The following is a 57,671-nucleotide window of genomic DNA, read 5'->3' as shown; positions in this document are numbered from 1 at the left end:
GGCGCGATCTCGACCAGGGCCTGCCGGGCCGGGCGGTCGTACTCGCGCAACTCGGTGTGGAACCGCCGGCTGCCGTCCGGCATCTTCTCCTCCCAGGTGAGGGTGGCGTCCAGCAGCGTGCGGTTGTCGATCAGGGCGTAGTTGGGCAGCAGCCCGAACTCGACCAGGGTGCCGTGTGCGGCGGCACCGGCGATCCGGTGCAGCAGCTTGCGTACCTCGCGGGCCTCCGACTTGAGCATCTTCAGCTCGCGGGCGTGGTCCGGATCGCTTTTCACCAGCGTCCCCGCGACGGCGTCGATGCCGGCGAGCCGCCGTTGCAGGTCGCCCCGGCGGTCCTCCCAGGCCGCGTCGGCCCGCTTCACCCGGTCGGTGAGCCCGGCGTCGGCGAAGTGCCGGAGCTGCTCGGCGGCGACGTCCGAGACCTTGTCGCCGAACAGCCCGAGGAATCCCTCGACCAGCCGGGCACCGTCCCGCTGGCCGGCGTCGGCCAGCGTGCCGAGCCAGCCGGTGGTGCCGAACAGCAGGTGGGCACGCCGGGGCAGCGGCAGTACGCCCGGCAGCCGGCCCCGGGCGGCGAGGTCGATCAGGTGCGCGAGATATTGCCGGCGGAGGATCTCGACGGCGGAGAGGAAACATCCGGGCGGCACGATCTGGCCAGCGATCATGTCGCGCGGCTCGGTGAGGTAGTAGCGGTCCCGTTCGGAGCGGCCAACCAGGGTGAGTACGAGGGCGTTGCCGCTCTTCCGGCCGGCCCGGCCGGCCCGCTGGACGTAGTTCGCCGGCCCGGTCGGCAGCGACGCCAGCACCACCGCGGAGAGGGCGCCGATGTCGATGCCCATCTCCAGGGTCGGGGTGCAGGAGAGCACGTTCGGGTCGGTGTACCGGTCGCCGGTGCGGAATCGTTCCTCGACGGTTTCCCGCTGGGCCCGGGTGAGCATGCCGGTGTGTTCGCCGGTGACCACCCGGAACGCCGGGCTCTCCAGATAGAGCCGCCGGTAGTAGTCGTCCGGCGCGGTGTCGTCGAGGGCGGGCCGCAGCCGCCCACCGCAGCGGTACTGCCGGCACGGCTGCCCGGTCCAGCCGGCGACCCGGTCCGGGTGCTCGGTCTGCTGCCAGTGGCAGGTGTCGCAGCCGATCCCGGCCGTGATCGCGGCGGCGTCGCCGAGCAGGGTCACCCGGACGTGGCCGGGCAGCAGCCCGTACGCCCGGTTGCCGTCCTCGGTGTTGCCGGCCGCGACGATTCCGGCGGTGGCCAGCGCCGGCATCAGCCGGTCCAGATATCTGGCGGCCCCGGACGCGTCGAGGCCGAGGCACCGGCTGGTCCAGTCCTGGTACCAGTTGCCCTTGGCGGTGACCGCGTCGAATTCGGAGCGCGACTTGGGGCTGGCGAGCAGGAAGGCCGGCCCGGAGAGCCCGCGCGGAAAGGCCGGCATCCCCTCCGGCCGACCGCCCCAGATCTGCCAGCGGGCGCCGCCGCGCCGCAGGTAGGGCACCAGCCACTCGTGGTAGATCGCGCCCCGGGTACGCAGCCGTTCCAACAGGCCACGCAGGAAGGCGAGGTAGCGGGCGTCGTCGGGCAGCGGGCCGCCGTCGGCGCCGGGCCCGGTCAGGTGTACGTCCCGGCACAGCGCCGCCGCCGCGGCCGGGTCGTCGAGCCCGACCTCGACCGCGACGGTACGGGTCAGCTCCAGGGTCCGGCCCTGCCGGGCCCGCAGCCCGGTCTCCAGGATGGCGGCGAAGGCGAGCCGTTCGCCGACGAGCGTCCACGCCTTGCGGTCCCGCAGGTTGTCCCCGGCCAGCAGGCTGTCCACGCCGGGCTGGTCGTGCAGGTCGGGCGGGACGACGGTGGAGAGGATCTCCGGCTCGACGGCGGCTCCGATCATGTCGACGATCAGTTCGTCCAGTCCGACCGGCCTACCGGGTTCGAGCTGGCGGGCCAGCAGGGCGCGCAGCGAGAACGCGTACGAGCGGTTGGCGACGAAGCCGGCCCGGTGCGCGGCATCCTGTACGGAGTCGTTGAACAGCAGCGTCTTCCGTTCGGCGCCGGCCAGTTCGCCGCCGGTGAAGAGTTGGGTGATCGCGACCGAGGCGAGGGTGGCCAGGCCGGCACCGAGGTAGCGGATGCCGTGGTCGAGTTCGCAGGAGGGGCAGCGGTCCTTCTCGGCCGCGTCGAGCGCGAGCAGGTCGCCGAGGACGACCGTCGACTCGTCGCCGAGCCGCCCGGCCCGGTCCCGGGCGGGGTCGAACGGGCGGACCCGGCGGCCGTACTCCAGGACCAGCAGACCCCGGTCGCGGTGCTGGATCTCGTCGGCGGTGGCCGCGATGAACGCCCGGATTCGCCGCTTGTCCCGGCCGACGGAGCCACGGTAGATCTTGTCCGGGTCGGTCTCCAGCTCCTGCGGGTCCTTCTCCGGGGAGAGCGCCGCCCAGCCGGAGCGCCCGCAGTGCCGGCAGTAGACGGCGGGCAGCCGCTCGTACCGGCTGTCCGCCACCACCTGGTCGATCTCCGGCGCGAACGGGTCGGCGTCGCGCTCCGGCTCGCCGTACCAGCCGAAGGTGGTTTCCGGGCCGACCCCGCGCAGCAGTCGGGAAACCGCGCGTACCCAGAGGTGGGTTTCGATGTTGAGCAGCGGACGGCCCGGCGCGTCCGGATTCTCGGCGCGGGCCAGCAGGCCGACGAACCTGGCGATTGCCTGCGCGGTGACCTCGGGCCGGGTCTTCATCGCGCTGCCCCAGCCCGTCGCGTTCTTCCGCGGCAGCACCTCGATGACCTCTTCGAAGGTGCGCGGGTCGGGGCCGAGCGAGTCGAGTACCGCCTTGGTCAGCGGGTGCTGGCGCAGTAGCGCACCGAGGCGGGCCGGGTCGGCGGGCACCTCGCCGAGGACCAGCTCGGCGACCTGGTCGGTGAGCCGTTCGGTGTCGCGCCCGTCGAGCGCGGCGAGGGTCTCCGGATCGGGCAGCGGCAGGCTGAAATCCTGTTCGGCGATGAACTCGGCCGGCTCGTAGCGGTCCTCCCCGATCAGCGAGTCCGGCTCGAACGGCACCCCGAAGACCTGCTCGGCGACCTCGCGGATCGCGGTCCGGCCGTCCCTGCCCCGGCCTTCGCCGAGCGTCGCGGAGGTGGCCACCGGGCAGATCGGTCCGAGTGGCCGGTCCTCGGTGGACAGGCCGAGCGCGGCGGCGAGCCGGCGTAACAGAATCGCCACGTCGGTGCCCTGGGCGCCGTCGTAGGTGTGGAACTCGTCCAGTACGACGTACGCCGGCTGGGCGCCCTCCCAGAGCGGCAGGTCGTCGGCGCGTTGCAGCAGCAGGTCGAGCATCTTGTAGTTGGTGATCAGGATGTCCGGCGGGGTACGCCGCATCTCGGACCGCTTGGTGAGCACCCTCGGGTATCCGACGGCGGCCACGTCGCCGATGTAGAGACCGGCGGTGACCTGGTGCAGTGCGGCATTCTCGACGAGCAGCTCGTTGAGTCGCTTGGTCTGGTCGGTGGCGAGTGCGTTCATCGGGTAGAGCAGGATCGCCTTGATGCCCGGCCCGCGTTCCCGTCTGGCCCGCCGGCAGTGGTCGAGCAGCGGGATCAGGAACGCCTCGGTCTTGCCGGAGCCGGTGCCGGTGGTGATCAGGGTCGGCTCGGCGCCTTTGCCTAGTGTGGACAGCCGGTGGAACGCCTTCGCCTGGTGCAGGTAGGGCGTGAAGCCGGTCGGCGCCCAGTCCAGTGCGGAACGCCAGTCGTCCGACGCCGGCCGAAACGGGGTCCGGATCCTCAGGTACGGACCCCGGAAGATGCCCTGCTCGGGGTGGGTGAGGAAGGCTTCCAACCCGCGCCGCACCGGCTCGTCGGTCAGCCCGAAGGTGGTGGTGAGGTACTGGGTGAGCGTCCTGCGAAGGGTGTCGGCGGCGATCGTGGGCTTCATGAGCAACTCACCGCAGGCATGCTACTCGTCTATGTCTAGCGTGATCTGTCGTGTTTGTGTCTAAGGTAGACGGACGAACGGTGACAGTTCAGCTACCGACCGGCCCAACCCGGGTCGCCCCGCCGAGCAGACTCTCGGTGCGGTGGCCGGGTTCCTTGTCACCCCGACGCCACCGTCAGTAGCATTCCAGCCCCCCACCGTACTCACCCCTGGAGTGGCATCCGGCATGTCCCTGACCGACGCCTCGTCCCGTACCCGCCGCGAGATCCTGATCAACGGCCGCCGGGTACGGATATCCGACCTGCTGGAGGCCGGACTACTCAAGCCGGGCCAGGAGCTCTTCTTCCAGCAGCGGCTGGGCGAGATACCCCACCAGGCGACGGTGATCGCGCCGGGTCGGCTGAGACTGCCCGACGGACGGGAGTTCGGCACGCCATCTGCCGCCGGCAGCGCCGCCAGTGGGCTGGTCGCCGTACCTGGCTGGGAAGCCTGGCGGGTCGGCAAGGGCGGTCCGACGTTGCACGAGCTACGCCAGCGGTTACTGGAGTCGGTCGCGAACGAGCCCGTTCCGCCAGACGCCGTCACCAGGGAGGAATCCAACCAGGGCGCGGCACGGGAGCGCTTCGCCCGACTCGACCTCGCACGCCGGAAGGCCAAGGCCGGTGACCCGGAAACGCTGACCGTGCGCCAGTTACTCCGCTGGTGGGGACACGAGGACCGGGACCGGGACGTCATCCGGCAGATCGACGGCGATCTGGCGAACCACAGCCTGACCACCGCCCCGGACTTCCGGGCCGTCAGCCTCGACCGGACGGTCCGACTGATCACCCCGCCGGAGCCCGTCGACGAGGTCCCGGCCGGCGCGCCGATCGCCGACGACTCAGGGTCGCTTCAAGCGGACCTGGTCGAGGAGAGCGATGCCGAGATCGGGCTGACCCTTGGCAACCTGCTCTCCGCCGAGGACACCCTGGTATCCGTCTCGCCGTCCGCCTCGGTGGAAGAGGCCATCACCGCCATGCTGCTCAACGACTTCTCGCAGCTCGCGGTGCTGACGAATCCACGAACCCTGCACGGCGCGGTGAGCTGGAAATCGATCGCCCGAGCCCAGCACGCCAACCCGAACGCCTCGTTCAGCAGCATGATCGTGCCTGCCCAGGTCTTCGACTACGACGTACGGCTGCTGCGCGCGCTCGACACGCTCCAGCGGGAGGAGTTCATCTTCGTCCGCGACTTCGACCGCAAGATCTCCGGCATCATCACCGCGGCTGACGTGGTGAACAAGTACGACGAGACGGCGACGCCGTTCCTGCTGATCGGTGAGGTCGACCAGGAGTTGCGCCGACTGATCCAGGGCACCTTCGACGCCGAAACGGTGCGGCGGGCGTGCACCGCCGCCGGTCAGACCTTCAGGTCGTTCGAAGCCATGACGATGGGCAACTACCAGGCCGTGCTGGACAACCCGGCATGCTGGGAGCGACTCGGCTGGCCGCTGCACCGCAGGGTGTTCATCAGCCGTCTCGACCATCTCCGAAAGGTGCGCAACGGCGTGATGCACTTCAACCCGGACCCGGTGAAGGCCGCCGACGTGCACAGGCTTCGGCATTTCCTGGACCTGATCCGCACCTTCAACAAGTGATGCGGCGCTACCCCGGTGGGGTGCTCAACCGACCGGAGCGCGCTGAGCCGCGAGCTGAGCAAGTACGTCGATCGCGACCCGGGCCGAGTAGTTCGAGAGCCAGGTGCTCACCGTGAACGTGGCGCGATCTGCCCCCGGCTGATCCGGTGGACGTAGCGTGGTGGGCAGGTCCTTGACCCGGACCACCAGCGTCCAAGGTCCGCCCGAGACGTCCGTACGACTCGTCTGGATCGCAAAGATGGATTCGATGTGGCTCCAGGGCGCCCGGATGGCGAAGACATCCGCGCCAGTGCGACTCCGTGCCCGCACCCAGACCCCGCCCGGATCGGCGGCCAGCCAGACCCCGGTCACCTTCGGCATGACGCGGAGGATGGCGAAGAGCATCACGATCAGGAGGGGCAGGACGAGCACCAGGGGGGTCCACGGCACTCCGGACGGAGCAATGGCCGGAACGCACAGCGGCGACAGGATGCCCAGCCACACGACCGGTTGCAGGGCCAATATCCACACGAGTGCCCTGCGGCGCAGGACGAACGGTTGACCCTCGTCCGGGATGCTCGGCGCACTCCGGATGACCTGGTCGTCAGCCACCGAACAGCTCGCGAGACAGTCGGCCGAGCACCGCCGGGCCGTCGCCTCCGTCCAGGACAGCAGGATCGAAAGTTTGCCCTGCTCATCGACCTGTCCATGGCCGGCGAGGCCACACGAGTTCGGCCCAGAAGATGACGGACATCAGACACCTGTTGCATTCCGTTGTTTCTTAGCGCACTCAATGCCGTGGTCCAGTTCGTCGAGCGGGCGGGACAGCACCTGCCACGTCCATCGCCATGGCTCTCCCAGGTACCGATCGACTTCGGAATATGGGAAGATCTCGATACCTCGCGCGGGTAGGGCACGCAAGATCAGCACCGCTGGTGGGCTCCGGCGGTGTCGTCGTGACGTCCATTCCTGCCCGAAAGGTTTCCGATGCCTGTCATCTCCGTGCGCCGCTGGTTCAGCACGGTCGGCGCGCTCGCGCTCGCCGCCGTCGCGATCGTCTCCCCCGCCGGACCAGCCCAGGCCGCCGTCGGCGACTTCCCGAGGGTGATCGCCGAGCCCGCCTCGACCTCGATCCCGGAGGGCACCGGCGCCTCCTTCCGGGTACGCCTGAGCCACCCGCCGGCCGAGGCCGCCTTCCTCCAGATGACGATGCGGGGCACCGGCGGGTGGATCAGCCAGCCGGTGATGCTCCAGTTCACCCCGACGAACTGGAGCAACTGGCAGGGATTCGGGCTGGGGAGCACCCAGGACGCGGACACCGTCGACAACGTCCTCGTCATCACACTCGGCTTCCCGAATTACCTCCCCGACACCGTCACCTTCACCCAGATCGACGACGACTAGCTAAGCTAGGCAGCGTTTCGAAAGTGGGTAGGTTCGGGATGGGAAGATCACGGACATGGCCTCCCTGCCTCAACTCGAGGATTTGACGTCTCTGGTCCTGCGATCAGATTTTGGCGACGATGCAGCTTGGGATGCGATCAAGGCAGCGATCGACGGCTCCGGCGGACACCGCAGCGCGACATACGTCAGCGATCAGGCATACGCCGGGGTGTCGGTTCAGGCGCTCGTCGAGGCAGATGCCGCAGCCGACGAGGCGGACAAGATCACTTACTTGTTCCTGGCCGATGACGTCTGCATGGCTGACGAGGAGCACCGGCTGCTGGCGGTTGACCTGTTCGACGAACCCGGGCGTTCCTTCCGGGTGCCACCCCGCTGGTTCCCGGACGTCTCCACCAATCTGAGCATCGCGAATCTGGACTTCGCCGATTTCGCAGACACCACAGGCGGGTTCGGCACGTTTCAGGGCTTCGACAGCAGGTGACCTGCGAGGGACGCGTTTACAGAAAGGCTTGCGCTCAAGGCGTGTCGATGATCGACAAGCGGCGAGGTCTCCGGTAGATCGTTCAACGGCCAAAAGGAACTGAACCGGAGACCTCGTGGCCGCCATACCGGCGGCGAGCGGCGGCACGACCTAACCGACGCGCAGTGGACGTGCTGGAACCGCTGCTGCCCAAGGACACGAAGTCAGGACGGCCGCCGAAATGGAACAAACGCCAGCTCAGCGACGGCATGCGGTGGCGGGTGCGGGCGGCGGGCGTCCGCGGACGCGCCCGGACCGGGTCCTGGCCGACAAGGCGTACAGCTCGGCCGCCAACCGGCGCAAGAAGGGGCCGAAGGGCGGACCGCCGCCGCCCTTCGACCCCGAGATCTACAAGCACCGCCACGCCGTCGAGTGCGGCATCAACCGACTCAAAAGCAACCGTGGCCTGGCCACCAGGTACGACAAGCTCGCAGTCCGCAACCAGGCCACCTTCAACATCACCGCGATCAACGAGTGGCTCCGTCCTTGCTTATGAAACACGTGCTAGAACTGCGCGAAGAACCGCCACACCTCTCCCTTGGTCCAGGTTCTGGCGCCGCTGTCACCGCCCCCGTCCACCGGCCCCGGGGTGTGACCCCCGTCGAACGCGCCCCACTGCACCGGATACCCGGCCCGGCACCCCGAGTAGACGGTGGTGACGTGCGTACGGCTACCCGCCGTCGGCTCACGCGGACTCTGCGGGGTGCAGCCGTTGTTGCTGACGAATCTGTCGCGCAGCGACCGCCCGTTCGCGATACTGTCCGAAATTCCATGGATTCCGAAGTACGCGATCGGCTGGGTGCCACCACTGCATCCGCTGAGCAGTCCGGGGGCCCCATAGACCGTGACGGCCCGGAAGACGGTCGCCCGGGCGCAGGCCAGTGCGTAGCTCATGGAACCGCCGTAGCTGAATCCGAGGGCGAAGCGTTGCGTCGTGTTGACGCAGAGGTCATTCTCGATCCGGCGGATCATGTCGTCGACGAATGTGACGTCCTCGCCGCCGGTATTGGCCCAGCCGTTGCCGATGCCCTGGGGCGCGACCAGGATCGCGCTGTTGTTCGACTGCTCCTGCTGTCCGTAGTACGACCAGGCGGCCCCATCGGTCCCGCCCGAGGAGACGTCGTTGGCGGTGCCGCCCCACCAGTGGAAGGCGAACATCAACCGGTACGGACTGCTGTTGTTGTAGTTGGCGGGGATCCGCAGGATGAAGCTACGGCTCTTGCCGTTGCTCTGGATGGTGTGCGAGCCGTTGCCCAGCGTCGGAGCCTTGCCGCACCCCGCGCTCGAACTACCACCCGGCGGCGGCGTGGTGGGGCCACCGGTCGGCGGCGGCGTGGTGGGGCCGCCACCACCGACGGTGATCAACTGCCACTGCTGGTTGTTTCCGTTCAGGTCGGCGTACTGAACGATGTTGGCCCCGTCCGCGGTCGAGGCGCCCTGCACCTCCACCACCCTGCTGCTGTTCCGGTTGACCAGCCGGACGTGACCTCCGTCGGAATCGGCCAGCCGGAACTGCTGGTTTGTTCCGTTGTGGTCGGACCACTGCACGATCGCCCCACCGTCGGCGGTCGAGGCGTTCGACACGTCCAGGACCTTGCCGGAGTGCCGCGACTTCAGCCGGTAGAAGCCCCCGCCGGAGTCCACGAACTGCCACTGCTGGTTGGCCCCGTCGTTGCGCGTCCACTGGCTGATCCGCGCACCGTCGTTGGTGGCCAGGTTGTAGACGTCCAATGCCTTGCCGCTGTTGCGGTTGACCAGCACATACCAGGCGTTCGTATCCACCGTCGCCGCGGCTGCGGGCGCGTTGTCCACCGCAGCGAGCGTGCCGGCCGCCAGTATCGCCGCGCCGACCGCGGCCACTGCCGACCACCAGCGACGTCTGGGGGGAGAGCCGGGACGAGCCTCACCGTTCATTGATCCGCTCCTTCGACCGAGTTCACGCGCGATCAGGACGGACGCGCGTTGCCCCAGGCACCGGCGTTTCAGGCGGTGGGTCAGCACTCGTGGTGCCTGCGGGCAGGGCCTCAACGTAACTTCGTAATACGTCATACGTCAATGACAGGTATCGATGTCCTGTCGAGCAAGGTCGCGGCGGACAGGGATCATGGTGGCTCTTCGACGTTGACCAGGGATTGGGCTGGGTCGATCCGCGAGTAAGCCTCGCGCTGGTCGCGCGACCGCCGAGAGCGCCCTCGACCCTGGCCCCGCCCCCGGTTTCAGGCTGCCGTCCTCCTGATAGGTGGACACGGACCGGGCTAGGACGATCATTCAGAGGCCGAGGGCGCCGATGGCGGCGGGCAGGGTGGGCGCGGTGGCGAGCTGGCGTACGTCGTCGCGCTCGCGAAGCCACACCTGGCAGGTCACGCCGTCGTAGTGGACGGCGACGGGCTGCCCGGGGTGGTGGCGGGCGAGCCGGCGCAGCAGGGGTACGGGGTCGTCGACGGCGACCGGTGTCGGGGTCTGCGGCACCGGGATCGGCTCGTCGGGGTTGGCGGGCACGTTGCCGGCGATGGCGAGTTCGAGAAAATCGAGGCAGTGCGCGGTCGCGGCTTCCGGGGTGGAATGGGTAGGCGGGTTGGCCGGGGCGGGCAGTCGGCCGGCGACGTTGATGGTGACGTCCCAGCTCTCGCCCTGGATGAGGCGGAGGTCGCCGGCATTGCGGATATGGTCGGTGAGGGTGATCGTGACCGTCAGGCGCAGCCCGAGGACGAGCCGGACCAGGTCGGCCAGGGGCGGTACGTCGGGTCGGCGGGCCAGCACGAACAGCCGGCCGCCGGGTCGGCCCCGGGCGGCCCAGCGCAGGTATTCGTTGAGCGGGTCGGCGTCGGGGCGGTGCAGGGTGACGGTGCCGTCCCGGAGACTGTGGTCGAGGTCGCCGCCGCCGTCGAGTTCGACCAGGTCTTCCGGGCGTACGCCGAAGTGGTCGGCCCAGCCGGCGAGCCGGAAGTGGTCGGGAAGCTGGTGCAGCGGCTTGCCGCCGGGGTGGGTTGCCACGTGCGGTGCCGGCACCTGCTGGCCGGTCCGCCAGGTCTGCTCCCCCGCCGGCCCGGCCCGGCCGTCGCCGCCGGGTCCGGCACGATCGGCCTGGTGGTCGGCGGGGTCGTCCTGCCAGGCGAATTCACCGGTACGCCAGCCGGACGCGTCGCTGCGCCAACTGAGGTGTACGACCCGACCGGCGAGATCGGTGATCGTGATGGCCGCCTCGGAGTGGAGTCGGCGGGTGCCCCGGCAGGTGTAGCAGCGCAGCAGTGACGGGCTGCGGCCGGAGCCGGCACACCTCGGGCAGTCGGGGTCGGCACGGTCGGTGCCGAGTCGGCAGTCGCAGCGCCGGAGTCGGCTGTGCGGATCGCAGTCGGGACAGTCGACGTACGGGATGGGCGAGTCCTGCCACGACGGTGCCGGCGGCTGCCATCCCCGGCACAGTTTCGTCGCGCGCCGGCTGTAGATCTGCCCGGTCGACCACTCGGTGAGGACTTCCGTCGTGCCGGCGTCGCGCAGGCTGGTGTGCCACCAGCGGCCGTCCCGCCAGATCGCCTGCGCCCCGGCGGTCGGGCTGCCGGTGGCAAGGTCGAGACAGTCGGCGAGGATCCGCCGTTCGAGCTGGTCCAGGTCGATCGTGGGTGGGTCGGGTGGTGGCTGCCCGATGGTCAGGTGGTGGGCGGGGGCGGTCAGGCCGCGCTCCTCCAGGCCGTAGCAGGCGTCGAGCGCGGTCGTGGTGGTGATCGCGGCGGTCAGGTCGTCGGCGTAGCCCCGGGCCTCGGCCGGCACCGGCCCACCCGGCACCTCGAACCGGATCGCCCAGGTCAGCCCGTCGGTGGCGACCAGGCGGCGGGCCTCGACCACCAGGTCCAGGCAGAGCAGATCGGCCAGCCGGCAGAGCCGGCCCAGCTCGGCCGCCGCCTCCCGGGGCGGCGCGACCGCGGCCCGACCGAGATAGAGCCGCCACGCGTCGGTGCTCTCCCCGGCGATGGCCTCGGCCTCCAGCACCTCCCGGACCGTCGCCGAGTGCTCCGGCCGCCAGGCGCGGGGCAGGAAGACGAGCGGCCCGTCCGGATCACCGGGCTGGCGAACATCCGTCCACGAGCCGGCGCCGACACCGACGGCGGCGGCCAGGTCGCGCAGCAGCGGGGCGAGCGGGAGGTACCAGCTCCCACCGCCGTCGTCCGGCCACGGCGCCGGTTCCACCACCCCGGGTACGACGTTCGCCGAGGCCACCGCCCCGGTGTCCAGGTTCGCCATCGTGAGGACGAGTTGGGCGCGGCGACGCCCAGTCTGCCCGCAGTCGTGGCAGGGCCGGCCGACCGTGCCGACCCCCTGACACTCCAGGCAGTCCTGGTACGCCTCCCCCGCCGCCCGCCGGTCCGCCTCGCTGTCGCCGATGCTGTCGTCGATCAGTAGGCGGTTGCCGCCGTAGGTGCAGCGGCACGGGTCGAGGGTGAAGGAGAGGCCGTCACACGACCGGCACTGCACCACCGGCAGCCCGGCCATCAGCGCCGCGCCAGCTCGTGCGCCGTCGACACCTGCCGGGACTGCCACCGTCGTAACGCATCCTTGATCCGGGCGTTCTGCTCCCGGACGCCGGCCAATTCCGCGTACGCCCTGGCCAGGTCACCGGCGACCTGCTCCAGGAACTCGGTCACCTCGTCCGGATCGACTCCCCGCCGACCGAAGCCGACCGGGGTGAACCGGCGCAGCCGCACCTGCGATGGCAACAACGGCCGGTACGACGCCGACCGGTACGCCGAGCCGAGCCGCCGCAGCGACGGCCCCTCCCGCCCCTCCTGCCGGAACAACCACCGCAGCAGAGCACACATGACCTCTCACCAGCCTCTCGGAGAACAGGACGTGGGCGGGTGGCCCCGGCCGGAATCGTCGGCTTGCCCCACCCCGGACCGGGGCCACCCCGCCCCACCGCCGGAGGCACGAGCAACACGTACGGCGGCAGGGCGTGACTCAGAAGCCGGGACGGACAACCTGTACAAGCCGCCCGCCCCGGCTGGATGAAGTAACTCAGCGCCGACCGAGTAACTCCGGAACCAACTTACGTTACGGGGTAACGTAAGGGTACCCCGTAACACTAGTTCCTTCGTGCGTGTGGTGTGTTGACGCTGCCGACCGAGGGAGCGAGCATGGCCACGCCGCTGTACCAGCAGATCGCGAACGACATCGCGGAGCAGATCCGGAGCGGCGTTCTGAAACCGGGCGACCGCCTGCCTACAACCCGACAGCTCATGGATCACTACGAGGTGAGCGAAACCGTGATCCGGTTCGTCATGATCCAACTCAAGGCGGAACGCCTCGTCTATGGCCAGCAGGGACGCGGCGTCTACGTCGGGTCCGAGCCTGGCTCGACCTGATCCGCGGTTGCCTGCCGGACTCGTGCTCCTGGAGATGCCACACATGCAACGCGGCTGCGCCGGGGCTGCGCCTCTCCGGACCTTTCGGATAGTGTTCAGACGACCACGCGGCGGTAAACAGGTGCCCCACGTCCGTCTGCTTCCGCCCGCTGGCGCCAGGCATCCGGGGAGGACCGCATGGCCAGCATCGAGGAGCCAGTCTCACACGCGCAAGCAGCCGACACCCTTCCTCCAGAGCAGGACAGCCGGCGAGCACGGCCGTCCGAGCATCCTGGGCTGCTAGAGGCGACGCGGTGAACATCGACGAGGTCAAGCAAACGATCCGTCGTGGCAGCGAAGCGGCAGCTCAGACTAAGAGCGCCCTGGAGCAAGCCGGATCCGAGACGGCGAGCAGCCAACGGCTTGTACAACTCACCGTCCATGACAGCCAGAACGACGACGTAAAGAGTGCCCTGAAGATCCTCGGAGAGATGGATGGCGAGATCACGCGGGCGTTGAGGCGCATAGATGCCGCTGTCGAACATGCCGATGCATACCTCACCGCCCTCGGATGACCGAGGACATGACAGCGGTGGTGGACCAACTACTGGAAGCGCGCCAACGCCTCGCAGCCACCGCAGTCATCGCTATGCGCGCCAAAGCGGACGCGGAACACAGCCACGGCTTGTACGCCGAAGCCGCGAAGGGCACCAGCAGGTCCAGACTTCAGCAGGCCATGGCCGACATCAAGATCGCGAGCGACAAGGCCGCCCGGATCGCTCGCCTGCTGAACAAGACGCGAGATCACGTGACCGCTTACCTCGAAGAGATCGCCCCAGGTGCAACGCGGGACGAAGGCCCCGCTGTGGACGGGATGCCCTCAGGGGAGCAGCTACTCGCAGACACGGAACGCCGGGCAGACGCACGGGCAAGCGTAGGGAGCTTCCTCAGGAGAGCAGTCAAGAACACCGAGAATGCCCAGGACACGGCGAAGCATCTCGCGGAGCTGGGTGAAACGGGCGTCAAGGTGCTTCGTGATCCGGCAGGTGCCTCCGGCTCTCGGTCAGCCGGAACGACGACGCCCACCGTAACCCCGAACCCTCGACCGAAGATCGACATCCCCGAAACCGTCGGCCACTTCTTTGTGTTGGGAATAGTGACGGCGGTCGCCATCCACAAGACAAACGAAGTCCTCCGCAAACAGATAGCAAGGCGGCGAGATCGTGAACGCTCAGACGGAACTGACTCAACTGATTCAGGCACTGGCTAAGCAGGACTGGGAGGCCGTTGACAGCCTTCTGGAGACGCTTCGTCAGAAGGAGTGGGCCGGCGCCACTCAAATCATTGGCGCCGCCTTCGTGTTAGCTGTACATCGCCGTTTTCGTCGGGGCCAGGACCAACGAGACATCGCAGCCTTCGTAGCGGAGACGAGGTCTCGCTATGAAAGCGGCAAAGACCTACCCCCGCTTGCAATGGAAGCGCTCATCCGAGCTGCGCTCGGCGAGGTTGATCTCATGGACGAGATCAACCCAGACAATTACCTTCCCGGCCAGATCGTTGTCCTTGGCACGATTCTTCAGGACGAGAATCCGACCCAGGACCAGCTTGACCGGTTCATCCGAGAGGTCGAAGAGACAGCAGCCGAGCATATGTAGAAGTCGGCGAGCATGGCCGAGACTTCCCTGGAACGAATGAGGGGCTGCTGGCTATCGTCACCCGTCCGGTTTGCTCCTATGACCGTTGGGAGAACTTTAGCCTTGGCTCGACGCCTAGATCCCTGCATCGCCGCGCCCATGCATCAATCTTTTGCTTCAAAATGATCGAGTTGGTGTCGGATATGCTATTGGGAACGCTCTTCAGCTTGAATCCAAACCAAAGACAGTAGCTCGTGAATCTCTGATTCAGTCTCTTAGTGTTGGCGTTGTTGCGGATAATTTCCAGGACATTGCTAGCCTGGTCGCACGCATAGCCCAGCTTTTGAGTCGTACCGAACTTGACGGCGTAAACCGCGCCGCCTTTCTGCAAATCCCACGCCTCGATGGGCGTTGACATTGCTATTTTGATTTTGGAGAAATCCTTATCTGCCCCTACATAACCAAGCCTCTGTACGACCTCCCAATTGTTGAACGCACCTTCCTCCATATCGATGATCCGCAGTTCGGGCTCGGTGTTGTCGACCTCGATGCCGTCGAGAGACACATTGAGTTGATCGACATAGTCCTCGTTGAAGCGAACCCATCGGCCATGCGATAGCATGACGTTCTCTCCCTCGACCACGAACTCCAGGGCCTCTCCAAGGCGTTTGGAGTAGGATTTTTGCCCCTCGTTATCTATCCGAACCCGGATGTTGAGAATTTCGTTTCGCCCGATGCGCTCGTCGGCAATGTAGGACCGTAGGGCCGTGAGATCGAGACTGTCTTCCCCGAGTTCTCTCTTGTTCCCGCCTCGATACGAGAGCGTGTATCGCTCATTCCCAGCGAATACAAGCTCGACACCGACAACCTCATGGGCGTCGTAGGCAAACTCAGGAGAATCGTCGCCAGCAAGTATTGCATTCAGCAACTTCCCATTATAAAGGCACAACTGTTCGTCATCAGTGATCACGGTCGTGCGAGGTAGTTTAAAGCGAGGCGCTTGTTGCATGCGGGTACTGACAGCATCAAGCAAGCTACCGATTTGATGACGAGTGACAGGCGCACCAATCAGCATCGACGAGCCAAATTTTCCCACTCTGCCGAACGTATCTCGCATATCAGCCTCGATCGCAGCCCTCAGGTAGTCCACAGACTCGCCGCTTTCGATGTTCAAAGGAGTGTTTCGCGCATAGCTCTTAATCTCCTTCTTCTTCTTACCAGCAAATTTTTTTGAGGCAGTCTGCTTAATGTCGCTCTCATTGCCGATTCTCTTGGCCATCTCGATGCCAAAGTCATGGTCACAGAACGGCCGGACGTAGAAGTGGCTCTTCCCGTAAGTGAGAACGAACAGCAACTCGTCCTTTCGGAAGGTGTAGGCTGCAAAGTAAATGAGATTGGCAGGTTGCTCCTCTTGAAAAAAGTCGGCATAAGTTTCGACCCACGGAATGGGGTTCGGTTCTTCGTTCGCTGAGAAGTAGAAGCGAGCCTGCCAACCATGTTGCTCGCTTTCATGGATCATACGGAGGCCCACGGACTCAAACTTTGACTCAAGAGCGGGAACATTCGTCGACGGCACTAAGAAAATATTGAGCTTCATGCCTGGCAACTCCCGGTTCGTACCCGAATGAAGATCACATTCCGTGTCTGGCGAACTACCCTAAGCAAAAAGTTAGCCGCCGCCCCCAGGGGTCGGCAAGGCTCTCTCAGGGCACAGCATTCGCACGAAGCAGCTTGCGCGTTCGTCCAGGAGTAAGCCAAAGTCCAACGATTGGACAACTAGCGATGGGCCGATTGGCCCGTCTCGCGACACACCTTTTTTAGAACAAGTCTGTATCGTACGGACATCGACCCGATTTGCGGACAGAGTAGCTAATTAAGGAACAACGAATGGGCGCACGAAAGCCATGTTCCCGAACAATCTCATCACCGCCGAGTGCCACCAACTGCACCGAGATCCGGTGAGATGGTCCAGCAGATCGGCACAGAGGAGCCCTCACAGGCTCCGCTCCCACCGGTCCAACATGCCCGTCGATCGCATCGACTCCCGCTTATGGTCCGTACAAACGACCCTTGGACTAGGACGCTCTGGTCTTCTCGCGCCTCGGTAGGACGGGCCGACCGCAGCAGTGGGACCTATTTGCGTGGTGCGACCGGTCAGCGAACGACTTCGGTCACGTTTCGGAGTGATGGTGTGTCGCGGGGCGTTTGATGTACTATCCGCTAGCGCGACACACCTCATGACTTCTGCGAGTGCTCGGCGAGCCGTCGACTGAATTCCGCATGCACTTGGCGGTACTCGTTCTCCCGATCCGCCTTGTAGAAGGGTGCCGTGTATCCCTCGGGCACGGGGTTTCGCTCGGGATCCTCCAAATGCGTCGTCAACTGCTGGTACTGGTCCTTGGTCTGCCCAAATCCAAAGGCGTAAGGATCAGCTGCGATTTTCCGGCCAGCCGAATCGAACCACATTTTCTCCTCTCGTTCCGTCAGGATCGGGTAGCGAGCACGGAGAGCCGCAAGCAACTCTTCAATCCCGATTCCGAGCCAAACGGCAACCAGCGAATCAATCTCGACTAGAGCGGCCCGTCGCACAAACTCGGATCGCAGCGGCGCATCCATGGTCCACACCGGACCAACCTCACCGATCGGCGATACGCCCGGCCAGGATGTGGCCCACCGCTCAGCTCGCCACGCCTCGCAATATAGTTCCGCCCAAATTGGCGAATAGGCTTGCGTCAAGCAATTGAGGCGAGCCGTCCGAAGCAACAAGCTCGATGCCAGGGGATGCCCGATTTCGGGTGCCGGCATAGCGCGAACTTCTCCTGGCTGGAGGTCCGAACGGCCGGTAATGCGAAGCAAGTAGTCGAGAGGCAAAGCCGCAAAGAAGCCAGCCGTAAGAGCTGTCAATGAAACATCAGGAAAGGCCATCGTGTGAACGGCGTGGACATGTCCGGGTCCTGCCGGTACAAATGCGGCAAAAAGAGAGCGTTCAGTGTTGAAGGCGATCATGCGACGCCAGGCTAGACGGTAGCGGTCGGTATATCGCCCCTCGCCCCAGACATCCTGGCCTGCCCTAGTGCTCGCCTCGGTGCCGGTGAGCACGTAGTTGGAACCGGGGATGAAGTCGGGCGGAAGCGACGCCAGATCCACGGGGTTCCAGTCGTTATTGCTACGGTAGGGAACCCTTGGTTCCTTAGCAAACGGTGTGGCGATGCCGAAATGGGGCCCTTGCAGCACAAGATCATTCAGCGAAACCAGCTTACCCTGGTGCCAGCGGATCAGCCCGTCCTTCTTCCCGTTCGCCTCGTCGTACCCTCGACTGATCCACGGACTCTGATCGCCGATCCGATGCTTGACGGCCGCAAGCGCCGCGATCGCTCGCTCCTCTGCCGTCGTGACGGCATGGAGCAGGGCAGCACGTTCCGCCGAAGTCGCTGACTCTCCTCGCAGCCGCTGCCAGAGCTTCAACACCTCCAGATCGACCCTGACCACACGTGATCGATGTGGTCGGACGTCCCAGGTCCCGTTGTACCGCTGCCCAGGAACCGGCCCGATTCCGTTGTGTTCGAGCGATTCTGGCAACACGTGCGCGCCATATAAGCGGCTCAGGTGATGGAAGCCGATCTCCTTTGGGCTGCCGTAGATGTGGACCCCGAACTCGATGTTTCGGCTGGCATCGTCGAAGGCCCAGTTGGCAACGTTGACGAATCCGCCGTGCACTCGGAGATGCTGATAGGCGGCCTCACGGAGCCTGCCCTCCTTCGTGCCGCCGAAGTGGGTGTCCGGATGGACCAGCCCGGCCATCCCACGAGGCGCGAGGTGTGACCAAACTTGACAGGCCACGGCCCGATATAGGTCTGGTTGCGTGCCGACGAGCAGCGGGTAGACCCCGGGATGGGTCAACAGCGCCGTCATCCCGGCGTTCTCTGCCATCTGAGCAAGAAAGTCTGATCGAGTCGGGGGTCTGTCGAGGCTAGCGGCTTTCCGCTTCCGCCACACCTCAATCGGTGGTTTCTCAGCCAACCGGAACCACGGTTCGTGCTCAGCGAGTACGACGTCCTCCAGCCACCTCGGCCGTACCCATGGTGGGTTGCCGACCTGGAGGTCGAAGCCGCCCCTGCCGAACGCCTGGGCGAACGTCAGTTCCCAGTGGAAGAAGCCCTGTCCCTCGGCGATCCGGGTCGCGGTGTGCAGCCATGGGAAGCGCTCTTCCAGCCGGAACGGGTTCTCCATCCCCATCAGGCCCTCAAGCCGACCCTCGTACTCGCTCAGCTCACTCAGCGAGGTGAGCTGCGAGACCAGCGAGTCTTCCGGGATGTCGGCGCGGCCGAGCAGGGCTTCGGCGAAGGTGAGCCAGCCGTCCAGGTTCGCCAGCGGCACCGGTCGACGCAACTGCTCGGCGAAGCTCACCTTCCGGGTCCCGGTCGGCTTGACCGGCATCTTCAACTGCTGCGGCTCGACCGCCCCGAACAAGTCCTGCTTCTCGTACGACACCGGTTCGTCGTACGCCGGCACCTCCCGGACGTGCGTGACCTCGACCGGCTCGGCCGGATACACCTCGGCCGACCCGTCCAGCAGCTCGGCGGCGTCCAGCGGCCAGAACCACAGCGCGCACCAGGCGTCCATCACGGTCTTCAACCGCCAGTACGGCGTACCGGCCGCCGTCAGGTCGGCGAGGATCTTCTCCCTGGCCACCGCCCCGTCGGCCGCCGGCAACGGCCGCTTCGGATCCACCTCCCACACCGCAATGTTCCGGCGGATCTCCCGCTCCGAGATCTCCAGCCGCCGCCCGACCAGCTTCCACAGGAACTCGACCCGCCCAGCCAGCGCCTGCAACCGCACCACCTGCGACGGCTGCTTCCTCGTCCCCTTGGCCGACGGCGCGCGCTTCATCGCCGTACGCCATCTCTTGAGCTTTTCGGTTTCGGTCGGCGCCAGCTCGCGGGCCTCCTTCTCCCCCGCGACCGCGCCCCAGCCGTCGGCCGGGAGCAGGAAGTGGTGGATGGTGCCCGGCTCGATCTGACCATCCCGGAACGGCCGGTCCTCCGGCGCCGTGTGCAGCCACGACTTGTCGGCAAGCTGCTCCGGCCGGTAGAGCCGCCGCCCACCGCCGATCAGCGAGTTTCCCCGCTTGAGGTGCAGCCCGAACCACGGTGCCTGCAACCCAACATGCATCACGTTCAGCCAGAGCGACACCTCGGCCAGCTCGACCGCGGTCCGGTTCAGGTCGACGCCATAGCAGTTGTGCAGCGCGATGTACGCCTTCACCCGCTGCAACTCCAGGTGGTACGCCTCGGGTTCGAGGGCGGTCTCCAGCTCCTCCTGGCGCCGCCGGAGGTATTCGGCGGCGACCTGGTTGATCGCCTCGTTGAGGAAGGCGCCGGAGCCGAGCGCCGGCTCGCAGATCGTCCAGTCCAGCAGGTCCCGGGCGCGCAGCCCGTCGCCAGCTTCCTCGATCCGGTACTTGAGCGCGAGCTGGACGGTGACCTCGGTCAACGACTGTGGGGTGTAGTAGGAGGCGCTGGTCTGCCGGTCCCGCCCGGCGAGCCGGTAGACGAACGAACCCGGCTCGTACGGAATCCGGCTCTTCGCCCCGGTGACCGGGTTTTCCTTCAACACGAAGACGTCGTCGTCGTAGTCGTCCACCTTCGACTCGGGGATCATCCACGAGCCGTCCTTCGGGTCGCCGTGCTTGGCCACCTCATACAGTCGCTCGGTGGCGACGAATCCGGTGTACGACATCAACCCCTCGTAGACCGCGCCGAGCTGGTTGATCCCCAACTGGGCGTACGAGATGAAACCACCACGCTTCCGCCTGCCACCCTTGGTGATCATCAGCCGGCGCAGTACCTCGTAGAGGGTGCCGTTGCGCAGCCGGGTGTCCAGCTTCGGCCCGTCCGGGTCGTCCTCGTCACTGCCCGGCTGCGGGACCTGCCGGCCGATCAGCCGGATCGCCTCCGGCAGGAACAGGTCGGAGCGCATCGGCTCGAACCGCAGCCCCACGTCCTCGCTGGTCCGCTCCCCCACCTCCTCGTCGGCCCCACGCGCCCGGTAACCCTCGTTGACCATCCGGCACAGCAGGTCCAGCGACTCGTAGAGGTGGAAGCCACCCTCGGCCGACGGTGGCAGCCGCCGGGAGATCAGGTCACCGAGCCGGGCCAGGCTGTAGCCGGAGACGTACTCGGGATCGTTGACCGGCAGCACCCCCAGCTCGGGCCGGGCCTCGGCGTAGAGCAGGAACAGGATCCGGTAGAGGTAGCGCAACGCCTCCCGGCTCAGGTCCCGGGCCAGCTCGTCCAGGTCGGCGACCTCCTCCGGCCGGTAGCCGGCCTGGCGGATCCGGTCCAGCACCTCGTTGGCGATCAGCTCGACCGAGGTGCGCAGCCCCTCGCGCAGCTCACCACTCACCCCGACCGCGTGCTGTCGGGAGCCGGCGACCAGCTCGGCCAGCGGTTCGCTGCCACCCTCGGCCGGCGGGCGCAGCGAGTCCGCGCCGAAGAGCGCCGCGACGACGTCCAGCTCCCGCTCGTCGTTCCGGCCGTACGCCACGTCGAGGCTGACCGCCAGGTAGCGCCCCTCGCCCCAGACGCTCCGGTCGGCGAGGGTGATCACTCCACCGCTCATGATCAGCACATACCTCGGCGGCGCCTCGGTCGCGAAGAGCCACGACGCGAGCTTTGCCCCGGTCTCCAGCCGCTCCCCGCCGGCCAGCTCGACCGGACTGAGCAGCCGGCCCGCCTCGGTCGGGTCCTGCGCCGCGTCGGTGTCCACCGCCCAGCCGCAGTCCACCGCCACGATCCCGGGCCCACTACCGGTGCCCAGCTCGGCGTGCGCGACCGGGATCTCCTGCTCCTGCCCGGCCCGCTCGACGGTGATGGTGCCGGCCTGCGGATCGCCGAAGCCGAGCACCTTGAGCAGCTCGAAGTGCAGTTTGCGCAGCCGTTCCGGGTCGAACAGCTCCGGGTCGGCCAGCTCGATTTTCCGGTCGAAGTAGTCCCGCCGGAAGCCGCGCAGCCCGGCCCTTGGCGTCAGCCGGCCACCCCGCTCCTCCTCCGACCAGCGCTTGACCAGGCCGCCCTTGAGCGTGGTCGGCAGCACCTCGGCCAGGTAGTGCGCGGACAGATACTCACCCCGGTTGGTCAGCGACTCGAAACTCATGCCACACCCTCCGAGGCGTCGTCGACGAGGACGGCGAGCACCCGCAGCAGCGGCTCACCGACGGTTTCCAGCCGGGTGACCAGGTCGGTCTGCTCCCGTACGGTGCGGTGCACCCGCTGCCGGCGTCGCTCCCGCTGCCCGGGTGCCAGCTCACCGAACAGGCTGTCCTGTTCGAAGCGCTCCAGTTTGCGGCGGTGCTCGCGCAGCGGGGCGGCGATCTCGGCATCCCACTCGGCCCGCCGGGCCGCCAGGTCGACCCGGGCCGCCTCGACCGCCGCCGGCACCAGCCCCTGAAGCCTGTCCAGCGGAATCCGCCGGCCCGGGTTCGCCAGCTGCGGCCCGACCTTCGCGTCCGTCAGCGCGTCGACCATCGGGCCGACCCGGGGCGCGTCCGGCAGCCCGGCGACCGCCATCCACTCCACCACCGTCGGCTGACCGAGCCGGTTGCAGTAGACGCCCTGGACCAGGAAGACCGGCTCGGGTACGGCCGCGGTCAGCACCAGCGCCTGCTGCCGGCCGAGCCGGGCCAACACCTTGTCGACCAGCCACTCCACCATCGGATGTACGTCGCTGAGAAACGCGATCTCCGGCCAGGTCGGCTTCTTCGACTGCCGGGCCTCGTCCAGTTTCCGCTGCGCGAGCCGCCGGTCGAAGGTCACCTTCAACCGCAGGTCCTCACCCTCGGCGTGCGCCCGCAGATAGGACCGGGGCAGGTCGGACAGCCGGTGTACCAGATCCGGCGGGGCGAGGAACGACATCAGCTCCTCCTCCCGGCGCAACCCGATCCGGTCGTCGGGCCGGTCGTCGTAGAGTTCGGCGAGGGCGGTGTCGACGAAGTCGCTGGTCGCGTCGAACAGTCTCGGCACCTGCACCCGCTTCGGCTCCGCACCGACCGGCGCCTCACCCACCGAGGCCATCAGGTCGGCGAGCACGTCGACCTCGGCACCGGCGGCGTACGACTCGTCGACCGTCTTGCCCTCCAGCAGGTCCCGGACCAGCCGGTCCTCTTCCAACTTGGCGTCGTAGAGGCCGGTCATCGCCTCCACGCTGCCGAGGCTGCGGTGTGCCGCCTCCTCCCGGTCGAGCAGCTTCTCCGCCACCGTCCGGTCGTCCTTGGCGCCCGCCACGTTCGAGGTCAGGATCAACGCCCGGAACTGCGGCTCGTGCCGCTGCCCGTACCGGTCGATCCGGCCGTTGCGCTGCTCGATCCGGATCAGGCTCCACGGGATGTCGTAGTGCACCAGGTGGTGGCACTGCTGGTGCAGGTTCACCCCCTCCGAGGCGACGTCGCCGGTGAAGAGCAGCCGGACGGCGCTCCCCGCCAGCTCGAACTCCTGCAACACCTGCTGCTCCTCGGCGTCGGTCAGTCCGCCGTGCAGGGTGCGTACCGCCGAGGGTTTGAGGCCGAGCCGGCGCGGCACCACCTCGGCCAGCCACTTCAGCGTCGGCACCCGCTCGGAGAAGACCACCGCCCGGACCGGGCTGCCCGACCCGACCCCGATCTCCCGCAGCTCCGCCACCAGTCGGCGCAGCTTGCTGGAATCGTCGTCGGACATCCCCGCCGTCAGCTCCGCGAGCCGGTCCAGCGCGACCCGCTCCCGGCCGGTCGCCTTCTTCGACCGGGCCGCCACCGTCGCCGCGAGCGCGACGTGCGAGGAGAGAAAAGACTTCAACAGGGTGTACGGAAACAGCCGGTCCTGCCCGCGCAGCGGCGCGTCGGTCCACTCGCCGGCCAGCCACACCTCGGTCAGCTCGGCGAAGATCCGCTCCTCGGCGGCGGAGGCCGGGCAGTGCAGGGCCCGGGACGGTCCCCGGTCGGCCCAGCGGTTGCCGATCTGGTCCCGTACCTCCGGACTGATTTTCGTCCGGCGCAGGTAGAGATGCGCGATGTCCTCGGCCGAGTAGTCGTCGGGATCGGCGATCGCGGCCGGGTCCAGCAACGAGATCAGTTCGGCGAACGACCTCTTGTCCCCGTTGTGCGGGGTGGCGCTGGCCAGCAGCAACGCGTCGGTCTTGGCGGCCAGCCGGCGGGCCAGCTCGTTGCGCTGGGTGCCCTTGTTGATCAGATTGTGCGACTCGTCGATCACCACCGCGTCCCACTCGATCGCGTCGAGGTGGTGACCGAACTGGCCGGCGTCCTTGAGGGTGTCGACCGAGATGATCGCCCGCTTGAAGTAGGTGAACGGGTTCCGCCCGGCCGGAATCTCCTGCTGGATCCGCTGGATGCCGGTGGAGTCGAGCCGGACCAGCGGGATGGCGAACCGGGTCCACAACTCGCGCTGGAACTGCTCCAGCACCTGCTGCGGCGAGACCACCAGGATCCGGTCACCCCGGCCGCGCCGGATCAGCTCGGCCAGGATCAGCCCGATCTCCAGGGTCTTGCCGAGCCCGACGACGTCGGCGAGCAGGATCCGGGGCCGCAGCCCGGCCAGCGCCAGCTCCGCCGGCCGCTGCTGGTAGGTCAGCGGGTCCAGCAGGAACCGGTCGGCCAGCGCCAGGCCGCGTTCCGACTGCGGCAACGGAGTACGCCGAAGCACCGCCTCCAGGAACAGCCGGCTCTTCCGGAACCGCGACGAGGTGTCCTGGACCAGTACGGTCTCCTCCGGCCGCATCGCCCGGACGTCGTCCAGCTCGGTGAAGAACGTCGCCTCGACGTCCTGGACGAACTCGGAAACCCCGACGGCCTTGACCATCGTGCCGTCTCGGGCCGGTTTGGCGGTCCGGACCAGCCATTCCTCGTCCCGGACGAGGATGCGCGATCCGGGCGCGAACTGAATGGCCGCGGGCGGGGGCGGAGGCGTCATGGGGTGGGCGTCCTTCGCGGGAGGGGATGTTCTGTTGTGTCGAGCGGAGTGGTGTCGAGCGGCGTACGGGGTCAGAGGGTGGGGCGGCGGGCGTACTGCTGACGCAGCTTGTCGATCAGCCAGCCGACCTCGGCGCGTGGCTTGTCCGGCGGATCGGCGTCGACCAGCGTGCTCGGCAACCGCACCGGCGGATCCGGGTCAAGCGCCGTGTCCGGCCCGGCGTCGGGGCTGCCGTCACTGTCCGGCCGGGTGTCCTCGGGATCCGTCGACGGATCGGCGAACTCCGGCGGCACCACGATCTCGGTGCTGCCGTCGAAGGTCAGCTCGCCCACCCGACGACGCATCTCGATGACCGGTACCCCGCCAGCGGTCGCGATCGCGAGCAGCCGGGTCCGGACGGCGGCCAGGCTGGGCCGGGCGGTCGGATCGTGCGCGAGCATCGCCCCGAGCACCGGTACCGCCTCGACCGGGACGCCGGACAGATCCGGCAGCACGTCCGGGTCGGTGATCTGGAGCAGCAGTCCGTGCAGTCCGTTGCCGGCGGAGTAGAGCTTGTGCCCGGTGAGCGCGAACACCAGCGTCGCGGCGAGGCCGTAGATGTCCGGGCCGGCGGCCATGTTTCGCTCGCCCTGGATCCGCTCCGGGGACATGTAGTCGGGAGTGCCGACCAGCCCACCGGGATCGGTCAGGTAGTCGCCCCGCTCGGTGAGCACCGCGAGGCCGAAGTCGATCAGTACCGGACCGTCCCGGCCCAGGATGATGTTGTGCGGCTTGAGGTCCCGGTGCACCAGACCGGCCTGGTGCACCCGGTCCAGCCCGTCGGCGAGCATCGCTCCCGCCATCGCCACCAGCGGCATCGACAGTGGGCCGCGCTGCTCGACGTGCTGCATCAGGGTCGAGCCGGGAACGTACTCGACCGCGAGCCAGGCGGGATCACCGAGCGGATCGGCGGCCTCCAGGCGGGCGACCCGCGAGCCCCAGACGAGTTGCAGGCTCTCCACCTCGGCGGCGAACCGCTGCCGCACCGTCGAATCGGCGAGGAGATGCCGTCGGATGACCTTGACCGCGACCCGGTCCGCCGTCGGCGACACACCGAAGTAGACGTCTCCCATGCCTCCCGACCCAAGTGGACGGATGAGCCGGTAGTCGCCGAGCTGCTGCAACGTGGGTGGCACAGTCACGCGCCGGATCGCCTCCCCATAACGATGGCCCTCAGCACATTACCGGCGATCACTCTGGCGATGTCGTCCGATCACTCCCCCGTTGCGGCGGAATGCTCCGACCCGGACGGTATGGCGGGGGCGACGGATCATCCGATGGGGGTAGCCCGATCGCCTGTTGCCAGCGGTCGAGGGCGGGTAGCGGCTCCCAGCCCACCTCCCGACGCCAGTACGCGGCATTGGCGCATCGGGCCCGCCAGGTCAACTGGTCCTGCTGGGGGTCCGGCCCGACGAGCTGTTCCCGCAACTCGACGAGGGCGTCGAGCGAGTGCTGGAAGGACAGCCGCTCCCGCATCCACTCAGGGCGGTGCAGTATCCAGTCCAGGTCCCTGCCCTCGCAGGTCGAGCAGCCACACCACCACAGGTTGCTGTCCGGGTGCCGTCGTTTCGTCCGGGCCACGGTGCCGAGCCGCTTGTACGACAGGCAGCCGGACACGACGACGGACGGCGCTGGCGGTGACCGACGGCGACGCGACGGCGTCGGAACCATGGGGTAGAGGTGGCGCAGGGCGGCGCGGGTGCCGACCGCCGCCGCGACCGCGCCGCAGCAGATCGCGCCCAGCGCGGAGATGTCGCAGCGCAGTACGAGCAGCGGCACCTCGCAGTTCAACAGGTCGATCAGGCCGTCGACGACGCCGCGTACGCCGAACGGGTCGGCCTGGTATTCGACGACGACCGCGATTGGTACGGCGAAGGCGCGCACCTGCCGCAGCAGGGCGTCTCGGGCGCCTGGCACCCTGAGCCAGGACAGGTGCAGCGGCAGCAGTGCGATCGCGTCGTCGATCATCGCCGTCTGGCGCAGGATCGCGGCGAGCCCGTCAAGGTCGCCCGGCCCCACGTAACCCGAGTCGGTGAGTACCGGCAGTCCCAGGTCCCGCTGCCGTGCCAACCAGTCCGGGTTGAACGGGGTGGCGGCGGGCAGTCGCCCGTTCCCGCCGTACCGGTTGGCGTCCAGCAGGAGCGGACGGTCGTAGCCCTTCTCCACGAGGTAACGCGCCCAGTGGTAGACCCCGGCAAGGTTGCCCTGGTAGGCGGTGACGACGAGTCCGGTGCCGGGGCGGTTCACGATTCTTCTGACGTCGTCGACGTCGGCGATCCCGCACTGGGCCAGCAGCGTGCGGTCGAGCCCTTCGATGGTCCGGAGCGGAGAACGGAGCGATTGAGTCTGATCGGGCGCCACGTCGACCCCTATCGACAACTCTAAGTATCTAAAGGGTAACTCGACGCGATCAATCGCGAAACGGTACGGGCCCCCGCCAGATCGGCAGGGGCCCGTCGTACGTCGTCAACCGCAGGCGGTCACTCGGCGCGCAGGTGGTCCAGGTCGTGGGTGCCCGGGCTGACCCAGATCAGGATCCCACGTACGTCGGCCAGCGCCGCCGTGTCACAGGACATCTCGGTGAGCAGGTCGACCGTCACCGTCGTGGCGGTGCCCTGCGACACCCAGCGAAAGGTGGACTGGCACCAGGCCCACCCCTCGCCGGTCTGCACGGCGATCGAACTCGACGTGCCGATCGTGGCGTCGACCCGCAGGTCGTAGCGCAGGGTCGCCTTGGCCGACAGGTCCACCGGGCTGGGCAGGGCCACCCCGAACCAGCCGCCCCCGGTGGCCGCGACCCGCAGCCCGGCCGTGCCGTGGGTGTGGAAGTCCGTCGTCTGGGCCACTGTCCCGGCGTCGGTCTGCCAGTTGCCCGGTGCCCAGCCCTCGACCCCGGTCTCCCAGGAGGCGATCAGGATCGGGTCACCGGGAGCCGGTTTCACCGTCACCGTCAGGTCGGCCGGGTTCGAGGTACGACCGGCCTGGTCGCGGATGGTGTACGAGGCGACGGTCCGGCCCTGGAAGCCGTCCGCCGGAGTGAACGTGACCGTCCCGGTGACCGGGTCGAGCGCGAACCCGCCACCGGTGACGGTCACCGAGCGCTGTTGCCCGGCGCTCGCCGGATCCAGGTCGACGCTGGCCGGCCGCACCGTCGACCGGTACGCGATGTCGTTCGCGGCCGGGGAGAGGGTGACCGGCGTGCCCGACTCGGTCACCGCGGTGTCGGCGTCGGCGACCGGCGGTCGGGAGCGCTGCCCCCGGACGAGCGTGTCCCCCGCGTTCGACAGCGTGGTGCAGACCGGGCTCGGGCAGTAGACGGTGTAGCCGTCGTAGTCCGGGTAGGGCGTGCCGTCGTCCTGGACGCCGGAGAGGATCCAGTAGAGGAAGCCGGTGCCGCCGCTGGCGATGAACGCGTCCGTCCACTGTTGGTAGACCGGGTTCCGGGTCGCCTTGTCGACGTAGCCGAACTCGCCGAGCATCACCGGCTTGCCGAGCCGCCGGGCGTCCCGGTTGTGCCGCTTGATCCACTCCACGCCCCAGGCCGCGTCCGTGCCCCAGTGGTCCGGATAGAGGTGGTACGAGACCACGTCCACCGCGGGCAGCCGGGTCAGCGCCACCGAGTCGACGCCCTCACCGCAGTTGACCGTCCAGTCCGCGCTGGTCGGGTCGTCGCAGTAGAAGCCCTCGTCCCCGACGCTGGCCAGGTGCCGGCGGTCGATCGACTTGATGTGCCGGGTCATCTCGTCCGCCCAGGCGGTCAGCACCGCCGGGGTGCAGGTCGGCGACGTCGGATAGACGCCGGAGCCCTTGCACCTCGGCTCGTTGCCCAGTTCCCAGGTCATCACCGTCGGATCGTCCTTGTACGCCACCCCGGTCAGCGTGTTGGTCCGGTTCAGCACGTGCGAGATCCAGTCCTTGTACCAGCCCCGGATCACCGGGTCGGTGTAGAACTCGTCGTGGTACTGCCCGCCGCGCCAGCGGACGTACTGGTCCATGCCGCCGAAGTCGCGCCAGTTGTTGGTCAGTGGGATCACCAGCTTGATCCCGGCCTGCCGGGCGGCGTAGAGGACGTAGTCGAGGCGGTCCAGCCCGTCCGGCCCGTCGCGGTACGCCGGCTTCGCCCCGTCCCAGTACTGGAAGTAGACCCCGTCGGCCGGCCCGGCGACCGAGTCCGTCCCGCCCGGGGTGCCGATGTCGAGGAAGCCCCAGTGCCGCAGCACGGTGAACCCGGCCGCCTTCGCGTCGGCGAAGACGTCGTCGACCATGGTCCGGGACTTGTACATCAGGTAGTAGTTGTTGGTCCCGGCGAACCGGAACCGCTTGCCGTCGAGCATGAGCTGGTCGCCCTTGCGGACGACGAAGCCGGCCGGGGACTGGCCGGAGCCGGCGGGCTGTCCGGAGCCGGGCGACCCGGCCGGGGTGGCGGAGGCGGGTGCCGGCGAGGCCGCGAGCAGCAGCCCGGCCAGCGCCAGCAGCAGCGGGAGATGGCGCTTCATGGGCGGTGGTGATCCTTCCGGGAGCGGTGTCCGGGAACAGGGGTGCGGATCAGGTGCTGCGGATCAAGGTGCTGCGGATCAGTGCTGCGACACCATGTCGTTGACGCAGCGGAGTACCGGACGGGCGGTGAGCGCCGCCGGGTCCAGCGGTGCCGCGGACCGTACGGTGAAGGTGGTCGACTCCCCCGGTAGCAGCGTGACCAGCGCCTCGTCGACCTCTGCCGCCGGATCGAGCCGATCCGGGGCCAGCACCAGGTCGCGCAGGATCGTCCGGGCGGTCACCCGCACCAGAACGCCGTCCGGCGAGGGCTCGACCGTGGCGTCGTATCCGGCCGGCGGGTAGGCCAGCTCGCGGTCCTCGGCGAAGAACCAGAAGCTCCGCTCGCCGTCCCCGCCGGGATCGGCGACCAGCAGTTCGGCGCGCGGGTCGTCCGGGCTGGCGACGTCCGCCGGCAGCGCCCAGGTGTACTCCGAGTACGGCGGCACGGAGAGCTCGACCGACGCCTTGCCCCTCGGCTCGCCGGCCAGGGTCAGCCGGGTCACGTCCACCCGCCCGGTCCACGGGGCGCCCCCGTCGTTGACCGCGACCAGGGCCAGCCCGCCCTGCCTCGGTTGAATGGTGAGCAGCCGGTCGGCGTACGCGCGGCGCAGCGCGTACCAGAGGGGTTTGCGGCGGCCGTCACCGTCGACGGCGGCCCAGGAGGTGACCGGCCAGCAGTCGTTGAGCTGCCACACCACGCTGCCCATGCAGACCGGCCGGTACGACCGCAGGTGCTCCACCCCGACGCTGACCGCCCGAGCCTGGTTGAGCTGGGTCAGGTAGTGCCAGTCGTCGAAGTCGCGCGGTACCGGCAGGTGCGCGTCGAGCCCTCGGGCCAGCTTGAGCTGGCCGTCCCCGGCCTTCTGCCGGTGCGCCATCGCGGGCGAGTCCTCGGCCAACTCCCGGCCGGGGATCGCCCGGCGCAGCGTGGCGTAGCTGGCCGGGCCCTGCCAGCCGAACTCGGCGACGAACCGGGGCAGGTAGTCCCGGTAGTGGGTGTAGTCGAGCTGGTTCCAGACCGTCCAGATGTGCATGCTGCCGTGCGCCGGGTCGTTCGGGTGGATCTCCGGCCGCCCCGACCACGGGCTGCCCGGCCAGTACGGCCGGCTCGGGTCCAGTTCGGCCAGCAGGCCGGGCAGCAGGTCGAAGTAGTAGCCCGCGCCCCAGGTCCGGTCGGCCAGCTCCGCCTGCCAGCCCCAGTCGTGCCAGCCCCAGATGTTCTCGTTGTTGCCGAACCAGAGCACCAGGCTCGGATGGCTGGCCAGCCGGACGACCTGCTCGGCCGCCTCGGCCCGGATCTCGGTGCGGAACGGCTCCTCCTCCGGGTACGCGGCGCAGGAGAAGAGGAAGTCCTGCCCGACCAGCAGGCCCAGCTCGTCGGCGAGGTCGTAGAAATCCTCGGACTCGTACCGGCCGCCGCCCCAGATCCGCAGGAAGTTGATGTTGGCGTCGCAGGCCTGCCGGAGGCGTTCGGCGTAGCGCTGCCGGGTCACCCGGTGCGGGAAGCAGTCGTCCGGAATCCAGTTCACGCCCCTGGCGAAGACCGGCAGGTCGTTGACGACGACGGTGAACGCCGAGCCGTGCTCGTCGGCGGCGGTGGAAAGGCGTACCGAGCGGAAGCCGATCTGCCGCTGCCAGCCGTCCAGCTCGCGCTCCCCGGCGTGCAGCGTGACGGTCAGCGGGTAGCGCGGCTGCCCGCCGTGCCCCCGGGGCCACCACAGCTCGGGGTCGGCGACAGTGACGGTCAACTCGGCGCCGCGCTGCCCCGGCGCGAGCACCGTTTCGGCGACCTCGCCAGCCACGGTGGCCCGGACGGTGAGCGGTTCGGCCCTGTCGCCGTCGTCGGCCCGGTCGACCTCGACGCGTACCTCGACCCGGCCCTCGGCACCGGCGACGGTGACCTGCGGGCGGACCTCGGCCAGCCGCGCGGTCCGCCAGGTGCGGAGCCCGATCTCCTGCCAGATCCCGGCGGTGACCAGCTCGGGACCCCAGTCCCAGCCGAAGTTGCAGGCCATCTTGCGGATGAAATTGAACGGCGTCGGGTACGCCTTCGGCCGGGCACCGAGCCGCCGCTGCTCTGCCTCGGCATAGCGGTACGCCGAGTCGAACCGCACCCGCAGCACGTTGTCGCCGACCCGCAGCACCTGCCGGACGTCGAACGAGTAGCTCCGGTGCATGTTGGCGGTGCGGCCGAGTTCGACGTCGTTGAGGGTGACCGTCGCCACCGTGTCGAGGCCGGCGCAGACCAGGTCCACCCGGTCGCCGTCGCCGCCGTCCCACCGGAAGGTAGTCTGGTAGCACCAGTCGGTGCGGCCGATCCAGCCCAGCGTGAGTTCGTGCTCGTCGAGGTAGGGGTCCGGGATCAGTCCAGCGGCGAGCAGGTCGGTGTGCACGCAGCCGGGCACGGTTGCCGGGACCGGGGCGGACGCGACCGCCTCCGGGACCTCCGGGTTGCCGATCGCGGTCAGCGACCAGCCGTCGTGCAGGCTCTGCCAGGACGTCACGGGCACCTCAACTTCCTCGGGTCGTGACCGATCATTTCTCGGGTCCCGGCCGGTCGCGACCTCGGCGCGCCTTCCCTGGTGGAGGGCATCGTCGCCGGACCGGGAGGCACGCCCAAGACATCGAGAGATGTCGACTGAACCGGATAAGTAAAGTCACCGTACGGGCGGCCCTGCGCCCTGTCAACGGCCCCCGATTCGGCCACGAATGGCCGGCAATCGATGCCCGAGTCCCCCAGGTAAGCGCTTCCCCAGCCTTCTCCACCTCGAAATATCCGAGCGCTCTCCCGAGCCCGTACCGGCCGGCCGGCACTGTCGGCACGATAACCGCATCGCTATGCTTAACCGGAAAAGTTCACTCCCGTGGCTTGCGCGAGCTTTACCGGCTCGTGCGGCAGTACGACGCAGCGTGCGGGTGACGACGCAGCGGGCAGGTGACCCGACCGGCCCACCCGGTACTCGGGTCGTCGCAGACGAAGGAGCGCCGGGTGAAGCGACCGACAATCGCGGATGTGGCCCGGCGGGCCGGGGTTTCCAAGGGCGCGGTCTCCTACGCCCTGAACGGACAGCCCGGCGTCTCGGACGCCACCCGGCAACGCATTCTCGCCATCGCCCAGGAGATCGGCTTCAACCCGAACAGCGCGGCCCGGGCACTCTCCGGAGCCAGCGCCAACGCGGTCGGGCTGGCGCTCTGCCGACCGGCCCGGATCCTCGGGATCGAGCCGTTCTTCATGGAGCTGATCAGCGGCGTCGAGGCGGAACTCTCCGCCCGGTCGTACGCGCTGACCCTTCAGGTGGTGGCGAGCCCGGAGGCCGAGATCGCGGTATACCGGCGCTGGTGGGGCGAACGACGGGTGGACGGCGTACTCGTCTGCGACCTGCGGGTCGACGACCGCCGGGTGCCGGTGCTGGAGGAGCTGCGCCTGCCGGCGGTGGTGATCGGCGGGCCGGGGCACAGCGGCGGGCTCGACCACGTCTGGTCCGACGAGGCCGTGGCCCTGACCGAGGTGCTCGAATACCTGGTCGCGCTCGGACACCGCCAGATCGCCCGGGTCGGCGGCCTGCCCGGGCTGCTGCACACCGAGATCCGCACCGAGACCTTCGGCACCGCCTGCCGCCGGCTCGGCCTCGACCGTACGGTCACCGTCTCGTCCGACTACAGCGGCGAGGAGGGCGCCCGGGCCACCCGACGCCTGCTCAGCTCCGCCGACCGGCCGACCGCGATCGTGTACGACAACGACGTGATGGCGATCGCCGGGCTGTCGGTGGCCCAGGAGATGGGGCTGGCCGTGCCGTCCGACGTCTCCATCGTGGCCTGGGACGACTCGCCGCTCTGCCAGCTCGTCCACCCGTCGCTGACCGCGCTGCACCGGGACATCCCGGCGTACGGGGCGCACGCCGCCGGCCGGCTCCTCGCCGCCATCGCCGGGCAGCCGCTCGGCGACTTCCAGGACGAGACCGCGCATCTCGTCCCGCGCGGCAGCACCGCACCGCCCCGGCAGCCCTGAACGCCGCGCCTCGACAGCCCGAACGCCCGACACCGACAGCCCGAACGCCCGACACCGACAGCTCCGCGCGCGGGGCATCGACTGCGGGCGCCCGCCCGGCAACCGATAGCATCGGCGGCGAGGCGGAGACCAGCCAGGAGGACGACCACCGTGCACGTACCACCGATTCCCAGCCTGACCGCCGCCGACCCGGAGTTGGCGAGGCTGATCGAGTCCGAGGCGACCCGACAGCACGACAAGCTGCGGATGATCGCCTCCGAGAACTACGTCTCGACCGCCGTCCTCGAGGCCAGCGGCACGGTGCTGACCAACAAATACTCCGAGGGCTACCCCGGCCGCCGCTACTACGAGGGCCAGCAGTTCGTCGACCCGATCGAGACGCTCGCGGTGACCCGGGCCAGGGAACTCTTCGGGGTCGCGCACGCCAACGTGCAGCCGTACTCGGGCTCCCCGGCCAACCTCGCGGTCTACCTGGCGTTCCTCTCCCCCGGCGACACGGTGCTGGGGATGGCGCTGCCGATGGGCGGCCACCTCACGCACGGCTGGTCGGTCTCGGCCACCGGAAAGTGGTTCAACCCGGTCCGCTACGGCGTCTCGGCCGCAACGGGCCGGATCGACCTCGACGAGGTACGCGACCTGGCCCGCCGGGAGCGCCCCAAGCTGATCTTCTGCGGCGGCACCGCCGTGCCGCGCACCATCGACTTCGCCGGCTTCGCCGAGATCGCCCGTGAAGTCGGTGCGGTGCTGGTGGCCGACATCGCGCACATCGCCGGCCTGGTCGCCGGCGGTGCCCACCCGTCACCGGTCGGGCACGCCGACGTGATCACCACCACCACGCACAAGACCCTGCGGGGACCGCGCGGCGCCATGATCATGACGACCGCCGAGCACGCCACCGCGATCGACAAGGCCGTCTTCCCCGGCCTGCAGGGCGGCCCGCACAACCACACCACCGCCGGCATCGCGGTCGCGCTGCGGGAGGCCGGCACCGAGGACTTCCGCCGGTACGCCCACCAGGTCGTCGCCAACGCCAGAGCACTCGCGGCGGCGCTGGTCGAGCGGGGCTTCACGCTCTCCTCCGGCGGCACCGACAACCACCTGATCCTCGCCGACCTGACCAGCAAGGGCATCGCCGGCAAGCCGGCCGCCCAGGCGCTGGACCGGGCCGGCATCGAGCTGAACTACAACACCGTCCCGTACGACCCGCGCAAGCCGTTCGACCCCTCCGGCATCCGGCTCGGCACCCCGGCACTCACCACCCGGGGCCTGACCGAGGAGCAGATGCCACAGGTCGCGGCCTGGATGGACGAGGCGGTCACCGCGGCGATCAAGGACGACGAGGCCGCCCTCGACCGGATCGCCGGCGAGGTCCGGGACCTGCTGGCGGCGTACCCGATGCCGGGGTACGCGGCCGGCTGACCGGTCGGACCGCGCGGGTCCCGGCCGTCGGGCCGCCCGCGCGGTCGTCAGCGGGACGGGCTCGGAAACTCCTCCAGATACGCCTCGACCCGCTCGGCGGGAGCGGGTCGGGACAGCGCGTACCCCTGGCCGAGCTTGCAGCCGGCCTTGCGGGCCTGCTCCACCTGCCCCGGCGACTCCAGGCCCTCGGCGATGATCTCCAAGCCGAACCGCTTGCCGAGGCTGACCAGTACGTCGATGAAGGGCTTGCCCCCGCCCTCCCGGCTGCCGCCCTCGGTCACCAGGGTCCGGTCGACCTTGAGGAAGTCGACCGGCAGCCGGCGGAGCTGTGCCAGCGACGCCTGCCCGCTGCCGAAGTCGTCCAACGCGGTCCGTACGCCGAGCGCCCGCAACCCGGCGAGCTGGGTCACCACCGCCGGCACGTCGACCCCGCCCCGGGGCTCCGCGATCTCCAGCACCAGCCGGTCCGGCTCGACCCTGTGCTCGGCCAGCGAGGTGCTCACCCAGCGGACGAAGTCGGACGCGGTCAGTTCCCGGGACGAGATGTTGACCGACATCCAGAGCCGTCGGGGGCGCTGCGACCAGGCGGCAAGCTGCCGGCAGGCGGTGTCCAGCACCCAGCGGCCCAGCTCCTCCACCAGCATCAGGTCCTCGGCCACCGGCAGCAGTTCGGCCGGCAGCACGGTGCCGAGCGCCGGGCTCCGCCAGCGCAGCAACGCCTCGGTCCCCACCGGCTGCTGGTCGTCGAGGTCGAGCACCGGCTGGTAGACCAGGTCCAGCTCGCCCCGCTGCACCGCACCGGGCAGCTCGCGCTCCAGGTCGAGCCGCCGGGTGAACTGCTCCTCCAGCTCGTCGTCGTACCACTCGACGCGGTTGCGACCGAGCTGCCGGGCCCGCAGCCTGGCCAGGTCGGCCCGGCGGAGCACGTCGTCGACACCGTCCCCGCCGGACAGGTCGGCGAGGCCGATGCTGGTGCCGAGGTGCAGCACCGCGCCGGGCATCGGATACGGCTCGGTCAGCGCGGTCAGCAGCCGGGTGCCCATCGCGTACGCCAGCACCGGCCGGTCCACCGTCACCACCGCGAACTCGTCCCCGCCCAGCCGGGCCACCACGTCGGCGGCACCGACCCCGGTCTTCAGCCGCCGCCCGGCCTCGGCCAGTACGGCGTCGCCCATCTGCCGCCCGTGCACGTCGTTGATGCCGGACATGCCGTGCAGGTCGATCACGAGCAGCGCGCCGGTGTGCCCCGGCATCGCCCGCTGGGTGACGATGGTCCGCATCAGTTCCCGGCGGTTGGCCAATCCGGTGAGCTCGTCGGTGAAGGCCAGCTCGTTGAGCTTGCGCTCCAGCCGTTGCCGTTCGCTGACGTCCCGGACGTGCACCACCAGCGCGGCCACCTCGGGTACCGCCCGCTGGTCGCTGACGGTGGACTCGGTGTCCCGCCAGGCGCCGTGCCCGTCCAGCAGCCGGGCGGTGACCAGTTGCGGGCGCCCGGTCGGCACGTCACGCCCGGCGAGCACGTCGGTGAGCACCTGGGTGACGTCGGCGGCGTCGTCCGGATGCATCAGGTTGGGGAACGCCCGACCCAGCACGTCCGCGTCGGAGAGCCCGAAGAGCCGGGCCGCGGTCGGCGACTGCCAGCGGATGAGCAGGTCCTCACCGACGATCATGGTCAGGTCGTTGGCCCCGGAGACCAGCGAGCGGAAGTGTGCCTCCTGGTCCCTCAGCCGCTTGGCGTACCGGCGGATGTCCAGCATCACCAGCACCTCCCGGACCACCAGGGTCGGGATAACGGCCAGGCCGAGCAGGATCGAGGTGTGGTCGAACTCGCCGACGGTGATCAGATGCCAGAGCGCGGAGAGCGTCGCCAGGATCGCCGGAATCGTCAGCAGCGGATAGGCGGTCAGGGTGGTCTGCGGCTCGGTCGGTCCGGTGGTCGGCTGGGCCACCGGATTGGCCCGCCGGGCACCGGCGGCGATCAGCGCCGGGCCGGCGACCAGCGAGATGGCGGCCAGCGGCAGCGACGTCGCCGGTGCGCCGTAGGTAACCAGTACCGCGATCAGCGAATGCCCGAAGACCGCCAGTCCGGCGCCGATGCCGCAGAGCGCGGCGGAGCGCCGGTACTCGTACGCCCGCAGCGTGGTGATGGTGACCACCGGCAGACCGACGACCGCGAAGAGCGCGGCGATCATGGCGAGCGGCGGCAGCCTGTCCGGCGGGATCACCCAGGCCGAGAAGGCGAGACTGATGCCGAGACTCAGCCCGTCGAAGGCCCGGCGCAGCCGTACCGGCACCGTGCTCGCGGCGCCGGGCAGCATCATCATGCCGAACAGGTAGAGGGCGAACGCCAGCACCAGACTGCCGAGCGCCACCGTCGACCGGGCCTCGGCCGGCGCCAGGAAGAGGACCAGCGCGGAGAGCGCGCTGCCGACCAGGCCGAAGCCGAGGAAGCCGGCGCCCCGGCACGGGCCGAAGCCGGTGCCGCCCCGGTGCAGTCGGATGGCCAGCCGGACCAGCCGGGCGGCGGCCACGGCGGCGACCGCGCCGACGGTCACCGCGACCGCCGCATAGGGCGGGAGCGCGCCGAGGTGAGCGGCGATCAGGACGCCCACGGAGAGCAGAGGGGCACCGGTCTCGGTGACCCGGACGATCAGCCGGCGGGCTGGGTCGTCCGCGATGTGCGCCACGAACATGGCGGGATGCCTTCGCAGAGGGGGCACGGACGTGGTGCAGGTCAGGTCTGGTCCGACCGAACGGCCGAAACCAGTCCTATCAACCCCCAACGATCGGCAGGGGGCGTGGTTACGTATTGAACCCTTTTCAACCTTCCCCCGTGGCCGGTCGTGGCCGCAGGCGGCTTTCGAGGCGGCTGTGCATCGCCGTCCAGGTTGAAAAGGTTCAACGGTAGGGGTCTCCCACTCCGGGTTGCTCGGAGAATCTTCCCCCAGCCGGTCAAGCCCGCTCTACCCGACCCGGCCAGCGGTTCGGGCCACCCCCTCGGCCCGGCCGGCCGAGGCCCGCGCCGGGCCGGACGGGCCGGGGTGCGAAAATCGCCAGGTGGGTAAGACCGGCACACTCCGCTTCCGGCACAGCCAGGCGATCTGGGTGGCCGCCGTCATCGCGTTCCTCGGCACCCTGCCACTGGCCACCTCCCGCTGGTATCTCCTCCCGCTGCTGCTGGTACCGGCGGCGGTCGGCGGGTGGGCCTGGCGGGCCGGCACCGACGCCGACCGGGCCGGCGTGCGGATCCGGGCGCTGCTGGGCGAGCGCAGGATCGCCTGGTCGGAGATCGTGGAGCTGGCGTCCGACCCGCGCGGCCAGGCGGTGGTGCGCCTCCGGGACGGCCGGACGGCAGTACTGCCGGCGGTCCGGGCCGCGGACCTGCCCGGCCTGGTCGCCGCCAGCGGCCAGCCGCTCGGCGAGCCCCGCCCCACCCCGGACCAGCCCGGCGACTGACCCACCCCGGACCAGCCCGGCCACTGACCCACCGCGGGTCAGTACCCGTTGACCACCTCGTTGATCAGCGGGGTTCCGGCCACGAACCGACGCAGTTGCTCGCCGGCCAGCCGGTAGCCGCGGGGCAGCAGCCCGCGTACCGAGCCGGCGACGTGCGGGGTGAGCAGCACGTTGGGCAGATCCCAGAGCGGGTGCCCGGCCGGCAGCGGCTCGGGCTCGGTGACGTCCAGCGCCGCCGCGATCCGACCGGTCGCCAGCTCCGCGACCAGGGCGTCGGTGTCGACCACCGGTCCACGGGCGGCGTTGACCAGCAGGGCACCGTCCCGCATGGCGGCGAGGAACCCGGCGTCGACCAATCCACGGGTGGCATCGGTGAGCGGCACCAACAGCACCACCACGTCCGCCCCGGGCAGCAGTGCCGGCAGGTCGTCGACCCCGTACACCCCCTCGGCGGGACGGGCGGTCCGGGCGACCATGGTCAGGCCGACCTCGAACGGCGCCAGCCGGGCCCGGGTGGCCGCCCCGATCGAACCCGCACCGACGACGAGTACCCGCTTGCCGGCCAGCTCGTCCGTGGGGTTGACCTGGTCGTACGACCACTCGTGCCGAGCCTGGGCGCGGGCGAAGACCGGGAACGACCGCAGGTACGACAGGATCGCCGTGACCACCCACTCCGCAGTGGACGAGTCGTGCACCCCGCGCGCGTCGCAGAGGGTGACGTGCTCGGGCAGCCGGCCGGCCCAGATGTCCGCCCCCGCCGAGAGCAACTGCACCACCCGCAGGTCGGGCAGCTTGGCCGCGATCGGCACCGCGGCGGCCTGGGCGAGGAACGGCGGCACCCAGAACCCGACCCCGGCCGGGTCCGAGGGGAGCCGGTCCGGCGTCGGGGCGATCTCCACGGTGACGCCGTCGGGGATCTGGCCGAGCAGCTCCAGGCCCTCGGGATGGGGAATCCACACCTTCACGGACCCCGACGATAGTCCTCGGCGACCGGGAACCGGCGGTCGCCCTCAGCTCCCCCGCTGCCGCTGCCGGTGCCGGGAGCCGTCCCGGCGGACCTCAGCGCAGCGGCAGGCCGACCGGCCCGGCCGGCTGGTAGACGTGGTGTCCGGCGACGGCGGTCACGGTGATCGGCGGGCCGGTGTCGCCCAGGTGGGCCCGGATCGCCGCGTCCAACGCGGACCGCTCGGCGAGCACGAACGCCGGCCGGTGCGCCTCGGCGACCAGTCTCGGATAGCGGGGATGACGGTCCCAGCCGGCCCGCAGGTCGGCACCGAGCACTCCGCAGACGATCCGTTCCCGGCTGAGGAAGATGATGTTGTTGCAGGTCCAGTAGTCGGCGTAGAACCGGCGTACGCCCAGCCGGTCGAGCCCGGCGACCAGGTCGCGGCGCTGGGCGGCCTTCCGGGCCAGCTCCGGGCCTGCCGCGACCAGGGCGGCGCTGGCCAGCACCATGCTGGCCGCGAGCCCGGCGAGCGGGGCCGCGGCCGCCAGCCGGACGGCCGGCGCCGCCCCGGCCGGGCGCGACCGGCCGGGACGGGCCGTCCCGATGGATGTCGCCGGCCATGATGGACCCGTTCCGTCCGGCCGGGTCAGCACCGACCAGAGCGGCCAGAGTACGGCCGGCGTCGAGATCAGCAGTACCGAGAGATAGCGGGCGCTCTCCACCGGAGTCGTCGCGGCGGCACCGCTGCCGGCGTACGCCAGCAGGCTGAGCGCCGCGCCGGCCAGCAGCGCCAGTCGGCCGGCCTGCCGGACCCGGTTCGCCCGATCGGTGGCCCGGCGCAGCGCCCGCCAGGCCAGCGCGGCGGCGACCGCCAGCAGCACCGGATAGGCGACTCCCCACCACAACTGCCACGGCGCGCACCGGCCGGGTGGACAGAGCCCGGTGCCCATCGGCAGCCCGAGGAGGACACCGCCGTAGAGCCGCTCCGGCCACGAACCGGCGCCGCCGCCGCCGAGTCCGGCGTAGACGGCCAGTGAGCGGTGTTCGGGTGCGGCGGTCAGGTTGTGCGCCACGATCGGGACGAGTCCGACCGCCAGCCCGGTGCCGAGCGCCAGCCCGGCCCGGCCACCCAGTGAATCTTCTTCAACCTGGACAGCGCGGCGCCTCCGTCCCGACTTCCACCTGTGGCCATGCCGGACCGCAACGGAAGGTTGAAAAGGGTTCAACGACCGCCACCCGAACCCGAGCAGTACCGCGGTGGCCGCACCGACGTACGGCAGGATCAGCCAGTCGTCCCAGAGAGTGAGTCCGGCGACCAGCCCGAAGCCCGCGTACGCCGGGCCGGGCCGGCGTACGACGCCGAGTCCGAGGTTGACCGCCAGCAGCACCAGCAGCGCGCCGGCCGGATTCATCTCCGGATAGCCGCCACCCGCGATGAGTTGGTTCTTCACGATCCGGTCCGAGCCGAGGGCGAGCAGCCCGACGGTGGCCGCCGCCAGCCAGGGGGTGTAGAGCCGGCGGGTGAGCTGCCACATCAGCGCCAGGAAGGCGGCGTAGAGCAGCAGGTTGGGCAGCCGCAGCACGAAGGTGGACGAGCCGACGACCGCGAACAGCGGCGCGGCGAGATAGGACTCCAGGGCGCCCATGTAGTACTGGCCGTAGAAGAAGAGCGGGAACTCCCGCCCCTGCGCCACGTGCCGGGCCACCAGCCCGGTGACCGCCTCGTCGCTGTTGCTCGGCGGCACCTCGGCGAGCAGCAGCCCCAGCCGGTAGCCGACGCCGAGCACCCCGAGCACGGCGGCGACCAGCCCGGGAGTGGGGCGCCGTCGGGTGGACCGGGATGGCGGCTCCGTCAGCTCCGATGTGGTGGTGGCGAGCGCCATGCCGGGCAGTTTCGCACGGCCGGACCGGCAATCCGCTCGGCGACATGCCCGATTCTTCTCATCAGCACCACTCACCCCTTAGCTGGGCTATTGATCGGGTCTGGGATGGCCCCCGTGCCCGGTCGGTGCCAGGAACCCGTCCCGGTCGCCGCGACTCGTCACGGTGGCGGGTCGACCGGTCCTGGCGACCCGACGGACGGCGGCCGGGCCGGCACGATCACCCGGCCGGCGCTCCGACCAGCGACGACTCGGGAAGATGGGTTCAATGATCGAGCGAACCGACGGCACGCGACGGGATCGGACTACCCTGGTCCGGGTGAGCGCTCGCCCGTACCCCAGACTCAGCCGTCGGCGCGCGGCGGTCGCGCTCTGTGCGGCGGCCGTACTCCTCACCAGTGGCTGTGCCTTCGGCGAGCCGGAACCGGATCCGGCCGGTGAACCGCCGAGCTTCCCCACCCCGTCCGTCTCGCCCAGCCAGAGCGGGGCCGGGCAGCAGGTCGCGGCCACCGTACTCGCGAGCAGGTTGCAGATCCCGTGGGGCATCGCGTTCCTGCCCGACGGAGGCGCGCTGGTGACCGAACGGGACACCGCCAAGATCCTCAAGGTCGGCCCGGAGTCCGACACGAACGGGCTCAAGGTCAGCACCGTGCAGACCGTCGCCGAGGTCGACGCGGCCGGCGAGGGCGGGCTGCTCGGCATCGCCGTCTCCCCGGCCTACCAGCGGGACAAGACGGTCTTCATCTACTACTCGACGTCCGAGGACAACCGGATCGCCAAGCTGACCCTGGGTGCCAGGCCGACACCGATCGTCACCGGCATCCCGCTCTCCGGCATCCACAACGGCGGACGGCTCGGCTTCGGCCCGGACGGCTTTCTCTACGCGACCACCGGGGACGCCTCGGAGCGTGGGCTCTCGCAGGATCTCAAGAGCCTCGGCGGCAAGATCCTCCGGATGACCCCGGCCGGTAAGCCTGCCCCGGGCAACCCGTTCCCGAACTCCCTGGTCTGGTCGTACGGGCACCGCAACGTGCAGGGCATCGCCTGGGACGCCAACAAGCGGCTCTACGCCACCGAGTTCGGCCAGAGCCAGTGGGACGAGATCAACCTGATCACGCCGGGCAAGAACTACGGCTGGCCCGAGGTCGAGGGGCGCGGTGGAGGCGGCGCGGACGCCGAGAAGTACGTCGATCCGCTGGTCACCTGGACCACCGCCGAGGCGTCCTGTTCCGGCGCGGCGATGATCGACCGGGTCTTCGTCGCGGCCTGTCTGCGGGGCGAGCGGCTCTGGCTGGTGGAACTCACCGCCAACGGCACCGTACTCGGCCAGCCCCGTTCGCTGCTGGTCGGCGAGTACGGCCGGCTCCGCACGGCGGTCGCCGCACCGGACGGCTCGTTGTGGATCTCCACCTCCAACCACGACGGCAAGCGCGACCCCGCTCCGGAGGACGACCGGATCTTCCGGCTGGTCTTCTCCGGTGGCGCGGCCGGAAAGAGCTGACCTCCCCGGCGGCCGGGGCGGCAGCATGCCGGCACGGCGCCGCCGGCGGGGCGGCGGGCGTGGGAGAGCTAGCTCATACCCGCGGTGGAAATGGCGCGGGACCTGCGGCGGGTTTTGAAGATGTCGCGCTGGGCAGGTGATGATGGAGCATGGACAGGCGGAGGAATGACACCCGAGCCGCCGGGGGCACACCACCCCCGGCGGTTCGGCGTGTGCTGCTCCCGGCGGCGCTGCTGCGCTGGGGGCGTACCGCCGTACGGGGCGGCCGCGCCGCCCTGACCTCGAAACCGAGCCGCCGGGCCGGACTGGCCATGTCGATCATCGGCGTCACGGTGGTCGGGATCGTGGTCGGAGTCCTGCTCGGGGGGCGGATGCAGACCGACATCGGGCCGTTCCGGGCGGAGATGGCGATTACGCCCTCGGTCGACGGCGGCACCACGGTCACCATTCCGCCGCTCGGCGCGCTCCACCTCAGCAGCCACGCCGGCCCGGCGCACCTCTCGGTCCGGCTCGGCTCGCTGGACCAGCGGCGCACCGAGGCGCTGATCGACGATCCGGCCAGCATCAGCCGGGCCAGCCAGTCCGCCGTCAGCGACGTGACCAACGGGGTGATCCGGGTCGGCGTACGCACGGTCGCGGTCTCCGTACTGGCCACCATGATCCTGGCGGCGCTGGTCTTCCGGCGTACCCGTCGGGTGGCCTGGGCCGGCGGGCTGGCGCTGGTGATCACCGGCGGCAGCCTGGGCATCGCCGCGCTGACCTTCCGGCCGGACTCGATCGAGGAGCCCCGGTACGAGGGGTTGCTGGTCAACGCCCCGGCGATCGTCGGTGACGCCCGGCGGATCGCCAACGACTACGGCCGGTACGCCGACCAGCTCCAGCGGATGGTCGGCAACGTCAGCCAGCTCTACACCACCGTCTCCACCCTGCCGGTCTTCGACCAGGAGCAGGGCACCGTACGGGTGCTGCACGTCTCGGACCTGCATCTGAATCCGACCGCCTGGCAGGTGGTCCGGACCGTGGTGGAGCAGTTCAAGATCGACATGGTGATCGACACCGGGGACATCACCGACTGGGGCAGTGAGCCGGAGGCGTCCTTCGTCGGCTCCATCGGCCTGCTGAAGGTCCCGTACGTCTTCATCCGGGGCAACCACGACTCGCCGGCCACCGCCGCCGCCGTCGGCCGGCAGCCGAACGCGATCGTGCTGGACAACTCGATCGTCAACGTCGGCGGGTTGACCATCGCCGGTATCGGGGACCCCCGGTTCACCCCGGACAAGGAGACCTCGCCGGCCGGGTCCGGCAGTCTGCCGCAGACGGTCGACCAGGTGACCGGGACCGGCGAGAAGCTCGCCTCGACGATCCGGGCCTCCGGCAAGCCGGTCGACATCGCCCTGGTGCACGATCCGGCGTCGGCCGACGCGCTCTCCGGCGTCGTACCGCTGGTGCTGGCCGGGCACACCCACAACCGCGAGGTACGCGAACTGCCGCGGGTGCCGGACGCGATGCCGACCCAGCTCCAGGTGCAGGGTTCCACCGGCGGGGCGGGGCTGCGCGGCCTGGAGGGCGACAAGCCGACCCCGCTGGCGATGTCGGTGCTCTACTTCGACCAGCAGCGGGCGCTCCAGGCGTACGACGACATCCTGCTCGGTGGCACCGGCGAGGCGCAGGTCAACCTGGAACGGCACGTGGTCGCGGAGCCACCGGTCCCGGCCACCCCGACCCCCGGTACGCCCACTCCGGCCAGCCCGGTCCCGCCGGCCGGTGCGCCGCCGCCGGACCCGACCCCCACCGGCTGACGCCGCCGCCGGAGCCGACCCCCACCGGCTGACGCCGCCGGAGCCCCTCCTGGAACGGAACGGTCAGCCCTCGACGCCGAGCCGGGACAGGATCAGCGAGCGGACGGTCTTGGCGTCCGCCCCCCGGGTGCTCTTCATGACGGCCCCGACCAGGGCTCCGGCCGCGGCCACCTTGCCGTCCCGCACCTTGGCCGCGATGTCCGGGTTGGCGGCGATCGCCTCGTCCACGGCCGCGGTCAGCGCCCCGGTGTCGGAGACCACCTCCAGACCCCGCGCGGCCATGATCTCGCTCGGCGAGCCCTCGCCGGCCACCACGCCCTCCAGCACGGTACGGGCCAGCTTGTCGTTGAGCTTGCCCGCGTCGACCAGCTTCTGCAGCTCGGCCACCTGGGCCGGGGTGGCGCCCACCGCAGCCAGCTCGACACCGGCCTCGTTGGCCCGCCGGGACAGTTCGCCGAGCCACCACTTCCGGGCGCCGGCCGGGGTGGTGCCGGCGGCCACGGTCTGCTCGATCAGCTCGACCGCACCGGCGTTCAGCACCGACTGCATGTCGTGGTCGTTCAGCCCCCACTCCTGCTGCAACCGCCGCCGGTGCACCCGGGGCAGCTCCGGCAGCGCCGCCTTCAGCTCGGCGACCCAGGCCGGATCCGGGGCCAGCGGCACCAGGTCCGGCTCGGGGAAGTAGCGGTAGTCGGTGGCGGTCTCCTTGGACCGGCCCGACGTGGTATCCCCGGTGTCCTCGTGGAAGTGCCGGGTCTCCTGCACGATCCGGCCGCCGGAGTCGAGTACGGCCGCCTGGCGCAGCATCTCCGAGCGGACCGCCCGCTCGACCGAGCGCAGCGAGTTGACGTTCTTCGTCTCGGTGCGGGTGCCCCACTCCGCCGAGCCGGCCGGCGACAGCGACGTGTTCACGTCACAGCGCAGCGAGCCCTCCTCCATCCGGACGTCGGAGACGCCCAGCGAGCGGATCACGTCCCGCAGTTCGGTGACGTACGCCCGGGCCACGATCGGGGCCTTGGCGCCGGTACCGGGAATCGGCTTGGTGACGATCTCGACCAGCGGGATGCCGGCCCGGTTGTAGTCGACCAGCGACTCGGTCGCGCCGTGGATCCGCCCGGTGGCGCCACCGACGTGCAGGGTCTTGCCGGTGTCCTCCTCCAGGTGCACCCGCTCGATGCCGATCCGCACCGTCTCCCCGTCCACCTCCACGTCGAGCCAGCCGTCCACGCAGAGCGGCTCGTCGTACTGGCTGATCTGGTAGTTCTTCGGCATGTCCGGGTAGAAGTAGTTCTTCCGGGCGAACCGGCTCCACGGCGCGATCGAGCAGTTCAGCGCGAGACCGATCCGGATGGTCGCCTCGATCGCGGCCTTGTTGGCCACCGGCAGCGAGCCGGGCAGCCCGAGGCAGACCGGGCAGACCCGGGTGTTCGGCTCGCCGCCGAAATCGGTCGGGCAGCCGCAGAACATCTTGGTCTTCGTGCCCAGCTCGACGTGGGTCTCCAGGCCGATCACCGGGGCGTAGCGCTCGACGACGTCGTCGTACGAGGGCAGGACGGTCGTGCTCATCTAGACTCCAGCTCTCGGGCGGCAGCCGGCCCCCCGGCGGCATCCGGACAGAACCCTGCAAGCCTAATCGTTGGCCCGACCCGGGCTCGCCCGGGTTTCGCCGCCGAGCCGGCGGGCGCCCGATTCAGCCCGGTGGCTCGCCCGGAGTACCGGGGCGGACCAGGCCGGTCTCGTACGCCACGATCACCAACTGGACCCTGTCCCGGACGCCGAGCTTGGCGATCGCCCGGGTGATGTGGGTCTTGGCGGTCAGCGGGCTGATGAAGAGGCGGCCGGCGATCTGCTCGTTGGACAGCCCGGTGGCGACCAGCCGGAGCACCTCGCGCTCCCGTTCGGTGAGCACCGCCAGCCGCGCCCCGGTGTCGGTGGCCGCCACCGGCCGGTGCGCGAACTGCTCGATGACCCGGCGGGTCACACTCGGCGAGAGCAGCGCCTCGCCGGCGGCGACGATCCCGACCGCCTGGCGGAGCTGGGCCGGCTCGATCTCCTTGGTGAGGAATCCACTGGCTCCGGCCCGCAGGGCGGCGAAGACGTACTCGTCGGTCTCGAAGGTGGTCAGGATGATGACGCGGCAGCCGGACATCGCCGGGTCGGTCACGATCCGCTCGGTGGCGGCGAGGCCGTCCAGGCCCGGCATCCGGATGTCCATCAGCACGACGTCCGGGCGCAGGGTACGGGCCTGCCGGACCGCCTCGTCGCCACTGGCCGCCTCGCCGACCACCTCGATGTCCCGGCCCCGGCTCAGCAGGCTGCGGAATCCGGCCCGCACCAGGGCCTGGTCGTCGGCGAGCAGCACGCTGATCGTCATGGTCGGAAGCCTGCCACCGGAATCGTGGCGCGCACCGCGTAGCCGCCACCGTCGGCCGGTCCGGCGGTGAAGCTGCCACCGAGCGCGGCGACCCGTTCCCGCATCCCGTTGATGCCGTGCCCCGGCACCGCCGCCGGGCCGGGGCGGCTGCCGTCGTCGACCACCTCCACCAGCACCGATTCGGGGGTGATCACCAACCGTACCGTCGCCCGCCGCGCGCCCGCGTGCTTCACCGTGTTGGTCAGGGCTTCCTGGATCACCCGGTAGCAGGCCAGCGCCACCGGGGCAGGAGCCGTGCCGGGATCGCCGGTGACGTCGAGTGCCACCTCCAGGCCGCTGGCCCGGGTGCGGGTGGTGAGTTCGGCCAGGCCGCCCAGGTCGGCCTGCGGGGCCGGGACGCTGTCCGCGTCCGGCCGGTCGCCCGGGGCACGCAGCACGTCGATCAGCGACCGCAGGTCGCCCACCGCCCTGGCCCGGACTTCCTGGGCGGTACGCAGCGCGGCCCGCGCCTCGTCGGTGGAGTCGTCCAGCGCCTCGTCCGCCACCCGCAACTGCACGCCCACCACGGTCAGCGTGTGCGCCACCACGTCGTGCAGCTCACGGGCGATCTGCAACCGCTCCTCCGCGGCCCGGCGATCCGCCTCCAGCCGTCGCTCCTGTTCGGCGTGGGCCAGCCCGGCGGCCAGTTCGGCGCGCCAGCGCAGCCAGTTCCGGAACGCGACCGCGACCGCGATGGTCAGGGCCAGGCCGAGCGCCTCCCCACCGACCTCGCCGATCGCCCGCTGCACGTCCTGACCCTCGGTCGTCCATTGCCAGGTCACCGCGAAGGTCAGTTGGAACAGCCCGGCCCCGACCGCCCAGCGCAGGCCGTGGCGCCGAGGTGTGTCGTCGGCCGCCAGCAGGAAGAAGATCACCGACGCCGGCCAGACCCAGCCGGCCTCGGTCAGCTCGGCGACCCGGAACGCGGTGACGGCCGCCAGGCTGGCCAGCAGTACCGCCACCGGCCAGCGGCGGCGCAGCAGCAGAAGGAGGGCGAGCCAGGTGGCCAACGGCAGGGTGCCCTCGTAGGTGATCGGCGCCCCGGCGACGGCGGTGCCGACCAGCACTCCCAGCAGGGTCAGGGAGACCAGGCCCAGGTTGTTCCAGGCGGGACGGCGCCGGCCGGCGAGGCCGCCGGCCCGATGCTCGTCGCGCGCCGGCACGGCGTGGTCGTCCTCGACCGCCACTCCGGCCGGGTCCGGTGATCGCGGGACCGTCGTTGTCATCCTGGCCTCCTCCTTCGGCAAGCCTGCCTCACGCTTTCGCGAGGTCGACGGCATCGACGCTAGGCAGCACGGGCCGGCGGCGCGTCAGCCTACGGCCGACACCCGCGACTGCGCGGGTGGAGCAGCACATACACCGGACGGAGTACCGGACGTGCCGCGACGGACGCTCGGCGGGCACGCCCCGGATTGGGCAGGTATGCCTCGGACGGAGCAGGCAGGTATGCCTGGACGGAGCAGGCATGTCTCCGGCGGAGACTGTCGAGCTGCCCCGGCTGTGCGCCCGCTCGGCCCGCCCGACCGGCTAGCCGGGTTCGGCTCGACGGGACCCACCGGGTTCGGCTCGACGGGACCCACCGGGTTCGACTCGACGGGACCCACCAGGTTCAGCTCGACGGACCGGCCGGGGTCAGGAGGTGACGCCACCGTCGAGCAGGACGGCGACGACCAGCACGCAGAGCAGCGCGACCGGCAGGCCCCAGCGGACGATCCGGGTACGCCAGTTCGGGCCGGGCGCCGCAGCTCCCGGGGTCGCCCCGACCGGCCGGTCGGCGAGGAGCCGGCCGGAGGCGAGCGGCCAGCAGGCGGCCACCAGCAGCAGTACGCCGGCCCCGAGCAGCAACCAGCCGGGCAGCCGGGCCGCCACCTGTGGCCAGACCAGCACCGGTACCGTCGTCACAGCGATCGCGGCGGCCCCGACCAGGCCGAATCGCCAGTCCGGCGTCGGCCGGTACGCCGCATCCGGCCGGAACAGCAGCGCGACGACGAGGACGATTCCGGCCACCCCGGCGAGTGCCGAGACGAGCTGACCGGCGGTGACCTCGGCGGTCCCGTACCCGGTCAGCGCCTCCACCCCGGCGAGCAGCGCCATCACCCCGACCAGGGTGCTGGCGGCGACGAACGCGCCCAGCCAGGGCGATCTCCGCCGGCCGTCCGGATCCGGGTGCGCCGCGCGGAGCCCGTGGGCGAGCGCTGCGGCATACTCGGTCGGCTCGCCGAACGCCTCGGTCGGATCCGCCCCCGGATCGGCGCAGTACGTCTCGACCTCGGCCAGCGCGGCGCGGATCTCCGCGCCGGGCACCCCGTGCCGTCGGGCCTCGGCCACGAACGCCGTACGCCAGCCGTCCAGCGGCGAACTCCTCGGCATCGTCGGGCTCAACCGCCGAGCGCGTCGCGCAGTTCGCCGGCCCGCTGCCGACCCATGCAGAGCGGGCCGGTCAGCTCCAGCCAGGAGCCGTCCCGGAAGGTCACCCGGAGCCGGGCGCCGTGCAGCCGGTGCCAGCGTCGACGCGCCCCGGTCACCTCCGCCCGCCGCACCGACCAGAGGGGCTTCAGCTTCGCCGCCACCACGGGTTTACGCCGCTCCCCGAACGGACGCACCTCGGTGGACCGGCCGATCCGGAACACCACGAGCCGCCGGTCGGTGACCACCGCCAGCAGCTTCGCGTCGGTGGGTACCGCCCGGACGTAGTCGGCGGCGGCCGAGTCGAGCCGGCCGCGTGCGGCACGGCCGAAGAGGAGCCGGATCAACCAGTCGGTCGGACCCCCGCCGCCGATGTTGTCGATCGCCTCGACGCCGCTGAGCGCCACGTTGGCCAACCCCATCCCGGCCACCGCCGTCCCGTCGCCCGGGGCAGGGTCCGGCGGTCGGGGCGGCGGGTCCGGGGCCAGCCCGTGCGGACGCTTCGCCTCGGTGAGCGCGAGGATCACCTCGCCCGGTTCGAGCTTGGTCGCGACCGCGTCGGCGTAGAGATGGCGGTAGTCGGTGGGCACGGCTCAGCCCAGCGGATAGTCGTCGGCGGCGTTGCCCAGCACCTCCCGCATGGAGTCCTGCAACCGGCGGGTCGCCTCCCGCTGCGCCCGCCGGATGGTGCCGGTGATCTCCGCGCCGAGCTGGTCCGGGCTGTACCGCATGCCCCGGGGGGTTATCTCGACCCGGTCCACCCGGCCGCCGTGGTCGACCGCGACCCGTACGGCACCGCTCTCGCTCTCCAGCTCGACCGGCTGTGCCTGGAGCTCCTCGATCCGCCGGTTCATCTGGAACTGCAGGCCGTCCAGGCTGTTCGCGAGCTGCTCCAGCCGATCCAGTGCGGGATATTCCGCCACGTCGTCCTCTCCTACCCTCGTCCGCTTCGGTACGCGCGCCACCGTCCGCCGGGCGGCCGGTCAGCCCACCGAGTCGATCAGATCCTGCGCGCTCTTCGCATACGGGCCGATGTCCTCCCGGTAGGTGCCGTCGGTCGCGTAGTTGCGATCCTTCGTCCCGTCCGAGATGTCGTGCATGCCGACGGCGGTGTCCAGCACCGCACCGCCCTTCCCGCTCAGGTTGACCGGCGAGATCTGGTTGAAGACGAACCGGGGCACGCCGACCTTGAGACTGTGCTCCGCCAGGATCGCCCGCCCCTGCGCGGTACGGCCCTGCTGCCTCCACACGGCGTATTCCTTCTTCAGCTTGCGCAGTTCCATCACCCGCTGGCGGTAGCGGGTGAGCAGCGCCTTGACGTCGTCCAGCTTGCGGGCCAGCTTCACCAGGACCCGGACCAGCTTGCTGACGATCCGGGCGCCCCGGCCCAGCGTCAGCGCCAGCCGGGCCAGCCAGCGTACGACGAACGCGGCGATCGACGCGCCGAAGCTGAAGAACGCCGCGGCGGCGGCGATGATCGCCTCGATCAGGAAGGCGGTCAGGAACTCGAAGATCAGCTCGCAGAGCAGGTTGAACGCGTCGACTGCCGCGTTCGCCGCCTCGACCAGGACCTCCTTGGCCGCGTTCAGTCCCTCGGCGAACTGCCGGATGGTCTCCTCGACGTTGGTCAGCCCGGTCTGGAACGCCTCCTGGGCGCTACCGCCCCAGGCCGGCGGCTGGAGCTGGGCCCGGTCGGTCTGCTGCTGGGCCGCGATGCCGAGCACGTCGTTCGACGCGGCGAGGCAGCGTTCCGCGCCCCGCATCAGGTCGTCAGGATCGCCGGCCACCTGTTCGAGGAGCTGCTCGAACGGCGACAGCACGGTCCGGGTGAAACCCTGGAGCGGCTCCGGTACGGAGCCGACGAACTGCTCGAAATAGGTTTTGCTGCGTTCGAGCGCGACGGTCGACACTGCGCCCTCCCCCTTCGTGGTCTTCGGTGTGCCGCGCGGCCGTGGCGGCGCGGCCGTGCCTGGTCAGCCGCCGAACCGGGCCTGCGCGGCGGCGTCGCTGTTCAGGTACGAGTCCCGCTCGGCGGTGACCGCGTCGGCGATCACCTCCATCACCTCGACCCCGTCCGCCAGGGCCTGGAGGCACTCGTCGAGGCAGGACTCGTACTGGTCGTAGAGGGTGAACGAGGCGGGCATGATGCCGAAGGAGGAACGCCCGACGGCGCCCTCCCGGAGCCGGCCACGGATCTCGTCAAAGTCGTCCGCCCGGCCGTAGCTGGTCTTGGAGAAGGTCTCCAGTGCTGTCGGGTCTACCGTGAACCCGTCACCTGAACCACCAGTCATGACAAGGCACCCTAATAGATCACTTCGGTGTCATTGGACCGCCTACGGCTGATCAGGGCAACAATTTGGGCGGCTTCCGGCCGACCGGCACACGCTGGCGCCGGCCCGACACCGGGCGTGGTCGGAGCCGCCCGGGCCGGACCCGGCGACCGTCCACCGTGGTCCCGGCCGGGACCGCAAGATCCTCCGCCGAGATAGGCTCGCTGCGGGTAGATCCGTCCGACCGAGGAGCGGCGATGGCCCGGATAGCGCTGATCGGTGACGTCGGTGGCCACCCCGACCAGCTACGCGGCGCCCTGCACGCACTCGGCGCGGACGCCGACCGGCCCGGCCTGCCCGAGGACGTCACGGTGGTACAGGTCGGCGATCTCGTCGACCGTGGCCCGGACAGCAGCGCGGTGTTGGAGATCGTCCGCTGGTATCTCGACCATCAGCCGGACCGGTGGATCCAGCTCGCCGGCAACCACGAGGCGCAGTACCTGCCCGGCGGGACGCCGTTCTGGCCGGACCGGCTCGCCGACGCCGACGCCGACCTGCTCCGCTCGTGGTGGGCGGCGGGCCGGCTGCGGGTCGCGGTCGCGGTCCGGACGGCGGACTCGGAGGACCTGCTGGTCTGTCACGCCGGGTTGACGGTCGGCGCCTGGCGGGAGCTTGCGGAGCCGCCGAGCGCCGCGCTCGCGGCCCGGCTGCTCGACGGACGACCGGAGCCGCTGCTGTTCCGGGGCGGGGAGTTCGGCGTGGACCGGGCGGCCGGGCCGTTCTGGGCCGAGGCGGGCTGGGAGCTGCACGAGCCGTGGCTGGAGTTCTACGCCGGTGGCGGGTTCGTGCCGTTCGGCCAGGTGCACGGGCACTCCCAGGTCGTACGCTTCGCCGACCGCACCTGGCGGTGCCCCGGCCGGGTACGCCAACGCGCCAGCGCCGACTGGAGCGCCCGGCACGTCCGGGTCCGCGTCGGCGGCCGGACCTTCACCGGGATCGACCCGAAACACGGGCGTACCGGGGCGGCCGGCTGGCAACCGCTGATACTCGACGGCGCCCGGCTCCTCGCCGCCCAGGAACTCCCCGAGGGCCGGTGACCGGTCACCTCCGCGATTCCACGTCACCTACCCGGGTCCACTGAGCGATCGACAGACTTAACCGTCCGGCCAACTGCGGCTACCGCCGAGTTGCCGGCCACGGTATGCACTGTCCGGCATGACTCACACCCATGCGGAGACCGGACACACCCCGACCGGTACCAGCCGGCGTACGCTGATCGCGGCCGTCGGCGGGCTGCTCACCCTCGCCGCCGCTCCTGGCACCGCGCACGCCGTCACCACCTCCCGGGCGGCCGGGCCGAACCAGGCGGCGGGCACCGGCGCCTCGCGAGCCTCCCAGATCACCCAGGGCACCACGCTGGTCCACGCCGACCTGCACAACCACACCCTGATGTCCGACGGCGACGGTGACCCGGCGCTGGCCTTCGCCTCGATGCGCGAGGCCGGCCTGGACGTCGCCGCGCTCACCGACCACAGCACCCTCTTCTCCATCGAGGGGCTGTCCCGGTCGGAGTGGGACCGCACGGGTCAACTGGCCGACGCCGCCGACGACCCCGGCCAGTACACCGCGATCCGGGGCTTCGAGTGGTCGCACCCGCTGCTCGGGCACGTCAACGTCTGGTTCACCGGCAACTACACCGACCTGCTCCAGTCGTCGAGCATGAGCCGGCTCTACGACTGGATCGGCAGTTCCGGCGGGGTGGCCGGGTTCAACCACCCGGGGCGCGAGGTGGGCCGGTTCGACAACTTCCGGTACGTCGCCGGGGTCCGCGAGCCGATGATCGGGCTGGAGATGTTCAACCGGGGCGACGACTACCTCTTCGACGGCTGGGGCAGCGGCCAGACCTCTCCGCTGGTCGCCTGCCTGAACGCCGGCTGGCGGCCCGGTCTCACCGGGGTCTCCGACGAGCACGGCACCAACTGGGGCTTCCCGGAGGGCAAGGGCCGGACCGGGCTCTGGGTCACCCAGAACACCCGGCAGGAGGTGCTGGCCGCGATGCGGGCCCGCCGGTTCTTCGCCACCCGGGTCTCCGGACTGCGGCTCGACGCGACCGCGAACGGGGTTCGGATGGGCGCGGTGCTGCCGCTGACCCGGGGCGACGTGACCTTCTCGGTGGACCTCGACCGGGGGCCGGACTGGGTGGGCAGGCCGCTGCGGATCCAGGTGCTCCGGCCGGGCAGCGACGCACCAGTGGTGCCCGAGGTGGTGGAGATCGAGGCCGGTCGGGTCACCAGCTTCACCGTGCCGCTGGACATCACCGACGGGCACTGGGTGGTGCTGCGGATCTCCGACCCGACCCAGCCGAACGCCAGCCCGGGGCCGGCGAACCACCCGTGCAACGACTGGGGTGTCGCGTACACCAGTCCGTGGTTCCTCCAGCCCTGACCCGCCAGGTCCGTCGGGGCCGGCCCGCTGTCGGCGTGCCGGCCCCGCCGTTCCGGGACCGGATCGGGTACGTCCGCCAGCGTCGATACCCGCTCGGAGGAGGTAGGGCTGCGGGCAGTATGGGGGGAAAGGGGCAGATCGGACGGGGCGATCCAGGAGGAACGATGATCGGCGGAGTACACCACCGGACCGCGACGGTCGACGGCCTGGACGTCTTCTACCGCGAGGCCGGCCCGCCGGACGCCCCTCCGCTGGTCCTGTTGCACGGCTTCCCGACCAGTTCGCACATGTTCCGGAACCTGATCCCGGCGCTGGTCGACGACTACCACCTGGTGGCGCCGGACCACATCGGGTTCGGCTACTCCTCCGCCCCGCCGCTGGGCGACTTCCCGTACACCTTCGACGCGCTCACCGACGTGACCGTGGGGCTGCTGGACCAGCTCGACATCCGCCGGTACGCCGTCTACATGCAGGACTACGGTGCGCCGATAGCGCTGCGGCTGCTGCTGCGCCGGCCGGAGAGCATCTCGGCGATCATCAGCCAGAGCGGGAACGCGTACCAGGAGGGGTTCGTCGAGAAGTTCTGGAAGCCGCTCTTCGCGTACGCACAGGATCCCGGACCGGAGAACGAGGCCGCCGCCCGGCGGGCCTTCACCGAACAGGAGGTCCGGGCGCAGTACGAGACCGGGGTGCCGGACGTCAGCTTGGTCAGCCCGGATGCCTGGCACCACGCGATGGAGGTACTCGGCCGGCCCGGCAACCACGACAACCAACTCCAGCTCATCCGGGACTACCAGACGAACCTCGACGTCTATCCACGGGCCCAGGAGTGCTTCCGGCAGACCCAAGTGCCGCTGCTCGCGGTCTGGGGCGCCAACGACCCGATCTTCGGCCCGGAGGGTGCCCGCGCCTTCCAGCGGGACCTGCCGGACGCCGAGATCCACCTGCTCGACACCGGCCACTTCGCGCTGGAGACCCACCTCGACGAGATCGCCGGCCACATCCGGGAGTTCCTCGGCCGGAACCAGCGGCAGCCGGTGATGGCCCGATAGCGCGGCGCTGCCCGGGGCGGCCGGTCCACCGGCCCACCCCGGACAGCGCCGCTCAGACGGCGACCTGTCGAACGATCAGAGGTTCCTGGTCTGGTTGTAGAGGTTCAGCGCGGTGTTGTCGAAGAACGGCGAGATCATGATCGTCGGGTTGACAATCCGGTCGATCCGGCTGTTGACGCCGTACAGGAAGCCGAAGTTGCCGTCCCAGTTGAGCAGCCAGCCGCCGCCGCTGGAGCCCCGGGTCATGTCGCAGGGGATCCGGATGGTCTGGGTGGCGCCGGCGGACTCCGGCTGCGAGGTGCCGGAGCAACGCATCAGGTTGCCGCCGTCGAAGGGTGCCTCCTGCGGGTAGCCGAAGGCGTTGATCGGGACGTTCAGGCCCCGGTTCACGTCCAGGCCCTGGCCGCCGAGCCGGGCGACGATGTGCTGGCCGTTGAGCGTGTTCATGACCGCCACCGCCATGTCCTCGTTGAAGTTGGAGCTGGCGGTCCAGCCCGGCGCCGGGAACAGCCGGGACGCGGTCCAGGTGCCGAACGGCCGGGGATTGGCGAGGTCGTCGTCGAACGCGGGCACGAAGGCCCAGTTGGTGGCCAGCGCGCCCCCCGGACCGCCGGGGTGGGTGCAGTGCCCGGCGGTCCAGACGGTGTCCTCACCCTCGGAGTTGACCACCGTGCCGGAGCAGACGAAGTTGCCGGTGGCCAGGGTGAAGAAGACCTTGCCACTGGTGCGCGCGGTCGGGTGGTTGGAGGCGAAGTTCGGGTTCAACGCCGCCGGCACCGGACCGCTGTCCGGGGTACCCAGCTCACCGGCGGTCGGCGGGATCGTCAGCCGGGCGCCCCGGTCGACCGCCTGTCGGGTGGCCTGTCCACTGTCGACGTACCGCTTGACCGCCTGCTGGTAGGCGGGTGACTCCTCGACCGGCTGCGCCGCCCGCATCCGCTCCGGCGTCCAGTACGCCACGATCGCCTGGTGCTCGGTGACGCCCGACCCGTACGCGGCCCGACCGGCCGCCCACGCCTCGGCGGTCGCGCCCGGGTCCAGGCCCGGTGCGGGTGCGGCGCTCGCCGGCTGGCTCAGCGCCAGCGCGGGTACCGCTGCCGTCACCAGCGCGATCGCCACCGATGTTGCCCAGGTGGCCCGCTTCGCTAGGACTTTCATGGATTGGCTCCTCCTCGATAGACGCCTGCGCCAGACCCCCGCCGGCGCGGCTACTGAGGAAGAGGGTCATCGATGTCCAGCGGTGTCGCCGGGCATCCTGGACCTGGTTGGACACGACTGGACGCCGGGCCGGCCCGCCAACCCGAGGCTGCCACCAGGTCCAGTTCGGCCTGTCCGGTCGGCCGCCACAGCGTCACGGTGTCCTGTGCCGGCCGCTGCGGCGGCGGTCCCCGGTCCGGCATGCGTTCGATTGTGGCCAGCCCGACCGCGACATCCCCGGGCGCACGTCCGCAACGGCGGCGACGTTCGCGACGCCTGCGATACCCGGGAGGCTTGACCTCAACATTCATTGCGGTTTTAGCGTCGACCGCATGACCGAACCGGAACGTTCCCGCACCGTCCCCGCCCCGGAACTCTCCCTCGCCGTCATCGTCGGCAGCGTCCGCAGACCCCGGGTCGGCCGGATCGTCGCCGACTGGTTCGCCGAGACGGCCCGGCAGCGCGAGGGGCTCGCCGTCGACCTCGTCGACCTCGCCGAGGTCGCCCTGCCGCTGGATGGCACCCCGCCCGGCGGCAACCCGAACAGCCCGATCTCCGGCCGGCTGGCCTCGGCAGACGGCTTCGTGGTGGTGACCCCGGAATACAACCACAGCTTTCCGGCCGCGTTGAAGAACGCGATCGACTGGCACTACCGCGAGTGGATGTTCAAGCCCGTCGCCCTGGTCTCCTACGGCGCCGGATCCGGCGGCATCCGGGCCGCCGAACAGTTGCGCCTGGTCTTCGCCGAACTGTACGCCGCCACCACCCGCAACTGCGTCGCGCTCACCGCACCCTGGAGTCTCGTCGGCCGCGACGGTGTGCTCACCGTGGACGCACCCACCCGGCAGGCCGCCGACACGACCCTCGACGAGCTGACCTGGTGGGCGAGCACCCTGCGCAGCGGGCGCCTCGACAACCCCTATCCGGGGTGAACCTCGGGGCGGTACGCCGCGGGCACGTCGGAGCGGACGACCCAGCCGAGGGTGCGGTAGAGGGCCCGTCCGTCGTCGGTGGCGACCAGGATTCCGGTACGCAGCCCGCCCGCCGCCGCCCGCGCGGCGAGGGTACGCATCAGCACCCTGCCCAGCCCGCGTCGCCGGTGTGCCGGCTCGGTCTCGACCTTGTCGACGATGCCGAACTCCCCGGCCGGCGCCAGCCGCCCCCACGCGGCCGTGCCGCCGGCACCGTCCCGCACCGTCGCGACGACCACCGCGCCGCCGGGCTCGGTATCGACCTGGACGGTGTACGGCGCCGGCGGCCGGACCGGCTCCGCGCGGAACCGCACGCTCATCAGGTATCCGGCGGTGCCCATCGCCCACCCGTCGGGCAGGGCGGCCCAGAACTCGGCCGGATCCCCACTCACCTTGATCCAGGTGCCCGGGGCGGTCAGTTCCCGACCGAGCCGGCCGAGCGCGTCGGCGTCGTAGGTGTGCAGGACGTGGCGTACCCGATGGCCCGGCAGGCCGACGTCGACCCGGAAGCCGCCGGGCACCTCGACGTTAGAGCTCCGGCGGGGTGAGGGTGCCGATCACCGACTCCAGCGCGGCGCCGACCCGGTACATCCGGTCGTCCGCCATCGTCGGCGCCATGATCTGCAAGCCCACCGGCAGCCCCTCGGAGAGCCCGCACGGCACCGAGATGCCCGGCCCGCCGTAGAGGTTGGTCGGGATGGTGAAGAGGTCGGCCAGGTACATCTGGTACGGGTCCGAGGTGCGCGAGCCGAACGGGAACGCCACGAACGGCGTCGTCGGGGAGATCAGCACGTCGGCCTGCTCGAACGCGGCGGTGAAGTCGCGGGTGATCAGGGTACGCACCTTCTGCGCCTGCCCGTAGTAGGCGTCGTAGTAGCCGGAGGAGAGCGCGTACGTGCCGAGCATGATCCGCCGCTTGACCTCGGGGCCGAAGCCGGCGTCCCGGG

At 70.2% G+C, this 57,671-nt stretch carries 42 protein-coding genes and 1 pseudogene (2 of these 43 running past the window's edge); 17 read left to right on the top strand and 26 right to left on the bottom strand.

Annotated elements, in window-relative coordinates; genetic code table 11:
• Positions 1-3,917: the 5' portion of a DEAD/DEAH box helicase gene (locus AAH979_RS00655; protein ID WP_346256203.1), read on the bottom strand. It extends 2,545 nt beyond the left edge of the window; the window shows 3,917 of its 6,462 coding nt (coding positions 1-3,917); its start codon is at positions 3,915-3,917; the stop codon falls past the left edge of the window.
• Positions 3,918-4,143: 226 nt separating this feature from the next.
• Here AAH979_RS00655 and AAH979_RS00650 point away from each other — a divergent pair, with 226 nt between their 5' ends.
• Positions 4,144-5,553 carry a CBS domain-containing protein gene (locus AAH979_RS00650; RefSeq protein WP_346256202.1) on the top strand — a complete coding sequence of 470 codons (1,410 nt, stop codon included), beginning with the start codon at positions 4,144-4,146 and terminating at the stop codon, positions 5,551-5,553.
• Between the two features lie 24 nt (positions 5,554-5,577).
• Here AAH979_RS00650 and AAH979_RS00645 read toward each other — a convergent pair whose 3' ends face one another.
• Entirely contained in the window at positions 5,578-6,054 is a 477-nt protein-coding gene (locus tag AAH979_RS00645; protein ID WP_346256201.1) for a hypothetical protein, read from the bottom strand.
• A gap of 465 nt (positions 6,055-6,519) precedes the next feature.
• Here AAH979_RS00645 and AAH979_RS00640 point away from each other — a divergent pair, with 465 nt between their 5' ends.
• From AAH979_RS00640 to AAH979_RS00630, 3 genes and pseudogenes are all read left to right on the top strand, one after another.
• Complete coding sequence (locus tag AAH979_RS00640; protein WP_346256200.1) at positions 6,520-6,936, top strand: hypothetical protein; 417 nt, start codon at positions 6,520-6,522, stop codon at positions 6,934-6,936.
• A 55-nt stretch (positions 6,937-6,991) separates the two neighbouring features.
• Entirely contained in the window at positions 6,992-7,417 is a 426-nt protein-coding gene (locus tag AAH979_RS00635) for a hypothetical protein (RefSeq protein WP_346256199.1), read from the top strand.
• A 271-nt stretch (positions 7,418-7,688) separates the two neighbouring features.
• Positions 7,689-7,952, top strand: a pseudogene (locus tag AAH979_RS00630) (IS5/IS1182 family transposase); the annotation flags it as partial.
• An 8-nt stretch (positions 7,953-7,960) separates the two neighbouring features.
• Here the strand turns inward: AAH979_RS00630 and AAH979_RS00625 are convergent.
• From AAH979_RS00625 to AAH979_RS00615, 3 genes are all read right to left on the bottom strand, one after another.
• Positions 7,961-9,370, bottom strand: coding sequence for an RICIN domain-containing protein (locus tag AAH979_RS00625; RefSeq protein ID WP_346256198.1), 1,410 nt, complete (start codon positions 9,368-9,370; stop codon positions 7,961-7,963).
• A 354-nt stretch (positions 9,371-9,724) separates the two neighbouring features.
• Positions 9,725-11,992, bottom strand: coding sequence for a hypothetical protein (locus AAH979_RS00620; protein WP_346256197.1), 2,268 nt, complete (start codon positions 11,990-11,992; stop codon positions 9,725-9,727).
• On the bottom strand, positions 11,944-12,270 hold the full coding sequence (locus AAH979_RS00615) for a DivIVA domain-containing protein (protein ID WP_346256196.1): 327 nt from the start codon (positions 12,268-12,270) through the stop codon (positions 11,944-11,946). Before AAH979_RS00615 ends, AAH979_RS00620 begins: the two co-directional genes overlap by 49 nt.
• Positions 12,271-12,585: 315 nt before the next feature.
• On the opposite strand from AAH979_RS00615, the gene AAH979_RS00610 reads away from it, so the two are divergent.
• The 4 genes from AAH979_RS00610 (at position 12,586) to AAH979_RS00595 (ending at position 14,447) form a co-directional block, all read left to right on the top strand.
• The gene (locus tag AAH979_RS00610; RefSeq protein ID WP_346256195.1) at positions 12,586-12,813 is read left to right on the top strand and encodes a winged helix-turn-helix domain-containing protein; all 228 of its coding nucleotides are present in this window, start codon (positions 12,586-12,588) and stop codon (positions 12,811-12,813) included.
• 293 nt (positions 12,814-13,106) lie between these two features.
• The gene (locus AAH979_RS00605) at positions 13,107-13,367 is read left to right on the top strand and encodes a hypothetical protein (RefSeq protein WP_346256194.1); all 261 of its coding nucleotides are present in this window, start codon (positions 13,107-13,109) and stop codon (positions 13,365-13,367) included.
• Complete coding sequence (locus AAH979_RS00600; protein WP_346256193.1) at positions 13,364-14,062, top strand: hypothetical protein; 699 nt, start codon at positions 13,364-13,366, stop codon at positions 14,060-14,062. Before AAH979_RS00605 ends, AAH979_RS00600 begins: the two co-directional genes overlap by 4 nt.
• The gene (locus AAH979_RS00595; RefSeq protein WP_346256192.1) at positions 14,016-14,447 is read left to right on the top strand and encodes a hypothetical protein; all 432 of its coding nucleotides are present in this window, start codon (positions 14,016-14,018) and stop codon (positions 14,445-14,447) included. The genes AAH979_RS00600 and AAH979_RS00595 overlap by 47 nt, the downstream gene beginning before the upstream one ends.
• 76 nt (positions 14,448-14,523) lie before the next feature.
• On the opposite strand, the gene AAH979_RS00590 is transcribed toward AAH979_RS00595, so the two are convergent.
• The 7 genes from AAH979_RS00590 to AAH979_RS00560 form a co-directional block, all read right to left on the bottom strand.
• A complete protein-coding gene (locus tag AAH979_RS00590; protein ID WP_346256191.1) occupies positions 14,524-16,023 on the bottom strand; it encodes a DUF6119 family protein in 1,500 nt (499 codons plus the stop codon).
• A gap of 638 nt (positions 16,024-16,661) precedes the next feature.
• On the bottom strand, positions 16,662-21,581 hold the full coding sequence (locus tag AAH979_RS00585; protein WP_346256190.1) for a class I SAM-dependent DNA methyltransferase: 4,920 nt from the start codon (positions 21,579-21,581) through the stop codon (positions 16,662-16,664).
• Complete coding sequence (locus AAH979_RS00580) at positions 21,578-24,385, bottom strand: helicase-related protein (RefSeq protein ID WP_346256189.1); 2,808 nt, start codon at positions 24,383-24,385, stop codon at positions 21,578-21,580. Before AAH979_RS00580 ends, AAH979_RS00585 begins: the two co-directional genes overlap by 4 nt.
• A 71-nt stretch (positions 24,386-24,456) precedes the next feature.
• Positions 24,457-25,566, bottom strand: coding sequence for a serine/threonine-protein kinase (locus AAH979_RS00575; RefSeq protein WP_346256188.1), 1,110 nt, complete (start codon positions 25,564-25,566; stop codon positions 24,457-24,459).
• 49 nt (positions 25,567-25,615) lie between these two features.
• The gene (locus AAH979_RS00570; protein ID WP_346256187.1) at positions 25,616-26,785 is read right to left on the bottom strand and encodes a hypothetical protein; all 1,170 of its coding nucleotides are present in this window, start codon (positions 26,783-26,785) and stop codon (positions 25,616-25,618) included.
• Between the two features lie 119 nt (positions 26,786-26,904).
• Entirely contained in the window at positions 26,905-28,920 is a 2,016-nt protein-coding gene (locus AAH979_RS00565) for a cellulase family glycosylhydrolase (protein WP_346256186.1), read from the bottom strand.
• Between the two features lie 78 nt (positions 28,921-28,998).
• Positions 28,999-31,464, bottom strand: a complete 2,466-nt coding sequence (locus AAH979_RS00560; protein ID WP_346256282.1) for a glycoside hydrolase family 2 protein — start codon at positions 31,462-31,464, stop codon at positions 28,999-29,001.
• 485 nt (positions 31,465-31,949) lie between these two features.
• Here AAH979_RS00560 and AAH979_RS00555 point away from each other — a divergent pair, with 485 nt between their 5' ends.
• Both AAH979_RS00555 and glyA read left to right on the top strand, forming a co-directional pair.
• Positions 31,950-32,969, top strand: coding sequence for a LacI family DNA-binding transcriptional regulator (locus AAH979_RS00555; protein WP_346256185.1), 1,020 nt, complete (start codon positions 31,950-31,952; stop codon positions 32,967-32,969).
• A gap of 150 nt (positions 32,970-33,119) precedes the next feature.
• Complete coding sequence (gene glyA, locus AAH979_RS00550; RefSeq protein WP_346256184.1) at positions 33,120-34,388, top strand: serine hydroxymethyltransferase; 1,269 nt, start codon at positions 33,120-33,122, stop codon at positions 34,386-34,388.
• Positions 34,389-34,435: 47 nt separating this feature from the next.
• On the opposite strand, the gene AAH979_RS00545 is transcribed toward glyA, so the two are convergent.
• Positions 34,436-37,081, bottom strand: a complete 2,646-nt coding sequence (locus AAH979_RS00545) for an EAL domain-containing protein (protein ID WP_346256183.1) — start codon at positions 37,079-37,081, stop codon at positions 34,436-34,438.
• Between the two features lie 364 nt (positions 37,082-37,445).
• On the opposite strand from AAH979_RS00545, the gene AAH979_RS00540 reads away from it, so the two are divergent.
• Positions 37,446-37,844, top strand: coding sequence for a PH domain-containing protein (locus AAH979_RS00540; RefSeq protein WP_346256182.1), 399 nt, complete (start codon positions 37,446-37,448; stop codon positions 37,842-37,844).
• A gap of 38 nt (positions 37,845-37,882) precedes the next feature.
• On the opposite strand, the gene AAH979_RS00535 is transcribed toward AAH979_RS00540, so the two are convergent.
• Both AAH979_RS00535 and AAH979_RS00530 read right to left on the bottom strand, forming a co-directional pair.
• The gene (locus AAH979_RS00535; RefSeq protein ID WP_346256181.1) at positions 37,883-38,809 is read right to left on the bottom strand and encodes a 2-hydroxyacid dehydrogenase; all 927 of its coding nucleotides are present in this window, start codon (positions 38,807-38,809) and stop codon (positions 37,883-37,885) included.
• Positions 38,810-38,903: 94 nt separating this feature from the next.
• The gene (locus tag AAH979_RS00530; protein WP_346256180.1) at positions 38,904-40,673 is read right to left on the bottom strand and encodes a hypothetical protein; all 1,770 of its coding nucleotides are present in this window, start codon (positions 40,671-40,673) and stop codon (positions 38,904-38,906) included.
• Between the two features lie 316 nt (positions 40,674-40,989).
• On the opposite strand from AAH979_RS00530, the gene AAH979_RS00525 reads away from it, so the two are divergent.
• The gene (locus AAH979_RS00525) at positions 40,990-42,171 is read left to right on the top strand and encodes a PQQ-dependent sugar dehydrogenase (protein ID WP_346256179.1); all 1,182 of its coding nucleotides are present in this window, start codon (positions 40,990-40,992) and stop codon (positions 42,169-42,171) included.
• A gap of 149 nt (positions 42,172-42,320) precedes the next feature.
• A complete protein-coding gene (locus AAH979_RS00520) occupies positions 42,321-43,970 on the top strand; it encodes a metallophosphoesterase (RefSeq protein WP_346256178.1) in 1,650 nt (549 codons plus the stop codon).
• A gap of 63 nt (positions 43,971-44,033) precedes the next feature.
• Here the strand turns inward: AAH979_RS00520 and gatB are convergent, their stop codons facing one another.
• From gatB to AAH979_RS00480, 8 genes are all read right to left on the bottom strand, one after another.
• Positions 44,034-45,536 carry an Asp-tRNA(Asn)/Glu-tRNA(Gln) amidotransferase subunit GatB gene (gene gatB / locus AAH979_RS00515; RefSeq protein WP_346256177.1) on the bottom strand — a complete coding sequence of 501 codons (1,503 nt, stop codon included), beginning with the start codon at positions 45,534-45,536 and terminating at the stop codon, positions 44,034-44,036.
• A gap of 124 nt (positions 45,537-45,660) precedes the next feature.
• Positions 45,661-46,344, bottom strand: a complete 684-nt coding sequence (locus tag AAH979_RS00510; RefSeq protein ID WP_346256176.1) for a response regulator transcription factor — start codon at positions 46,342-46,344, stop codon at positions 45,661-45,663.
• Positions 46,341-47,609: a sensor histidine kinase gene (locus AAH979_RS00505; protein ID WP_346256175.1), complete on the bottom strand. Its 1,269-nt coding sequence runs from the start codon at positions 47,607-47,609 to the stop codon at positions 46,341-46,343. Before AAH979_RS00505 ends, AAH979_RS00510 begins: the two co-directional genes overlap by 4 nt.
• A gap of 406 nt (positions 47,610-48,015) precedes the next feature.
• Positions 48,016-48,753 carry a hypothetical protein gene (locus AAH979_RS00500; RefSeq protein ID WP_346256174.1) on the bottom strand — a complete coding sequence of 246 codons (738 nt, stop codon included), beginning with the start codon at positions 48,751-48,753 and terminating at the stop codon, positions 48,016-48,018.
• Positions 48,754-48,761: 8 nt separating this feature from the next.
• On the bottom strand, positions 48,762-49,379 hold the full coding sequence (locus tag AAH979_RS00495; protein ID WP_346256173.1) for a hypothetical protein: 618 nt from the start codon (positions 49,377-49,379) through the stop codon (positions 48,762-48,764).
• A gap of 3 nt (positions 49,380-49,382) precedes the next feature.
• Positions 49,383-49,712 carry a YbaB/EbfC family nucleoid-associated protein gene (locus tag AAH979_RS00490; protein WP_346256172.1) on the bottom strand — a complete coding sequence of 110 codons (330 nt, stop codon included), beginning with the start codon at positions 49,710-49,712 and terminating at the stop codon, positions 49,383-49,385.
• A gap of 60 nt (positions 49,713-49,772) precedes the next feature.
• Positions 49,773-50,699 (bottom strand): WXG100 family type VII secretion target, encoded by a 927-nt coding sequence (locus tag AAH979_RS00485; protein ID WP_346256171.1) that lies wholly within the window; start codon positions 50,697-50,699, stop codon positions 49,773-49,775.
• Between the two features lie 63 nt (positions 50,700-50,762).
• Positions 50,763-51,080, bottom strand: coding sequence for a hypothetical protein (locus AAH979_RS00480; RefSeq protein WP_346256170.1), 318 nt, complete (start codon positions 51,078-51,080; stop codon positions 50,763-50,765).
• 236 nt (positions 51,081-51,316) lie between these two features.
• On the opposite strand from AAH979_RS00480, the gene AAH979_RS00475 reads away from it, so the two are divergent.
• The 3 genes from AAH979_RS00475 to AAH979_RS00465 all read left to right on the top strand — a co-directional run bounded on the left by AAH979_RS00475 (position 51,317) and on the right by AAH979_RS00465 (position 54,556).
• Positions 51,317-52,156 carry a metallophosphoesterase gene (locus AAH979_RS00475; RefSeq protein WP_346256169.1) on the top strand — a complete coding sequence of 280 codons (840 nt, stop codon included), beginning with the start codon at positions 51,317-51,319 and terminating at the stop codon, positions 52,154-52,156.
• Positions 52,157-52,274: 118 nt separating this feature from the next.
• The gene (locus AAH979_RS00470) at positions 52,275-53,504 is read left to right on the top strand and encodes a CehA/McbA family metallohydrolase (RefSeq protein WP_346256168.1); all 1,230 of its coding nucleotides are present in this window, start codon (positions 52,275-52,277) and stop codon (positions 53,502-53,504) included.
• Between the two features lie 164 nt (positions 53,505-53,668).
• The gene (locus tag AAH979_RS00465) at positions 53,669-54,556 is read left to right on the top strand and encodes an alpha/beta fold hydrolase (protein ID WP_346256167.1); all 888 of its coding nucleotides are present in this window, start codon (positions 53,669-53,671) and stop codon (positions 54,554-54,556) included.
• A gap of 75 nt (positions 54,557-54,631) precedes the next feature.
• On the opposite strand, the gene AAH979_RS00460 is transcribed toward AAH979_RS00465, so the two are convergent.
• Complete coding sequence (locus AAH979_RS00460) at positions 54,632-55,714, bottom strand: hypothetical protein (RefSeq protein WP_346256166.1); 1,083 nt, start codon at positions 55,712-55,714, stop codon at positions 54,632-54,634.
• A gap of 371 nt (positions 55,715-56,085) precedes the next feature.
• On the opposite strand from AAH979_RS00460, the gene AAH979_RS00455 reads away from it, so the two are divergent.
• A complete protein-coding gene (locus AAH979_RS00455; protein ID WP_346256165.1) occupies positions 56,086-56,685 on the top strand; it encodes an NAD(P)H-dependent oxidoreductase in 600 nt (199 codons plus the stop codon).
• On the opposite strand, the gene AAH979_RS00450 is transcribed toward AAH979_RS00455, so the two are convergent.
• Both AAH979_RS00450 and gatA read right to left on the bottom strand, forming a co-directional pair.
• Positions 56,673-57,245: a GNAT family N-acetyltransferase gene (locus tag AAH979_RS00450; protein ID WP_346256164.1), complete on the bottom strand. Its 573-nt coding sequence runs from the start codon at positions 57,243-57,245 to the stop codon at positions 56,673-56,675. The two genes, AAH979_RS00455 and AAH979_RS00450, sit on opposite strands and share 13 nt — an antisense overlap.
• A 7-nt stretch (positions 57,246-57,252) precedes the next feature.
• Positions 57,253-57,671, bottom strand: partial view of an Asp-tRNA(Asn)/Glu-tRNA(Gln) amidotransferase subunit GatA gene (gene gatA, locus AAH979_RS00445; protein ID WP_346256281.1) — the end only. The gene runs 1,057 nt beyond the window's last position; the window shows 419 of its 1,476 coding nt (coding positions 1,058-1,476); the start codon falls outside the window, past its right edge — the gene reads right to left on this strand; its stop codon occupies positions 57,253-57,255.

Origin of the sequence: Plantactinospora sp. ZYX-F-223 (genome assembly GCF_039649625.1) — a bacterium.
Lineage (GTDB): Bacteria > Actinomycetota > Actinomycetes > Mycobacteriales > Micromonosporaceae > Plantactinospora.
This window is presented reverse-complemented; position numbering and strand designations above follow the sequence as displayed.

Excerpts from the sequence above, each read along its gene's own strand:
- gatB (WP_346256177.1), bottom strand. The coding sequence starts at position 45,536 with ATGAGCACGACCGTCCTGCCCTCGTACGACGACGTCGTCGAGCGCTAC.
- AAH979_RS00610 (WP_346256195.1), top strand. The coding sequence starts at position 12,586 with ATGGCCACGCCGCTGTACCAGCAGATCGCGAACGACATCGCGGAGCAG.
- AAH979_RS00585 (WP_346256190.1), bottom strand. The coding sequence starts at position 21,581 with ATGAGTTTCGAGTCGCTGACCAACCGGGGTGAGTATCTGTCCGCGCAC.
- AAH979_RS00455 (WP_346256165.1), top strand. The coding sequence starts at position 56,086 with ATGACCGAACCGGAACGTTCCCGCACCGTCCCCGCCCCGGAACTCTCC.
- AAH979_RS00650 (WP_346256202.1), top strand. The coding sequence starts at position 4,144 with ATGTCCCTGACCGACGCCTCGTCCCGTACCCGCCGCGAGATCCTGATC.
- AAH979_RS00635 (WP_346256199.1), top strand. The coding sequence starts at position 6,992 with ATGGCCTCCCTGCCTCAACTCGAGGATTTGACGTCTCTGGTCCTGCGA.
- AAH979_RS00460 (WP_346256166.1), bottom strand. The coding sequence starts at position 55,714 with ATGAAAGTCCTAGCGAAGCGGGCCACCTGGGCAACATCGGTGGCGATC.
- AAH979_RS00625 (WP_346256198.1), bottom strand. The coding sequence starts at position 9,370 with ATGAACGGTGAGGCTCGTCCCGGCTCTCCCCCCAGACGTCGCTGGTGG.
- AAH979_RS00590 (WP_346256191.1), bottom strand. The coding sequence starts at position 16,023 with ATGAAGCTCAATATTTTCTTAGTGCCGTCGACGAATGTTCCCGCTCTT.
- AAH979_RS00500 (WP_346256174.1), bottom strand. The coding sequence starts at position 48,753 with ATGCCGAGGAGTTCGCCGCTGGACGGCTGGCGTACGGCGTTCGTGGCC.
- AAH979_RS00505 (WP_346256175.1), bottom strand. The coding sequence starts at position 47,609 with ATGACAACGACGGTCCCGCGATCACCGGACCCGGCCGGAGTGGCGGTC.
- AAH979_RS00580 (WP_346256189.1), bottom strand. The coding sequence starts at position 24,385 with ATGACGCCTCCGCCCCCGCCCGCGGCCATTCAGTTCGCGCCCGGATCG.
- AAH979_RS00470 (WP_346256168.1), top strand. The coding sequence starts at position 52,275 with ATGACTCACACCCATGCGGAGACCGGACACACCCCGACCGGTACCAGC.
- AAH979_RS00600 (WP_346256193.1), top strand. The coding sequence starts at position 13,364 with ATGACCGAGGACATGACAGCGGTGGTGGACCAACTACTGGAAGCGCGC.
- AAH979_RS00465 (WP_346256167.1), top strand. The coding sequence starts at position 53,669 with ATGATCGGCGGAGTACACCACCGGACCGCGACGGTCGACGGCCTGGAC.
- AAH979_RS00520 (WP_346256178.1), top strand. The coding sequence starts at position 42,321 with ATGGACAGGCGGAGGAATGACACCCGAGCCGCCGGGGGCACACCACCC.
- AAH979_RS00615 (WP_346256196.1), bottom strand. The coding sequence starts at position 12,270 with ATGTGTGCTCTGCTGCGGTGGTTGTTCCGGCAGGAGGGGCGGGAGGGG.
- AAH979_RS00510 (WP_346256176.1), bottom strand. The coding sequence starts at position 46,344 with ATGACGATCAGCGTGCTGCTCGCCGACGACCAGGCCCTGGTGCGGGCC.
- AAH979_RS00530 (WP_346256180.1), bottom strand. The coding sequence starts at position 40,673 with ATGGCGCTCGCCACCACCACATCGGAGCTGACGGAGCCGCCATCCCGG.
- AAH979_RS00640 (WP_346256200.1), top strand. The coding sequence starts at position 6,520 with ATGCCTGTCATCTCCGTGCGCCGCTGGTTCAGCACGGTCGGCGCGCTC.
- AAH979_RS00565 (WP_346256186.1), bottom strand. The coding sequence starts at position 28,920 with ATGAAGCGCCATCTCCCGCTGCTGCTGGCGCTGGCCGGGCTGCTGCTC.
- AAH979_RS00545 (WP_346256183.1), bottom strand. The coding sequence starts at position 37,081 with ATGTTCGTGGCGCACATCGCGGACGACCCAGCCCGCCGGCTGATCGTC.
- AAH979_RS00475 (WP_346256169.1), top strand. The coding sequence starts at position 51,317 with ATGGCCCGGATAGCGCTGATCGGTGACGTCGGTGGCCACCCCGACCAG.
- AAH979_RS00480 (WP_346256170.1), bottom strand. The coding sequence starts at position 51,080 with ATGACTGGTGGTTCAGGTGACGGGTTCACGGTAGACCCGACAGCACTG.